The following is a 57379-nucleotide window of genomic DNA, read 5'->3' as shown; positions in this document are numbered from 1 at the left end:
TGCATTCATCGCGCCGCTCGCCGGTTGCGCGCCCGCCTTGCGGACACCCTTGCGGCCTTCCATGTTGCCGGTCGCATACACGTCTGCTTCGTTGGGCTTCGAGAAGCTGTCGGTCGGCAGCGGCAGGTCGGCGGTCTGCAGCGGCCTCACCAGGTGCGGCGTGATCACGAAGATCAGCTCGGTGCGGTCCTGCTGGAACGACGTGCTGCGGAACAGCGCGCCGAGCACCGGCACCTCGCCGACACCGGGGATCGCCTTCAGCGCGCCGCTCGCGTTGTCCTTGATCAGCCCGCCGATCGCGAACGATTCGCCGTCGCCCATCTGGACCGTCGTCGACGCGCGCCGGGTCGTGATCAGCGGCAGGATCGAGGTGCCGCCGATGTTGGTCGCGCTCAGCGTGACCCCCGTCTGCGACAGTTCCGACACTTCCGGCGCGACCTTCAGGCTGATCCGGCCGTTGCCCAGCACCGTCGGCGTGAACTTCAGCGCGACGCCGAACTCCTCTTCCTGCAGCGTGATCGTCGACGTGCCCGTCCCGCTGCTCTGCGGTACCGGGATGAAGATCTTGCCGCCGGCGAGGAACGTCGCTTCCTGGCCGCTGATCGTCACGAGGTTCGGCTCCGCGAGGATCTTGACGAGGTTGTCGGTGTTCTGCGCATCGGCCGCGATGCTGAACGGCTTGTTGTTCGCCTTGTTGAAGACCGCGGCGCTTGCGACACCCGCGAGCAGGTTGCTGACGAGCGCGCCGCTCCAGGAGCCGAAGCCGCCCTGGATGTTGAATGCGCTGCCCATCTGGTTGATCAGCGTCTTCGACACTTCGGCGACCTTCACCTCGAGCATCACCTGCTGCGGCGACGTGACGGCCAGCATGTTCAGCACGCCGGCGCCCTTGCCGCTGCCGTCACCGGCGCTTTCGCTGTACGCGCGGGCGATCTGCACCGCCTGCTGCGCGGCCTGCGAGTTCGACACGTTGCCCGCCAGCACGATCGTGCCGGCGGCAGTCGAGACGTGGATGTCGCGCTCGTTCGGCATCAGCTGCGTCAGCGACGCCTGCAAGCCGCCGGCGTCCGCGCCGACCGCCACGTCGATCACGCGGCATGCGCCGCTGCGGCCCTGCACGATCATGTTGGTCGTGCCGACCGTCAGCCCGAGGATGTACAGCGTCTGCGGCGACACCATCGTCGCCTGCGCGACGGCCGGGTTGCCGATGGTCCGGTTGCGGACCGGCTCCGGCATCGGCACCAGCAGCGACTTGCCGAGCGGCACGCTGACGCTGGTCGACTCGCGCACCGCGCCCACGCAATTCGGTCCACGCAGCGGGCCTGCCGATGCGGCAGGCGCGGCGGCAACCGCCGGCGCCATGCTGATCGTCATCTGCATCGGCCCCTTGGCGACGGCAGCCGGCGCGCTCGCGCCGCCCTTCATCAGCGCGGCCGATTCCGCGCCTTCCTGGGCCAGCGCGCTGTATACCGTCAGCCACCCCGTACACAGGATCGCGGCCATCATCGTGCCCCGTGCGATGCGTGTGCGCACCGGGCCGGTACCTGAATGTTGCGGATTGATCTTCATTTCGTCTGATCCCCCGAGTGACCGGCGAGCCGCCGGTTGTCGACTTCCAAGGCCGCCGTGCCCTGACGGCGGCCGATCTGGTTGATGTGGTTATCTGGATGTGTGTTCTACGGCTTCAGAAGCATTCGACGCTGCCCCGCACTCCGGTCAGCACGCCGACACAATCGTGGCGCGCCTCCGGTGCCGCGTGCGACGCGACGTGCACGCGCACGGTGCGTACGCGTTCGTGTACCGGTGCGGGCGGTGCATCCGGCACCGGAGCCTTGCCGAGCAGCGTCAGCTTGGTCGCGCCGTCGGTCGTCAGCGTCTTCTGGTCGACCTGGTTGCGCAGCACGAGCGACAGCGTGCCGACGCTGCGCGCGAGGTCGAGGCGTTCGGCCTGGTCGGGCGTGACTTCGAGCGTCACCGCGTTGACCACCTTCGGTGCGGTGTCGTCGCGGCTGACCTGCTGCGCGACGGCCAGCACCAGGATGTGCTCGAGCACGATCTTGGAGATGCTCTGCCCGTCGGTCTTGCCCTGCTGTTCCTGCGTGTTGACGATCACGTCGACGTAGTTGCCCGGCAGCGCGAAGCCCGCGACGCCGACCACGTCGTTCACGCGCACGGTGATCGCGCGGCTGCCGTCGGCGATCACGGCGGACAGCCCGCCTTTCGTGCCGACCGGCGCGAGCTTCGACTCGATCACCGGCTCGCCGCGCGCGAGGCTCGTGCGCACGACGCGCCCTTCGAGTTCCTTCGTGTCGGTGAACGCGCCGGTCGGCACGCTGCCCGACGGCCAGCTCACCATGCGGATCTGGTTCGGCCCGAGCGGCTCGCCCAGGTTCAGGTCGGTGGTCGCCACCGCGACCGACGTGACCGAGCTGCTGGATGTATTCATCAACCAGCGGGACGCGAACACGACCGCGGCAAGCCCCGCGACCATCGCGACGATCAGCATCATGAGCGCTCGACTGTTTTTCATGGCAATGCTCCTCAACGAATCGTGAAAGAAACGGCTCAACCGGTTATGACTGTGTGACCGCCGTGCTCGGCAGGCGGCAGATATCCGCCGTCGCGCTCGGGCGCCGTGCCGAAATAACTGGCCCATGCGTCGTGCAGCGCGTCGTGCGTCACTTCGGGCGGATCGCCGCGATACCGCGCGCCGGCGGCGACGAGGCGCAGCAGATCCATCGGGAAGCATGCGAGATATGCCTTGCCGGTCGGCAGGTGCAGCCGGTGCAGCAGATAGTCGAAGGCGTCCTGTGACGACACCAGTCCGAGCGACTCGCATGCGGCGTCGAACACCGCGCGGTAGTGGTCGATCGACAGCGCGCCGACGTGAAGCTTGGAGCCGAGCCGGCGCATGAATGCGTCGTCGGCGAACTGCTCCGGCGCCAGGTTGCTCGAGAACACCGGCCAGACGTCGAACGGCAGCACGAATCGATTGCCGGACTCGAGCGTCAGGAAGTCGACGCCGCGATCGAGCGGACGCAGCCAGCGGTTGAGCAGGTCGCGCGGCTCGACGCGCTGGCGGCCGAGATCGTCGACGATGTACATGCCCATGTTCGCCTTCATGTGCGGCGGCGCCTGGTAGAAGCCCGCCGCTTCATCGCGGCGCAGGTCGAGCTCGTCGAGCGTCAGCTCGCCGCCGGACATCACGACCGGCCGTTCGCACAGGCGCCAGCGGCGATCGATCGACTGGCCCTCCGTTTGCGACGGCGCGTCGACGTGCACGAGCGGATCGTAGATCTGGATCACTTCCCCGGCGGCGTAGATCGCATACGGCACCGGTACATGGCCGCCCATCAACGCGCCGAGCCGCTCGGCGAGGAAGGTCTTGCCGCTGCCGGCGGGGCCGTAGATCAGCAGCGGACGGCCGGAGTTCAGCGCGGCGGCCGCCGAGTCGAGTACCGACGTGTCCATCACGACGCCTTCGAATACGGCCCATACGTCGTTCTGGGCCACGCGCAGCTTGCGCACCGAATGGGTGGACACGCAGTCGAGATACGCGTCGAGCGTCACCGGCGCGGGCCCGCTGTACGTGCTGCGCGCGCATTCTTCGAGCGCGGCCACGCGGCCCGCGTCGGTCAGGCGGAACGTCACGTCGAGGTCCGTCTTGCCGCGATGGGTGAGTTCGACCAGATGCTCGCGTACCAGGAACGCGAAGATGTCGTCGAGCACCGCGAGCGGCAGGCAGTGGCGCTCGATCAGGTCGCCGTAGGACGGCCGGCCAAGCACCAGCGTCGACTTCAGCACGAGCCCCGCGACGAACGACTGGCTCAGTCCGGTTTCCTCGAGCGAGCGCGGCGCGGCAGGCAACTGTGTGCCCGGTTTCGCATACGCCTCCCGCAACGGCGACGGATGCGGCAGGTGCGTAACCTGCGCGTCGCGCTTCGGTTCGGTGGGGATCGTGTTCATGTGCGTTTCATCCTCGTTGCGGGTTCGTCGCGCTAGACGCGCGAAACGAACAGCATGCCCAGCGTGCCGGCGGCAATCGCGACGCCATACGGCAACGCGCCGACCGACGCGACTTCCACGGGGCCGTCGGTTGCCCCTGCATACGCGCGGATCGAGCGATGCGCGATCAGCGCCCGGACGTTCGCCCACATCTGGCGCATGCGCCCGCGCACCAGCACAAGGCCGATCGCGCCGATCCCGCCGGCCAGAAAGGTGGCCAGCACGATGTAGAACGTCATCTGCGCGCCGACCCATGCGCCGATCGCCAGGATCAGCTTCACGTCGCCTGCGGCCATCCCGCGCAGCAGATAGAACGGCAGCAGCATGCCGAAGCCGGTCGCCGCGCCGCCAAGCCACGCGAGTGCGCCGGCCTGGACCCCGTGCAGCGCGCACTGGGCGATCAGCGCACCGGCCAGCCCGATCGCGACGAGCCGGTTCGGGATGCGTCGGCTCGTGATGTCCGTGCTGGCCGCGACGACGACGAGCACCGTCACGCACAACGGGACCGGATAAGGCAGCGCGGCAGGCAACATGGCGAACCTCGATTGGCTGTAATAGTCGGAATCACTGACCCAGTGCGGTATTGACCGCCGCGGTCACGATCGACGCGATCATGTTGTACGCGTCTTCAACCGAACCTTTCAGTGTGACCACGCTTCCCAGCACGATGGTGGCGAATACTGCCGCGATCAGCGCGTACTCGATCGACGTCACCCCCTGCTCGTCGCCGATCCATCGCGATACCGCTACCGCACGTCCGCTGGTCCGCATGACAGCCTCCGATTCAGTTGGTCAAGAGAGCGGGGAGACTCGCGCAGTGCACCGGCCGAGTCGTCCGCCGTTCGATCCATTCGACATCTGTTGGTTGAGTGTCCGGCCCTGCACGATCGACGGGATGGCGACGAACGGGCCGGACCCACCGTTCGCCGCCCCGCCATTCAGATCGCCGCGTTGAGATCGTCTGCAATCGTGTTGAAGACGGTCTTGAGGTCGTTGCCGACCAGCGTCAGTGCTGCAACGAGGCCAACTGCGATCAGTGCGGCAATCAGGCCGTATTCGATGGCCGTCACGCCTTGTTCGTCTTGAACGAAACCGCGGATCTTCTGGATGAACGTGGACATGGCTACTCTCCTTTCGCACTACTATGAAAATCCCGTTGTCGGGGATCGACGCGGGGAGCGGGGGTACTACCGGAACAACACAAGGATTCGGATGCTGCGCTCAGCGACGCACACGGCAGGGTACGAGCCTGGCCTGGCGAACGATGGTCGGTGAGCTGATGCGTGCGATATCCATGCGCGCTGCGATCTGGCGAATGACGCGATCGAGCAGAACGGCGAAACGACCGTTCCGTGCATGAATACGGATTGAGCGGATGACGCTGATGCGTCGATGCAACTGCGGGTCTTCTGCGCGGCATGCGAGCCGCGGCGTGCTCTGGTCTTTCATTTTTATTCCCCAATGCTGTCATGTGATTCTTTTTGCGCGGACAATGCCGTCGCCTATTCGCCCAGTCGACGTTTCCGGCGGTTTTCAAGGCCTGGGCGGCGTATTCCCCGACGCGCCCTCGATCCGTTGCTTTCCGCAGGTGATTGAATCCGGTCTTGTCAGCCTGTTGCTTCAACCGGTCGTTCATCACGTCGTCGACTGTCGTGCGGACCTTGACGCAAAGAGCAGGCCAGCCGGAGGGAAAACGAGGCGCATCAAGGGTTCCGGCGATTCACCCGTCGACCGGGTTTCGGCGCACTGCACAAAATGTTTCAGATTTGATATACGCATGCGGGCCGGCGCCGCGTGCCGGCAGCGCGCCGCCGTGCTGTGCAAGGGCGCCAAAAAAATTTCTCGGGATTTTCCCGAATCCGGATCACCCGTCGCCCGACGCGCATTCCGCATACCGCCGGAGCGGTGAAAAACACGGAATGTTTCAAGCGAGAAACATCGTTTGCGCCGGTGCGGTTTTCTCAGACGTGAAAACCCGCTTTTCAGCCATATCGCCGTCGAATCGCGATTCCACGATTCAGCCCGCGGTTTGCGTCACGCGATTTTTTCTCCAACAATGCATTCACCGGACAGCGCCATCGAGCGCGATTCGATCCGGATACACGACAACACAAAATGGCTGCCGAAGCTCAGGCAGCCTTCACTGCAAACGGGGCATCATGTACACAGCCAATCGTGGAGTGCGCTATCGCGCCAAACGCTGTGCTCAATGGTTGACGGCTGACCGGATCGTTCCGTACAGCTGCGTCATGCTGCTGCTGTGCGTGACCTTTCTGATCGTCTGGGGCGTCGTAACGGACGCCTTCACGTCACAGTCGACGGCCCGACCGGGTGTCGACTTCTCCGTCTTCTGGACCGCGTCGCAACTCGTGCTGCAAGGCCACGCCGCAGCGATCTACGATCCGGTCTTCTTCTCTCATGCCGAGGTCGCGCGGTTCGGTGCCTACATCGGTCACCAATCGCTGCCCTGGCTCTATCCGCCGACGATGCTGCTGTTCATCGCGCCGGTTGCCCTCGTGCCTTTCCTGCCCGCGTATTTCCTCTTTTTTGCGGGCAGTCTTTTATGCTACGCGTATGCCGCCCTGAGACTGTCGGGCCTGCGTGCGCACCTGCCCGTTCCGCGCGCCGCGGCGCTCGTGGTGCTCGCCTATTCGGGCGTGTTCGCGTCCATCCTGTACGGGCAGAACAGCATCCTGACCGCCGGCATCGCCGCGCTCGCGCTGCATTTCCTCGGCCGACGCCCGATCGTCGCCGGCATGCTGATCGGGTTGCTCGCCATCAAGCCGCAGATGGCGATGGTGTTCCCGTTCGTGCTGATCGCGACGCGCTCGTGGCGAACCTTCATGTCGGCGGCGATCACGACCGTGCTGTTCACCATGGCCGGCATTGCACTGACCGGCACGGGCTCCCTGAGCGGCCTGGCCCATGCGATGTCGATCGTGCGCGGCATGCACTTCACCCTTCCCGCCTACTGGTTCGTTTCGCCGACGACGTTCGCGGCGCTCCGCCTCGCGGGTGCATCGATTCCGGCCTCGCTCGCCGCGCAAGCCGCCGTGGGATTGCTCGCCATCACCGCCGCCGTTCAGGTCTGGCGTCGCACGGACGACATGCGGCTGCGCGGCGCGGCGCTGGTGGTCGCCACGCTGTTGTCGACGCCCTATCTGTGGCATTACGAACTGGCCTGGCTCGGCATCGCGGTCTTCTGCCTGATCGCCCACGGGCTCGATGAAGGCTGGCTGCCGGGAGATCAGATCGTGATCGTGCTCGCGTGGTTGTTGCCGGTATTCGAGGTGTTCAACCGGATCACGCGGCTGCCGCAGATCGGCCCGGTCGTGCTGCTCGCCGTCCTGTTCGTCGTCGTGCGTCGCTCGACCCTCGCGTCGCGGAATGCGCAATGAAAACGCCACTCTCCCTTCTGCACGCCGATTCGGCCCTCGACGCTCATCCGGAACTGCCGATCGCCGGCCCGCGCCGTTTCCCGCATTGGCTCAATCGCGATCGGGTACGCCTCTATGCGGCGGCCGTACTGTTCACCGAGTTGCTGTTCATCTGCATCTATCTCGCACGCGTGCATGGGTCGCATACGTCCGTGCCCGAACCGCTCGCGCAGGATTTCGCACCGATCTGGAGCGCCGCGCGGCTCGCCGCGCTCGGGCATGCGGTGGACGCATGGCAGTTCTCCTCGCTCTTCGCGATCGAGAAACTCGCGATCCCGACGCTGAACGCCGCGGACGGCTCGCTGCCGTGGCTCTATCCGCCGACCATGCTGCTGTTGGTGCTGCCGCTCGGCTGGATGCCGTACCTGCTCGCGCTGGTGCTGTGGCTCGGCGGGACCTGCATGCTGTTCGCGGTGACGATCCGCGCCACCGTGCAGCGCGATGCCGCGATGCTCTGCGCGCTCGCGTTCCCCGGCGCGTTCCTCACGGTGATCGTCGGGCAGACGAGCCTGCTGACCGCGACGCTCGCCGGCCTCGGACTGCTGACGCTGAATCGTCGCCCCGTCATCGCCGGCATCTGCTTCGGTCTGCTGACGATGAAGCCGCAGATGGCGGTCCTGTTTCCGCTCGCGCTGCTTTGCGCCGGACAATGGCGCGCACTGGCCGCATGGGCCGCGACGATCGCCGCGGGCGTCGTACTGACGATGCTCGCGTTCGGGATCGGGTCGTGGATCGCGTTCGCGCACGGCATCAACGACGCGTATCAGACGGTCAACGCGGGCCACGTCAAGCTCGCGCGCATGCCGACCGTGTTCGCGCTCGCCACCCTCGCCGGCTGGCCCGCCTACATCGCGCGCGGCCTGCAGCTGCTGTCGGCCGCGGCCGCCGCGATCGCCGTCGTGTACGCGTGGCGCGGCGCGTGTTCGTACGCGCTGCGCGCCGCCACGCTCGCCTGCGCATGCCTGATCGTCAGCCCGTACCTGTACGACTACGACCTGACCTGGTACGGGCTCGTGATCGCGTGGTATGTGCGCTATGCGTGGACGCACGGCTGGCGCCGCTTCGATCGCGAATGGCTGATGCTGATGTGGGCGACGCCGCTCGCCGGTCTCGCGATCGTCACGCATCTGCCGTTCCAGTTCATGCCGCTCGTCACACTGGCATCGCTGGCGCTGCTCGTCAGCCGGATTGCACAAGAAAGGCACGACGTGCCGTCGATGCCCGACGCACGCGACAACTCGACCGAGACCGGCTTCCCGCATCCGGTCCGCTCACACCACCGCCCGGCGCACGGACTGCGCCGCACCGGCCGCCCGACCTTCGGTGCCGGCCGCTGACACGCACGTCATTTCAGGGGAACCCACCATGCGCGAACCACTCTACACACCGCTCGTCTCGCTGGTCGTACCGTTCTACAACGAAGGCGAGGCCGTCGAACGCTTCTTCGACGTCGTGATTCCGCTGATGGCCGAACTCGATTCGATCCGCTTCGAAATCGTCTGCGTGAACGACGGCAGCCGCGACGACACCCTCGAACGCCTGATCCGGGTCAGCATGATCGACCGCCGCGTGCGCGTCATCGATCTCACCCGCAACTTCGGCAAGGAAGCGGCACTGACGGCCGGCCTCGACGAAGCGGCCGGCGACGCGGTGATTCCGCTCGACGCCGACCTGCAGGACCCGCCGAGCCTGATTCCGGTGATGCTCGAACACTGGCGCGACGGCGCGGAAGTCGTCGCCGCAAAGCGCAGCAGCCGCGCGTGCGATTCGTTCGCGAAGCGCACCGCCGCCGCGATCTACTACCGCGTGCACAACATGCTGTCGGACGTGAAGCTGCCGGAGAACGTCGGCGACTTCCGGCTGATGGACCGCAAGGTCGTGAACGCGCTGCGCAGCCTGCCCGAGCGTCATCGCTTCATGAAGGGGCTGTTCGCGTGGGTCGGCTACCAGACCGTGATCATCGAGTATCAGCGTGAAGCGCGCAGCGCCGGACACTCGAAATTCTCCGGCTGGAAGCTGTGGAACTTCGCGCTCGAGGGAATCACGAGCTTCAGCACCGTGCCGCTGCGCAGCTGGACCTACATCGGCCTCAGCATCGCCGCACTCGCATTCCTGTACGGCGCGTTCATCGTGGGCCGCACGCTGCTGTTCGGCAACCCGGTGCTCGGCTATGCGTCGCTGCTGTCGGTGACGCTGTTCATCGGCGGGATCGAGCTCGTCGGCATCGGCGTGGTCGGCGAGTACATCGGACGCATCTACGACGAGTCGAAACAACGCCCGGTCTATCTGATTCGCCGCCGCTACCAGACGCACGCCAAGGTGATCGAACTGCCGGTCGCGCGCGATACGCGGCGCCCGAACGCACGCCGCCGCGCGCAGCCGGCCCGCGTGCGGGTGGGCGAGCGCTGAGCAGCGGAGGCAGCGATGTTCGACCTGCTTTATGCCGAGCGCGTGCGGCTGGCGCGCTTCGGCCTGTCCGGACTCGGCTCGACCGCGCTGCATTTGCTGGTCGCCTCCGCGATGTATGCGCTGTTCGACGCGACTCAGGTGACCGCCAACGCCGTCGCGTTCGTCTGCGCGACGGCGTTCTCGTATCTCGCGAATACGCTGTGGAGCTTCTCGTCGACCGTGCATTCGCGCAGCTTGCTGCGCTATCTGACCGTCGCGCTGGCCGGCTTCGCCGAAACGATGCTGCTCGCGCGTGCGGCCGAACTGCTCGACATGCCGCGCGGCGTGGCGATCGTCGCGATCGCGCTGCTGATCCCGCCGACGATGTTCGTGATGCATCGGCTGTGGACGTATCGATAACCGCAGGCAGTGGGGTCAAAGCATTCACCGATTGGTCACGGAACCATCGCACCCGAGGCGAGCGACGCCTGCTAGCATGATGCGTGGCCGGCCCGAATCGGGGCGCAGGGTGCGGGGTTCCGTCGATCGGTCGCTTCCCTGTGTCGGCCGTGCCGGAGCACCTCGACGCGGACGCGTCCCGCGGCACGCATTGTGCGCTGCCCCCGCATTCGCCCGCCATCCAGCGGCCGGCTTCGCCGCATGCTGTCGCACGCCCCCGCCGGCACGAGATCCGTCCATGCCCAGGAAAAAATCCAGCCTCTGGCTACGCCCGTTCGATCTGTTTTCCGCCGCGACGAGTACGCGACCCAAAAGGAAGGCGACCAAACCGGCCACAGCGGCCAAGCGCGCCGCCAACATACGGCCCCCGCGTCGCCCGGGTTCGACGACCGCCGCGCGGACATCGCCGCACCAGGCACCCGGCACGTGGCTGCGCTCGTTTCATTCCGCGCGCCCGGCCGCCGGCCGGCTCGTCAACCATCTCGCGTACGCGCTGTACCTGCCCGCCGCCTCGGCACCGAGCGACGGCATGCCCGTCGTCGTGATGCTGCACGGCTGCAAGCAGACGGCCGAGTCGTTCGCCGCGGGCACGCGCATCTGCCGCATCGCCGAGCGCGCCGGGTTTGCCGTGCTGTTTCCCGAACAGGCGAAGACCGCCCATTCGCATCGCTGCTGGAACTGGCATGGCGATGCGTCGCAGTCGGAGGCGCCGGCGATCGCGTCGCTGATCGATACGATCGTGCAGGCGCGCGGGTTCGACCGCGACCGAATCTACCTGGCCGGCATGTCGGCCGGCGCAGGGCTCGCGGCACGGCTGGCGATCGAATCTCCCGACCTGTTCGCGGCCGTCGGCCTGCACTCCGGTCCGGCCATCGCGCCGCCGTTGTCGACGATGGCCGCGATGAGCCTGATGCGCCGCGGCCTGCACGACGATCCGATAGGCGTCGTCGACGCCTGCGTCGACGTACGCGCTTATCCGGGCATGCCCGCGCTCGTCGTGCATGGCGGACTCGATACGGTCGTCGCCGAGCAAAACGCGCGGCAGCTCGGCGTCGCGTTCGCGCGGATCAATCGGCTCGTCGACGAGCACGGTGAACTGCGTGTCGGCGAGCAACATACGTACGCGCACGACGACGCGGATTACACCGACTATCTGCGCGGCGGCCGGCTGATCGTCCGCGTCTGCATCGTGCGCCGTCTGGCGCACGCGTGGAGCGGCGGCGATCCGCGCGAAGCGTTCCACTCCGCGACGGGGCCGGACGCGACCGCGATGTTCTGGAATTTCTTTCGCAGGCGGCGGCGCAAGCGGGCGCGGTAACGACGCGTCGCCTGTCGCTCACGCCCGTTGCTCGACTGCCTCCACCGCATCCGCGCTGCCTTCCGCGCGCCGGATCGGCAGTCGAACGCAGAACGTCGTGCCGCGCCCCGGCTCGCTCGTCACGTCGATCGTGCCGCGATGGCGCTCGACGATGCCATGCGACACCGACAACCCCAGCCCCGTGCCCTGCCCGACCGGCTTCGTCGTGAAGAACGGATCGAAGATCCGCCGAACGACGTCGGGTGTCATGCCGGTTCCGGTATCGCTGATCGCAATCGACACCTGCCCGCCGTCGCTCGACGTGCGGATCGTGATCACGCCGCGCGTCGGAATCGCATGTGCGGCGTTGACGAGCAGGTTCATGAATACCTGGTTCAACTGCGACGGAAGGCATTCGACTTGCGGCACGTCGCCGTACTCGCGGACGATGTCGGCCTTGTACTTGAGTTCGTTGTGGACAACGTTGAGCGTGCTCTCGAGGCCCGCGTGAATATCCACCACGCTCCACTCGCCGCTGCCCGGCCGCGAGAAATCGCGCAGGTCCTGCACGATGCGCCGCACGCGCACCGCGCCGTCGATCGATTCTTCGATCAGCGTCACGATCTCGTCGCGCACGTAGTCCAGATCGGCGGCGACGCGCATCGCCGTCAGCGCCTCGCGCGTTGCCGGTTCCAGTTGCGTCAGCGCGGCGTCATGCGCGGCGACGACGTCGAGCAGGCTTCGCACCCACGTCCTCAGCGTATTGAGGTTCGCGCTGATGAAGCCGATCGGATTGTTGATCTCGTGCGCGACGCCGGCCGCGAGCTGGCCGATCGACGCGAGTTTCTCCGATTGCAGCAACTGCACGTGGGTTTCCTCTAGCGCCCGCAGCAGGCGCCGCTGTTCGTCCTTCTCCTGTTCGAGCCGACTCTGCGCCGCCCGGCGCTCGTCGATCTCGGTCGCCATGTTCTCGCGCGTGCGCTGCAGCATCGCCGTCGTCTGCTCGTAACGCTGCAACGCCGCTTCGAGTTCCGCGGTCCGCAATCGCACCAGCCGTTCGAGCGTGTCCGTCATGCCGCGCAGAAAGGTCGTGCGCGCATCGAAGCGGCAGACGAGCAGCGTGACGATCAGCGTCGCCATCGTGAACAGCGCGATGGTCGTCGCGAGCCACGGCGCGTCGATGCCGTTCGCGGCGCCGCAGCGCGCATCCGGCGCGAAATGCGCGGCCGCCATCGCGGTGTAGTGCATGCCCGTGATCGCGATGCCCATGATCAGCGCGGCGCCGATGCGTTGCGCGGTCGCATGGCGAGCCTGTTGCGCACGCAACGTCTGCGCCATCCAGAGCGCGGCGGTCGACGCGATCACCGCGACGCCGATCGACGCCGCGAACAGCGCGGGATCGTAGCGAATGCCCGGCGCCATGTGCATCGCGGCCATGCCCGTGTAATGCATTCCGACGATCCCGGCGCCCATCAGCATGCCGCCCGCCAGCAAGCGCCGTCGCCCCAACCGCGCGCGCGTGACGACGTTCAGCGCGAAATACGACACGAGCACCGCAATCGCCAGCGACGCGCCGGTATCCGGCAGCGCATAGCCGAGCGGAATCGGCAGCGACAGCGCCAGCATGCCGACGAAATGCATCGACCAGATTCCGGTGCCCATCGCGGCCGCGCCGCCGGCCAGCCACGCGCGCTTGAGCGTCGGGTTGTCGAGCAGCGAAATGAACGCGGCCAGATCGAGCGCCGTATAGGAAGCCAGCGTCGCAATGACGAGCGACAGCAGAACAAGCAGCAGGTCGTAGGTGCCATGCATGATCGAGCGCCCCGGTCGAATTGAACGCGATGCCGCGACGCGCGGCCGATTGCGCGCCACGGTCGAGCCGTCCCGCGCAACGTCAGTCAGGCGGCGTGCCGGCGGGCGCCTGCGTCGACGCGGCGGCGCCGGTCGTCACGAGAATGTCGAACGTCGTGCCTTCGCGTGCCTCGAAACGGCGCACGAGCTCGATCTGGTGCCCCGACATCACGCTGCCCTTCGTCATCAACAGCACCCCGCGATGCGTGCGCAGATCGTCGGCGAGCTGCATTCCCTCGCGCAGCTGCTCGGACCGGATCTCCGCGACGGACGCCGCGATGCGCAGGCTCGCCGGATCCCGCATCAGGTCGATGAAGCGCGCGACGAGCAGCGGGTCGTAACGCACGCCGGCCTGCGAGTGCAGCACGTCGATCGCCTGCTCGACCGAATGCGGCGAACCGATCTCGCCGTTGCGCAACCCTTCGAAATCGCGCGCGATCGCGACGATCCGCGAGCCGAGCGGAATCGCGTCGCCCGCGAGCCCGTCCGGCGTGCCGCGTCCATTGAACCGCTCGTACTGGTGCAGCACGATCGACGCGACCTTGTGCAATTGCGCGACCGGCGTGAGCACCATCTGCGCGCGCAGCGGGTGCTGCTGGAACAGGCTGTGTTCGTCCGTGGTCATCTTCACGAGCGGCTTGTGCAACAGCTCGTCGGGCAGCGACAGCTTGCCGATGCCGTGCAGCAGTCCCGCGAAATACACGTCCTGCGCGTGCAGGCTGCTCATCCCCGCCGACAGCGCGAGACGGCGCGCAATCTCGCCGACGCGCATCGCATGCCCGCTCGCCGACCCGCAGCGCATCTCGATCATGCTCGCGCAGACCTGCACCATCGCGGTGAAACTGCTTTTCAGGTCATGCTGCGCCGCTTCGAGAAACATCACGGTTTGCCCGAGTTCCTCGGTGCGCGCGCGAACCTGCGTTTCGAGTTCCGTATTGAAGCGGCGCAGCGTTTCGTTCTGCGCTTCGGTCAGCGCGGCCAGCCGCGCGGCCTCTGCCCGCAGGCGCCGCTGTTCGAGCGCCTGCTCGATGGTCATCAGCAGGTCGTGATCGTCCCACGGCTTGTTCAGGTAGCGATACACGCCGCCTTCGTTGACGGCCTCCACGATCGACGCGACGTCGGAATAGCCGGTCAGCAGGATGCGCATCGTGTCCGGGTACAGCGACCGGGCGCGGGCGAGAAACGCCGCGCCGCTCAGGTTCGGCATGCGCATGTCCGACACGATCAGATCGACTTCGGTCGCAGCCAGAATGTCGAGCGCGGCTTCCCCGCTTTCGGCGGTCAGGATGTCGTAGCGCGCGGGCCGCAACACCCGCTTGAGCGCGGACAGCACGCTCGGCTCGTCGTCGACCAGCAGGATCGACGGCGCAGCGACGGGGTTGTCGGATACGGCTTCGGCGATCGTTTCGGGTGGTGCATCATTCGTTCCGTTTATCGCGGATGTGGTCATGGCTGTCCTCGGATTGTTTATGTTCACCACCTCTGTGACATCGGCGCGTGCCGCATATTCCACATTAGGGAAAACGCTGATTCGTATGAGCCGTTCGGCGGCATCCCTCGCGCGGTCGGCCGCGCGCGAGCCGGTCATCCGGAACGCGTGACGCCGACTTCCGGTATCGTTGCGGGACGCGTCGATCATGGCGCGCCCCGTCGCATCCTTCATCCCGCATGGAGCATTCATGATTCTGGAAATGGCATCGCTCGAAATCGATCCGTCGCAGGCCGAGCAATTCGAAGCGGCGGTTCGCCAGGCACTTCCGCTGTTTGCCCGCGCGCGCGGCTGCGGCGGCGCCGAACTGCACCGCGTGATCGAGCGCAGCGGCGGCTATCTGCTCGTCGTCGAATGGGAGACCGTCGACGATCACATGGTCCATTTCCGGCAATCGGACGACTTCCAGGCGTGGCGGCAACTGGCCGGGCCGTTCTTCAAGAGCCCGCCGCAAGTCGTGCATACGGAAGTCGCAGTGAAGTAATCGCGTCGAAGCCACCGCCGCGACGCGCCACCCGATCCGTCGCGGATGACGCCGCCTCGGCGCCCTGGCCGTTCGCCGTTCCGGCCCACCCGATTCCTTACGAGCCTTTCATGACCGTCGATCCCTCCGTTCGCTCCGCATTCATCCCGACCGGCAAGCTGCGCGCGTCGATCAATCTCGGCAATCCGATCCTCGCGAACCGCGACCCGGCCACGGGCGAGCCGTTCGGCGTATCGGTCGACCTCGCGCGCGCGTTTGCCGAGCGGTTGTCGGCCGAGCTCGAACTCGTCGTGTTCGACACCGCCGGCAAGTCGGTGCAGGCGCTGACCGAAGAACGCGCCGATTTCGGCTTCTTCGCGGTCGATCCGCTGCGCGGCGAAACGGTCGCGTTCACCGAACCGTACGTGCTGATCGAAGGCTTCTATCTGGTGCGCGACGATTCGCCGATCCGCGGCAATGCCGACGTCGACCAGCCGCACAACCGCGTGACCGTCGGCAAGGGCAGCGCGTACGACCTGTTCCTCACGCGCGAATTGAAAGCCGCGCAGATCGTGCGCGCGCCGTCGTCGCAGGCCGTCGTGTCGACCTTCGTCGAGCAGCAGCTCGAAGTCGCGGCGGGCGTGAAGCAGCAGCTCGAGGCCGACGCGGCGAAGACGACGGGCCTGCGCCTGCTCGACGAGCGCTTCATGGTGATCCGCCAGGCGATGGGCGTGCCGAAGAGCCGCGGCGAAGCGGCCGCCGCGTTGCTCGGCGCGTTCGTCGAGGAGATGAAGGCGTCGGGCTTCGTCGCGGATTCGCTGCGGCGGCATGGCATCGTCGGTGCGTCGGTCGCACCGCGCGCCTGATTGACACATACGTCAAGTGATCCTCACGATGTTGTCGCGCCAGATCGGCGCTGCCCGTCGACGCCCCAGCGCCACCTCGTAGCCGACACGTCGCTCGCGCGGCTGAACGTCGTCATCGCCGGGCTTCGGCGCGGCACGGGGTGTCGCCAATGGCTGCCGCCGTGCATGTTCATCACGCTGCGCGGTGTCCCGCCGCCGTTGCGCCGGCCGGCGATCGAGGTGCGGCCGTCGCGGCGGGCGCGGGCGACGGGGACGCCGCGGCGCCCGGCCTGGCCGGCGGCTGCGGCGCGGGCGCGGGCGCGGAAGCAGACGCCGAATTCGGCGACGAGGCCGAAGAGGAGGAAGAGCCCGAAGGGGCCGACGAGCCCGGCTGGCTCGCATGCGCGCCCCCTGCCGAGCCCGACGCCGCGGGGCCGACGGGCGGCGGCGCGCGCAGTCCGCCGTCCAGCGAAGTCCGGCGAGCGGCCATGTCGGCCTGTTCGGCGCTGCGCTGCGCGGTGCGATCGGCGGACAGGCGCGCCGCTTCGGCATCCGGATTGATCGTGTTGACACGGATGCGTTCGATGTCGCCCACGCCCGCCAGCCGGTTCAACGGCACGTAGTCGGTGCGAAACACCAGTTCGACGCCGCTGCTCAGGTTGACGTCGGCGTGCGAACTCTCGGTCGTCTGGGTTCGGTCGGTCGACACGTAGCCGATCGTGCTCTGCACGTTGGCCTCCGCGCCCCAGGGCCCGAAGCGTGCGCCCCCGCTCACCCCCACCGTGTTGCGCGTGTCGAATTGCGAGCCGCGGTCGTTGGCGGCGGCGCTGCTCGCGTCGATATGAAAATTCATCGCGGCGTTGAGACGCCCGCTCTCGATGACGATGCGCTGCAGACCCATCTGCACCATCGTCGCGAGCAACTGCTGGCGGTTGCGGGCCAGCACCTGCTGGGCCAGCGGCACCAGACGCTCGGGATCGGAGGCCGGAACCGCATCGCCCGGCCCCAATCCCAGCGCGCTGCGCAGCGCGGCTTCGGCCGGCGGGGTCGCGCCCGGGCGCAACGCCAAACGGGTCGCGGCATCGCGCTCGGCCTGCAGCTCCTGCTGGCGCTGATGGCGCTCGTCCGGCGGCAGGCCCGCCAGTTCGTCGGCGTCGTCCGCGGCCTCGTCGTCGCCGGTGACCTCGTAGGCGGTGGGGAAATGCTCAGCCAGCCATTGCCGCGCGCCGGCGATGCCCACGTTGCTGTCCGCGAAGCCTTCGGTGGTCTGCGCGACATTGCGGATCAGGTCGACGAACGCGGTCAGCTGTTGCTGGTTCGAATCGTTCATCGCCTTGAAGACGCCCGTGATCAGCTCGGTCACGAAGCGCGGGAACGACACCGCGTTGAGCACCGCCCGGGTGGTGCCGGCCATCCGGTCGATGGCGGTGCCCGAATACTCGGAACCCGCGTTCTGCGCAACGGCCAGTGCCGTGCCGGGGCGCGCCGCGAGTTCGTGGTGGTCGAGCGCGATCGAGCCGATCCGTGCGAGTCCGGACGCGAGATCGCGTCGCGTGGCCGGATCGAGTGCGCCGAAACCCTGCTGCGCGGACAGCAGTTCGCGGACACGGTGTCGAACGTCGGGCCGCGGCACCGGCGAACGCGCAAGAGGTGCGCTTGCCGCCATTTCAACCGCTCCGCCGCATGGCACGCGGCCGCGACGGCGACGGCACGCCTGCCGTCGTCGGTTCCCGGATTGCGCCGCCCGTGTCGCGACGGCCTGAGCAGCGCGGTTTCATGTCAGGTTCCGAGAGCCGCCCACGAGTTTGCCGGCGCGGCCGGGCGCGCAGTCTGCGGCACGGCGCGGCCGTCGTCCGGGGCGGAACGCGCCGGGCCGTCGGGCTTCTCGCCGAGACTGAGCGTCGCCTCGATCCAGTCGGCGGCGGAGGCGATCACCGGATTGTCCGTGCTCAGCAGCGGCGACGCGGCGCCCAGCCCATCCGCGACGTCCGCCAGCCACGCGATCACGGTCATCCCCGCCTTGCCGCGCCGCACATAGGCGGCGGGCGAGCGCGACGGCTGGCGCGAGAGCCGGTCGATGCCGGCGACCACGCCCCAGATGTCGCGCGCGGCGAAGCCTTGACGCAGGTCGGCATGGCCGAGGATCGCGAACGCGTCCCTGAGCATGCCGACGATCTCGCCGGCCATGAATGCGGTCACGCCGGTGCAGGCGGCGCCGAGGTTCTGCGCGAGAGCGCGGGCGGCATTGCGGACCCGCGCCTGCTGCCCGAGATCGCCGCGCGGGTCGGCGCCCGGCGTCTCGTCGAGCTTGTAGAGCGCCTCGCAAAGCTCCAGCATGCACTCCTCGAACGGAACGTTGCGCTCGGCATCCGCCGCGGCCGGGCCGTACGCAGTGCCAAACAATCGCGAATAGAACGCCGCGCGTTCGCCGGCCGCCAGCTTCTCGGCGCGGTGGCGCCACCAGTTGACGACCAGCGGCGCCGCGCCGCCAAGGTCGACGCCGACGGCACCGCTCGCGGACAAACCGGCGAGCGTCTCGACCGCGGGGATCACCCCTGCGGACTCGAGGTCGGCCGCCAGATAAAGCGACGCGAGCGCCCGCAGTTGCGCCTTGTCGACGCGTGCCGCGACGGGATCGGGGATCGCGATGTCGCCGAGTTCGTCGAGCGCGAACGCGAGGCCGTGTGCGGTCGCACGCTCGACGAGCCGCTCCCCCGACCGGATGGCCGCCGCGAGTCCGGCATCCGCCGGCGGGGCGATGAGCATGCGCGCCATGATTCAGTGCTGCCCGGCGGGCAAACCGGCGGCGGGGGCCGGTTTGTTGGGGTTGTACGGCGTCGAGTTGCCCTGGATCACCGACATCATCTCGGGCGTCGCCATCTTCTCGAGCGGCAGGTAGTCGCTCTTGAAGTTGACGCGCACCTCGCCCGAAAGCTTCGCTTTCACCTCGGCCTTCGATTCGCTCGTGTCGTCGAGCGCCGACCCGACGGTCGCCACGTGTTCCTGCTGCCCCTCGAACGCGGCGTCGGCGGAATACGGCGTGTACCAGCTGCCGTAATGGGCGTTGAGCGATTCCTTGTATTTCTGGCTTTCGCGGTCGTGCATCGACGCGGTGTAGGTGCGTTTCGCGGTGTCGCTCGCGCGCATGTCGAATACCACCTTGGCGTTGATCGACCCGTCGGTGACGACGATGCGATTGATGCCGAGCATGACCATCGACGACAGCAGCTGCTGGCGCTGCTTCGCCATCTGCAGGCGCGCCGCGGTGACGAGGCGCAGCTCGGATTTGTCGTCGGACAGGTCGGTGACCGGCGGATCGAGGTTGTAGTTCCGGCTGATCTCGGCAAGCCGCTGCTGCGCGTTGTCGCCCTGCGCCACCAGCCGCGTCGGGGCCGCCGCCGCGGCCGCGCCTGCGCTGTCCGCGTCGAATGCGTCGGCGCCTTCCTGCGCCTGCACCGACAGCACGTCCGGGAACGAATCGGCAAGATAGTCGCGGCCGGCGCCCTCGCTGATGTTGTCGCTCATGAACTGCGCGGTGGTCTTGGCGACGTTGGCGATCAACTCGCCATACGCGCGCATCTGCTCGATCGAGCTTTCGACGATCGCCTGGAACACGTTCTTGATCAGTCCTCCTACGAATTTCGGAAAATCGACCTTCTGCACCATCTGGCCGAACTGCTCGACGCCCTGCTTCACCGCACCGGCCTGGAAGTCCTTGCCGGCGAAGCCGGGATCCTGCGCAAGCTGGCGCTTGGTCGCGGTGACGGGATCGTCGGCCAGCGTCGCGGCGGTCGGCGCCGGCTGCGGCCGCGGGTGTGCGATCGGATGCGCGAGGCCGGTGGGCGGCAGTTCGCCGTTCGCCTCGCGCTCGGCGATCTCGGCATGCACGCCGTTCGGATCCGCCAGGTAAGCGAGCACCCGCACCGTATCCGCGGCGATGCGGCGGCGCTCGTCGTCGGGCAGGTCGAGGAACGACGGAATCGCGGTCAGCAGGCGGCGTACCTCGGGCCGCGTCGCGTCGAACGCGGCGGCGCTCGTGGGCGGCCGCACCGGGTGAAGCGCGTCGGGGGAAGCGGGCGGGCGCATGGCTCAGTTTCCCTTGGCCGCCGCCGGAGCCGGAGCCGGAGCCGGAGCCGCCGCTGCCGGGGCAGACGCCGCGGCGGGTGCGGCCGCAGCCGGCGGCGTTTTCGGACTGGGCAGCACGTTGGGATCGGCCGGCGTCGCGTTGCCGGTGATGGTGGCGATCATCTGCGGCGTCGCCATCTTGTCGAGCGGCAGGTAGTCGCTCTTGAAATTGACATCGACCGCGCCCGACATCTGGATCTTGGTCTGCATCGCCGCGTTGCTGGTTTCGGACGCGGCAGTCGACGCGGTGACGATCGGCTTGTTCTCGTATTCGTAGTCGCCCTTCGCGTAATAGTCGGCGCTGTACTGGCGGCCGTTGTCCTTGTCGTTGCTGGAATCGTACTTGCCGCCGCGATCGTAGGTGCCCTTGCCCGCGTAGGTCGACTGGACGTTGCCGTCCTTGTCGCGGGCGAGGTCGACCGCGCTGGCGCTGCGCTGCTTGGTGAGCGTGTCCTGCGCGCGCACGTCGTAGATGATCTTCGCCGAGATCTTGCCGTCGGTGACGACGATGCGGTTGATGCCCATCAGCACGATCGAGGCCAGCATCTGCTGGCGCTGCTTGGCGAGCTGCATCTTGAAGCGGTTGACGATGGCCAGCTCGGAGGCCTCGTCCGACAGGTCGAAGGTGTCGCCGTCGCCCATCTGCAGGCGGGCGCGCACGGTCTTCGACGCCTCGTCGGGGTCGACCCCGTCGCGCACCTGCACGCGCGGGCTCGGCGTATCGCCGCTGTCGTCCATGCCGATCTCGAACAGGTCGGGAAACTGGCCGACCATGTGATCGCGCGCCTGGTTCTCGGTCACATGTTCGTCGGCGAACTGGCCGAGCGATTTCGCCACCTGCGCGATCATTTCCTGATACGCCTTCATCTGCTCGATCGAGCTGTGCGTGATCGACTGGAACACGCCGCTGATCAGGCTCGCGACGAAGGTCGGAAACTTCACCTGGTTCAGCAGCTCGCCCGCCACCGCCGCACCCTCGTGCGCGGCCGCCGCGCGGAACGTCGACTTGCCGATGTCCTCGACGGCCTTGTTGTGGACGTTGAAATCCTGCTCGTGCGCCGAATGATCCGTGTTGTCGTCGAGCGCGCGCGCCGTGGCGGTGCCCAGCCCGCCCGGGATTTCATTGCCGGCGAACCCTTCGGGCCGGGCCAGATAGTCGGCGATCAATGCGGTGTTGCGCGCGATGTCGCGGCGATCGGCGTCGGGCATCGCGTTGAATGCCTGCGACCGGGTCAGCATCTGCGCGACGCCGTGGCGCACTTCGTCGGCCGGCACCGGCGCCGGCGGCATAGGGCGCGGGGCGGCCGCGGCGGCGCTGGGCGGTGGCGCGATCGGCGTGGAACGGGCGGCTTGCGGGAACATGGCGACCTCGCGGGAAACGCGTGACGAAGCGATTCAGTTGGCCTGGGCAGGCGCGTCCACAGGCAGTTCGAACTCGATGGGGCGCAGGTAGAGACTCACCCGTGCCGGGCAGGCCGCGTCCGTGCGCAAGCTGATGATCGAGAAGCGGCCCGGCCAGTGCGCGTCCTCCGGCGTGAACGCGCCCATCCATCGCTCGAGCGCCTGCAGCCCGCGCGGACGCTCGGCGAGCCCCATCGTCAGCAGGCTGAGGAACGCCGGCGGCACGTCGGGGATCGCCGAGAGCAGCACGTAGAGCTCGAAATCCGGCCCGTCCGGGCCGAGCCCGAACGCGAGCAGCGCGCCATGCGGCGGCAGGTCGAACCGCCCGCCGAGCACCAGCCCCAGAAGCTGCATGATGCCGGGAAGCCGATGGCCGATGCCGAGCGCATCCATGACCGGCTGCAGATCGGCGAGCCGCAGCGCCCGGGTGCACGCGAACGTGAGCCGCTGGCCGCCGAGATCGCGCTGGGCCGCCATCGTGGTAAAGAGCGGCTTGAGCCCGGGCACCATCCTCAGCGCGGCCTGGACGATGCCGGCCAGGTCGCGGGGCAGGTTGTCGATCGTGCCGGCGTCGCCGGGCAGCTCGTAGTACACCTTGGACGCATAGAGCCCGTCGCGGTCGTAGCTGGAGCCGAAGAACGCGCCGTAATCGAGGTTGCCGCCCGGCCGCGCGAAGCCGCGGAACGGCTCGCTCGCCTGGTCGAACCAGTGCAGCGCTTCGCGGCCGATGAAGTCCCGGATCAGCTTGCGCATTTCGCGGGTCGACTCGTCGCGCCGGTCGATCGCGGACGCCTCCGGCGGCAGCGGCTCGATCGTGAAGCGCAGCTTGCCCGGCTGGCTTTCCGAGAAGCTGGGCTCGAACGGTACCGCCATCGGCATCAGCGCGTTGTCGCGAAACCGCAGATCGTCGGCGCCGTCGCCGAACGTGCGCAGGAACAGGTCGCGCGACGGCGCGAATGGATCGGCGGTGCCAAGGCTTCGCGCGGCGCTTTTCAGGCGTCGCTCGACCCGGGCGACGACCGGTTCGCGGGATGTGGTCATGGGCATGGCTCGGCTCCGGCAGGGTTCGGGAATGGCGCAGCGCACGCAACGCCGGTTCAGTGCGGACGGTTCGCGTAATAGCTCGCCCCGTTGTGCGTGCCGACGCCGTAGCCCGCCTTCACCGGCACGCCCGCCCCCAGGCCGATGCCGGCGCCGATATCGCCGACGCCGTCCAGCATCTCGCGCGCCATCGCCGGGATCGGCACGGGCTTCGACGTCATCTGCGGCGCCTCGCGCGGCTGCGAGAACTGCTCGATCTGCGTATCGGTGGTCGCGGTATCGGCCAGCCACAGCTCGCACGCGTTGACCAGGTCGTAATCGGTCGGGTCGACGGTCGACTTGTGGTTCGACGAGACGTCGGGGTTGGCGATCTGGTCGATGCTGAGCAGCGGGCCGGTCGCCTTGTTGACGCGATCGACGTTGTTGGCCAGCCACGCGGTGATGATCGTGCCGCAGGTCGCCAGCGTGCGATAGCGCGAGCTGGTGCGCGCGCCGCCCAGATCGTAGGTCGCGACCTGGTCGATCACCTGCCACATGTCCTTGGCGCCGTAGCAGCCGCGGATCTCGGGGTCCTGCAGCAGGTCGATCATGAACTTGACCTGCGACTGGATCTCGCGCGCGGCGTAATGCGCCATGCCGTAGCCGTGCAACGACAGGTTGCCGGCGAGATCGCGGGCGGCCTTGCGCACCTGCTGGTGGTTGATCGGGTTCGGCACGCTCGCGCGCAGCAGCGAGTCGACTTCGGTCTGGCGCACGAACGACGAAACCGACGACACGAAGCGGATCCACAAGTCGTTGAATTCGCGGTTGCCGGCCGTATTCGGATCGCCGCCCGGCACGCCGAGCGTGATGGCCGCGAAGTTCTTGCGCTCCTGCTCGGAGATGCGGTTCGGCGTTTCGCGCCAGTAGCGATAGAGCAGCTTGCCGGCATTGCCCGGGCCGATCGGCAGCGTGCCGTGCTGGAACTGCTCGACGATGCGGTCGACCACCTGGAACACCTTGAGTTCGTCGAACATCGCGGCGACGATCATCGGGCCCATCACGCGCACGTTGTCGGCAATGATGTTCGCGTCCTCCAGATCCTCGAGGTTCGGCAGGTCGATGCCGAGATCGGCGATCGCGTCCTCGCCGCCGATGTTCTGGACGGTGTTCAGCTCCTCGTTGATGCGGCGACGCAACTGCGGCTCGTCGGCCTGGATCTTGCGCGCCTGCAGGCCGCGCATCACGCGCGCGAATTCGGTGGTGACCACCCCCGGCTGCTCGCCGCCGCGGCCGTCGGGATCGCCCTCGATGCACAGCAGCGCCAGCACCCGCTGCGCCAGCGCGCCATACGAATTGGCCTCGCCGACCGCCGCGAAAAACTGGCGGGTAAAGGTGTTCATCAGCACGTTGTCGTCGTCCGGCACGATCTTGCCGTCTACGACCTTCACGGGCGGCGGCGTGGCCCCGTCCACCGCGAGGATGCCGAGCACCATCGCGACCAGCGTGATCGACGCGGGCTCGGGGTCCGCGCCGTTCGCACCGTTGGCGCCGCCCACGCTGCCAGGGCCGAACACCAGCTGGCCCTTGTCCTCGGTAAGCAGCGGCGGGTTGACCAGCGACTTGCTGGCGAGCAGCTCGCGGGTGGCGACGAACAGCGGGTCGCAGACCTCCGTCTCCTCGCCGGACGACGTCTTGCTGCCGTAGACGACTTCGAGAATGGCCTTGCACAGCGCGAGCTGCTCCCGCTCGGCGGCGACCGGCGGCCGCTTCAGCGACTCGAGCCGGTTGACGATATCGACCAGCCCGTCGCGTGCCCGGGTCTCGAGGTCGACGAGGTCGAGGAAGCGGACTTGATTGTTGACATGAAACATTTAACTTCTCCTTGAAATCCGGTCGGTTCGGGGGAGTGAACGGGATCCGGTGCGCAAGTCAGCCGTCGTCGGCACGGCCTTCCTTGCCCGTGCAACCGTCGTCGCCCGCCGCGTCATAGGCGTCGATGCGGCCGGACAGCCCTTGCAGCGCCGCCGCCGCGTCGAGAATGCCGGCGCCGCAGCCGTCGGCCGCGCCGGGCGCGAACGGGCGCGCGGCGGCAACGAGCAGGTCGCGCACCGTCGCGCCGTCGAGCGGATAGGCGCGACGCTGCGCGTATGCGACGAGCAGCGCCGCGGCGCCCGCGACGAACGGCGCGGCGAAACTGGTGCCGGTCGCAAGCTGATAAGCCTCGATCGCGGTCGTCAGCACCTGTTCGCCGGGTGCGCACAGCGCGACGTGCGGGCCGCGCGTCGAGAACGGGGCCGGCCGGCCGTCGTCGCCCACGGCGCCGACCGCGATCACCTGCGGGTAGGCGGCGGGCCAGTAGCGGCTCACGCTGCCGTTGTTGCCGCTCGCGGCAATGAGGATGCAGCCGCGCGCGGCGGCGTACGCGACCGTGTCGGCGTGCGGTTTCGGGCGGTTGGCGGCGATCGTCGCATCGTCGGTGCCGAAGCTCATGTTGATGATCTTCGCGCCGAGGTCGACCGCGAGCTTGAGCGCGCGATCGAGATCGGCGATCGCGCCGAGCCCGATCGCGTGCGCCTTGCCCGGCAAACGGGCAGCGGCCAGCGCGCGCATCGGCAGGATGCGGCAGTCGCCGCCGAGCCCGCGCGGCATCGCCACGCCCTCCGCCGCGATGATCCCCGCGCAGCCCATGCCGTGACCGACGAAGCGGTCTTCGGGAAAATCGCCGCGATGACCGTGACCGCTCAGCAGTTGCACGCCCGGCGACAGATCGCCGGGCTCCAGCCGCACCGTATCGGCGCCCGCGCGGAATGCGTGGGCGAATTCGGGATGCTGGCGGGCGATGCCGCTGTCGATGAGACCGACCGTGACGCCGCTGTCGCCCGGCTCGATCGCGTGCGCGTCGGCCATGCGCACCAGCGCGCGCGCATCCTGCGCCACCCGCGCGGCCGGCGGCACGGGCGCCAGGCGGCCGGGCGCGTCCATCGGGACCGTCGCCACGTAGTTGGGCGTCACGCTTTCCACGGTCGCGAGCTGGGCAAGCGCGTCGCAGAGTTCGCCGATCGGCGTGCCGGCCGGCACGCGCAACAGCAGCGTGCGGGCCATGCCGGTCATCTGTTCGATCGCGTCGTATCCGAGGTGCGCGTGCCCGGGCACCCAGCGCCCGGCTGCCGCGCTGAACGGGCGCACCGCGAGAAAGCGGCCGGCGAACGCGGCCACGATGCGGTCGACCGGGCCGCCGTCGATGCATTGCGCGGCGGCCAGCGCGCCGCGCGTCACGTCGCGGATCGACGGCACGTGCTCGGGCGCTTCGCCGAGCGCCAGCTTGACGAGCAGACTGGTCGGCAGGCTGAACTGACGCTCGCCGGGCGATGCCCACGGCGTGCCGAGTGCATGGATCGTCATGGCCGCGCCTCCTCCTGACCGGGAACGGCCGCCAGCGTCATGGGTCTGGCCGCGGGCGCGGGCGTCGGCGCGAATGCGCTCAGGTCGAACGCCAGCGCGGCAGCATGCCGGCTCGTCGGCGAGACGGCGAGTTCGCCGGCCCACTGGTCGCGACCGGGCGCGAGCAGCAACTCGTCGTCCGTCGATTGCAATACCGCGACCGGGCGATTGCCGATCCGCACCAGCGGCGCGTGCGTGCCGTTGACGAGGTTGCGCCCGATCACGCGCAGCAGCGGCGACGCGTCGGGCTGCGCATCGGTGGCGGGCGCCACGGGCTCGACCCGCTCGACGCTCGGCGCGGACGCCCGGTCGAGCGCCCGGCGCAGCCGGTCCACGGACAGGTTGGTGACGCGACCGATTGCGTGCACCATGTCGCGCTGTTCGGCCTGCCGGAATTGCCGGACCGTGCGCACGCCGGCCCATTCCAGCCGTTTGCGGTCCTCGGCCGAGAGCTCGTCGCCCAGCGCGTCGAGCGGCTGGTCCTTGCTGTCCTCGGACAGCGCGATCGCGTTCTCCTCGATCGCCGGCCGCGTGATGGTCGTGAAGACGAGATGGAACGTGCTGCTGTCGGTGTCGCCCGGGCCGGCGGGGCGAATCCAGACTTCGCTTTCGACGAATTCGACATGGGCGCGCAAGTCGAGGTTGACGTCCTTGATCGCGAAGGTCAGCGGCAGGTTGAGGTTGCGCGCCTTGATCGCCATCGCCGCCTGCGCGTTGTCGAGCTGGCTCTGCACGGCCTGGATGAAATCCTCGAGGCGCAGGCTGGCGTTGCTGTTCATCGCCCCGCTCCGTCGATCGGCACGGCTTCGAGGACGATCGCGAGCCGCGCCGGCTCCGGATCGAAGGCCGTGCGGGTCAGGAACTGCGGCAGGTCACCGACCAGCTCGATGCCGTCGGCGCCGCGCGGGACGCGCAGGTCGAGCGGCAGCTCCATGGCCACCGAGCGCACCCGCAAACCCTGCGCCGCGCCCGCGGTCAGCTGTTCGGCAACGTCGGCGAACGCGCCCAGCGTCTCGCCCAGCGGCCGCGGCGAAATCATGTCGGTTCTCCCCGGGCGGATGCGGGTCGCGTGGCGGGAGCGGCCGGTGCGCCAGGCACGGCGGGCGTCGCGGACGCGGCCGGCAATGCCGGCGCGGCGGCCGGCGCCGGTGTCGCCGCTGGCGCGAGTACGGGCGCCGCCGCCGGTGCCGCGGGCGGGGTGCCCGTCGCCGCCGGCGGCGCGATCCGCGCCGCGGGCCGGCTGTGGCGCTCCAGCAGATTGCGCGACGCCTCATCGACGAAACGGTCGAGCGGCAGCGTCTCCGAGGCGAAATTGATGCTCACCTTTCCGGTCAGCGTCGCCTTGAGATCGGTGTCGGTCTGCGCATTGACCGCGACGGTCGAGACCGTGGTGACGACATCGCCCGACGTGCCGCGTCCGCCCCAGGTCGTCTGTCCCGACGACGGGTCGTTCGACGTCGCGTACTGCACGGCGGCCCGGTCGCGCGCCTTGGCCTGGAAATTGAGGCTGGCCGCGATCGTGCCGTCCTTGACCACGACCCGCTGCATGCCGAGCAGCACCATCGTCGACAGCGTCGACAGCCGATGCTGCGCGACGCGCTCGCGGGCGTGGGGCAGCACCACCGATTCGAGCGTCTGGGTGTCGAACGCGCCGTCGGCCGCACCGAAATCGGCGAGCCACGCGGGCGCGGGCGTCGTGTCGTCGTCGCCGGGCCGGGCGACTGGCGCGAGGCGGTATTCGCCGCCGTCCTGCACCAGCGTCACGTCGTGCGGATACTGCTCGACCAGCCATGCGCGCGCCTGTCCGTCGGTCACGTTCTCCTGCGTGAACTGGTCCAGCGGCTTGGCCACCGCGCCGACCAGGTCGGCGAAACTCTCCACTTGCTTGATCGAGCTGTCGACGATCGCGTCGTACGTGCCATGCACCAGGCTCGCGACGAAGGTCGGAAAGTCGATCGCATCGGCCAGCGCCGCCGCACGCCGGCCGATGGCGTCCGTCGCCTTCTCCTTGGGCGGCGTCGACGCGCCCGGCGCGCCGGACACCCCGCCGCCGGCCGGCGCCGCTTGCGGCAGCACGCCGTCCTGCCTGCCCGGGTCGCTCGATCCGGAGCCGTCGACGATCTCGCGGCCGAATGCGTCGCGAGCAAGTGCCACCGCGGGCGTTACCGCGCCGCGTGGTGGCGGAGGGGGGATGAGGCGGGCCATCGCGCGTGTCCCTCGAGGGTCAGGCAGGTTGCGGTTCGCGCGGCGCGGGCTGCGTGCCGCTTGCCGGAAGCGGCGGCGCGCCGTCGGCGCCGTGCACGGTCTGGAAGCGGCCGTCGCCGTTCAGCACCACCTCCGTCACCCCGACCTGCTCCTCCTCGCCGGCATGCCGGAACGTGGTGGCGATGCGCAGCGTGACACTCGCCCGCTCGGGGGTTCCCGAACCGCGGCCGATATCGGCGCGCACGAACGCGGTCCAGCCGTCGAGCATCTGCCCTTGGGCCGCGGCGATCGTCACGTCGCCGACCGCGCCGCCCTGCCACGCCCAGTCGATCGACACCGGCGCCGACGTGCGGCCGCTCGGCCCGTCGATGTACGGCCAGTCGTCAAGCGTGATGCGCTGACCCGCCATGCGCGGCTGCCCCGCGCCGCCCGCCAGCGCGTTGGCGGGCTGGACCAGCCCCGCCAGCTGCGCGAGATCGTAGCTGCGCCCGTCGCGGCTCTCGGTGCGCCGGGTCAGGGTCACGCCGAGGCCGAATTCGCCGCCCGCGGGCGGCGGCTCGATGCCGAGCGCGTAACCCGCGCCCGCCGCGCTGCCGCGATTGATCGTGTGGCCGAACGTGCCGCCCGAATGCATGAGCTGGATCACGCCGATGCCGGCCGCCGCCTCGAATTCCGACACGAAATCCTCGTAGGTCATGATGTAGCGGCTGCCGGTCGCGTGGGTCGGCGGCAGGGTCCGCGCGCCGGGATGGCCCGGCGTGCCGACCACGCGGTCGAGCGGATCGGTGATCCGCACGAAATACGCGTCTCCGCTGCGATACATGCCCGTCACCACCACCGCATGGAAGAAGTTGACCGGCGCACGCACGACTTCGGCGACCCAGATCGGCCCGTTCGCCTCCAGCAGCCGCCGAAAGCCTTCGGGCGCGAAGCACGCGTTGGGCTCGACCGTGAGGGTCGACGCGGCGGCGAACCCCGCCACTTCGGCCGGCGCCAGGCCGTCCCGCATCTGGCGCTCGAGGCTGATGCAGCGCGCCAGCAGCGTCGGATCGACACTCTGGTTGTCGCGCCAGCCGAGCACCATCGACGCGGCCGTCGCCCAGCACCCCATGTCGGTGGGCTGCGGAGTCATCTGCACGTCGTCCCAGTTCACCGTCCAGTCGTCGGCCCCCAGCGCGCGCGCGGCGCCCGGCGCGACCGCCAGCGCCTGGCTCATGCCGAAGAAGCCGCGGCTCGGGATCGGCGCCTTCAGATGGCCGACGTATGCAAGCGTTCCAGGGGCCATCGTGCCGGTCGACAGGCTGGCGAGATCGCCCGGCGGCACCCAGTGAGGCGGCACGGTCACGATCGGCCTGCCTGCGTCCTGGAACGACTGGGCGACCAGTTGCGAGCAGAAGAAGTTGTCGGTGTCGGCGCCGTCTCCGAGTTCGATGCGGCCGACGAAGCGGCGGCAGCGCTCCGCCGCGTCGCCCGACAGCAGGTCGCACGCGCGACGGTCGATCAGATAGCTGCCGCAGCGGACCAGCCCGACGTAGTTGAAACCGCGATCGAGATAGCGCGCGGCGGCATCGGCGACCTGCCGCTGCTGCGTATCGGTCAGGCCCGGCACCCGGAACGCGACCGCGAGGCGCGCATCGGCCAGCGCATCCGCGAGCGGACGCAGTTGAACACCGCCGGGAATCGCCTCGATCACCTGCCCGCCTTGGCCGACATAGAGCATCGCGTGGCTGACCTCGGCGCCGGAGCCGGCGCGAATGACGCCGGAGCCCGGATTGCCGGTGGTGCTGAGAATGATGTCGCCGATCTCCAGTGCGTCGGTGCCGATCGACAGCCCGCCGACGCCGGGGTCGAGCGGAATGTCGTCGCCGAGGCCGCGCGCGGCGAACCCCAGCGCCTGGCCGACCGCTTGCGGCTGGCAGGTGCGGCTGGTGACCAGCCGCATGAAGTAGTCCCAGTCCCAGTTGCCGTCGGGGCACGCGGTATGGCCGGTCGAGGTGTCGGCCTCGCGATGGCCCATGATCGTCGTGCGATTGATCGGCAGTTGATATTTGTCGCACAGCGACGCGACCAGCGCGGCCGAGGTTTCGTACTGAAGCTGGGTCGGCGCCAGCGCGTCGAAATGCTGGACGGTGCCGTTGCGACGCGGGTAGTCGGCGCCGCCGCGCTTCACCGCGATGTGTTCGATGCCGATGCTGCGCTGGTTCGAGCCCTTGCAGTGCCATGCCGTGTCGGCCTCGGAGACGAACTGGACGACTTCGCCCTCCTGCCCGACCAGGTAATGCGCACTCACCTTGGAGGTGGCATTGGTGAAGGTATTCACCACGCGCTGGACGGTGGGTACGTCGGCGATGTGGATGATGATGCGGTCGATCGTCTTGCTGCCGCGCCCCTCGTCGAAATTCGGGCTGGCCGCGGTGCGCGTGACGAGGCTGTTCTCGCGCGCGCCCAGCGCCAGCGCGCTGGCCGTCGCGGGCGGCTCGGCGCCCGCATCGTCGTCGCTGTACGGCGGCGTATCGATGCCGTAGGCCTCCGGGTCGTCGCTCAGGGCGCGCGACCACGCGAGCGACGACGACGTGGCAATCGTGCCCGCCGCCGCGCGCGAGACGCCGACGAAGATGCTCACCGGGCTGCCGACGCTGACGCCGGCCGACAACGTGACGCCGACGAATTCGCCGCGTGCGTTGAACAGCGCCGAGATGCCGCCGGCCGCGCTTTCGCCGACCATCACGCCGGCGGTCGTGCCGGTGCCCGAGAAGTCGTCGATATGGCCGCGCAGCAGGCTGATCTGGCCGGTGAGGCTCGCCGACACGATGTAGCCGAAGTCGAGCTCGCCCGACACGAACACGCCGATGTCGTCGCCATTGGCGTCGAAGATGACGCCGACCGCGCCCGAGGCCCCGGATTCCATCCCGGCGCCCGCGCCCGCGCCGATCGAGACCGACAGGCCGTTGCGCATCGCAACGGGCAGCAGCAGCATCAGCGACGCGGTGGCCGGATTCGCGCTCAGGATCGCGCGCAGCGCGGCCCGCTCGACGGTCGACAGCTTGCGCGGCCGCGGCCAGGTAAAACTGCGTCGGTCGCCGGCGATGCGGAACTCGGCATCGTCGCTCATCCCCTGCGAGACGGGCGCCGGCGCGGCGGCGGGCGCCGGGTGCGCGGCCGGTGCCGGCGCCAGTGCCTGCGGCTTCGCCTCGACGTGCGTCGCGGCATTCAGCGGCGGAAGCGGACCGAACCCGTCGTCGTAATGGACATCGTGGTGCGGCGCAACGGGTTCGACGGCCGGCCGCGGCGCGGCGGAAGCGGCGCCCGGCGCGGCAGGCGCCGGTACGGCGGTCGCGCCCGGCCGCGTGCCGTCGCCCGCCCAGTTCAACAGCGGACTCCTGGCGGCGGCGCCACCGCGCGTCGGGAACACGCGGACCCTGCGCAACCCGCGATCGCTGAGCCCCGACAGCGACACGTACGGGCTGTCGGCATTCGGCAGCACGTCGATCGTCCACGAGTCGGCATCGGACGAAGCGGCCGTGGCGAGACCGAACCACAGGCGGCCCGCGCCCACGAAGCGCGCCAGCACCGCCGGCGGCACCATGTACACCGCTTCGCCGCGCGGGATCGCCAGCAGGCCGTCCTCGCGGCTGGTGTAGAACGTCGACGACGTGCGCCCGTCCTTGCGCGTGAACAGCGCGGGATCGGTGGCGATCACCAGTTCCGCGACGCACGGCGCGTGGCCGACGCGAATCGTGAAGCCCAGCATCGGGAAACGGTCGGTCAGGACCATGCGGTTGGGATGGAGTTGCGCTGCCATGTCGTGTCCTCAGCTCTGGTTTTGATCGGGCTCGTCGCGACGGCCGCCGAGCATCGGCTTGCTGCGCGCATCGATCGCGCGCCGCTCGAATTCCTGCGGGGGAAGAATCGCCAGATCCGTTTCCGGTTCGCCGATGTCGGGGATGGCGTGGTGGGTCGCCTCGAACTGGGCGATCGCGCTCGCCAGCAGTTGCGCGAGCAGCTTGGCGTGCACCGGGCTGACCGCGACGCGGCTCATCAACTGGACGTTGCCGGACTGCGGCTCGACCTGCCCGGCATCGATCAGGAACTCGAACGCGTTGTGCCCGACCTCGAAATAATTTGCATAGCTGGCGAGCAGCGGCCGTGGCTGGCCGGCCGGCTGCGCCGGTTCCGGCGGGGCGTCCTGGAGTGGCTCGATGACGTGCACGACGGCCTCCTTGCATGGCGACGGGCGGTCTGTCCGTTCTGCTTCGCAAGGAGCGGGCCAATGCATATGCGCCGACACAAGCGCTTGATTTGGCGTGGAATTTCCCGACCGGAGCGGGATTCGCGAATGCGGCGGGGCTGTACCATGTGACAGCCCGGCTGTCACACCGAGGCAGTGTTGCCGGCGTCCAGGTTGTACTTGGCCAGCTTGCGGTACAGCGTCATGCGCGACCAGTTCATCTGGCGCGCCGCCTCCATCTTGTTCCAGTTGGTCTGGCGCAGTACCGAGACCAGCCGCTCGCGCTCGTGCTCGCCGGCCGAGAAATCCTGCAGGAACAGGCGGCGGAATGCCGGCGGCAGGTCGCCCAGCCCGAACGGACGCCCTTCCGGCGCATCGACGAACAACGCCTCGACCAGGTTGCGCAGCTCACGCACGTTGCCCGGCCACCGGTAGTGCCGCATGCATTCGAGCAGCGCCGGATCGGGCCGTCCCACCCGCATCGCGCGCCGCTGGTTGTGCTCGGCGACGAAGTGATCGACGATCGACGCGATGTCCTCCGGCCGCTCCCGCAGCGGCGGGATCTCGATGCGCGCGACGTTCAGGCGATAGAACAGGTCGGCGCGGAAACGGCGTTCCGCGACCAGGTCCTCCAGACTTTCGTTGCTGGCGGCCACGATCCGGACATCGACGGGGCGCCGGCGCAGCGAGCCGACCGGCATCACCGTGCGGTCCTCGAGCAGGCGCAGCAGCTTGGCCTGAACGGCGGGCGGCATCTCGCTGACTTCGTCGAGGAACAGCGTGCCGCCGTCGGCCTCGACGAAGCGGCCGGGAAACGCGTTCTGGGCGCTCGTGAAGGCGCCGCGCTCGTGACCGAACATCTCGGACTCGAACAGGCTGTCGGGCACCGCGGCGCAGTTCACAGCGATGAACGGCTTGTCGGTTCGCGGGCTGAGGCGGTGGACGGCGGTGGCGACGCGCTCCTTGCCGGTGCCGGTTTCACCGGTCACGAGCACCGTCGTATCGGTCTGCGCGACCTTCGCCAGATAGCGACGCAGGTCGGCCATCGCCGGGCTCGAGCCGTGCAGCCCGAGTGACGTCGCGTGAATGCCTGCGGTCGTGTTCATGCGCGCGCCGTTCGGCTAACAAACCGCTGACGGATGACGCGCAGCCCCGATTTTCATCGCCACTTCCCCCGGTGGATGTTGAGGAACAAGGCAAGCATCCTCTATGGCGATTGTCGGCACGCGTTTAATTAGTACTGTGATGCGTGTTGAATGGATGAGCCGCGTGTCTCGGCGCCGGCCGATAATCAGTGTAGTTTCAATATCGCGCTTCGTACAACCTGCCGACGGTCGATGTTTGCGCGCGGACGGCCGGCCGCCGGTGCGCGGGCGATCCGATCGACTCGGGCATGCTCGGCGCGATGGCGAATGTGTGATGTATGTGTCGTGTCACGCATGTTCATCGATCCGTCAGCAATCAGCATGACGAACGAAATACCGATCGCGGCATTGGAGAATACGTATCGTTCACGCGGCGGTCGAGCGCGCATTCCGCTCACCCCGCCCGTCACGACGGCGCGGATTCGCCCTCGCGCAACGTGATGCCCGTCCACGCGCCGCTCGCGGCCAGTTCGCCGACCAGCTCGACGATCGTTTGCCGCACGGCGAGCGCGGCGGAATTGACCGGAGACGTGTTCGACCAGCACAGGCTGGCAGGCCGGCGAATTTCCGGCTCAACGATCCGGCGCATCCTTGGCCGGCTGGACGGCTCGCGCGACGCCAGCGCGGACGCCGGCAGGATCGTGCACGCGAGCCCCGACTGCGCGAGCGAGATCATCGTCGGCAGCGAATCGATATCCGCGATGACGTTGAGCGGCACGTCCTCGCGCGCGAATGTGCGTTCGAGCAGCAGGCGCAGCCCGTTCTGCACGCCCGGCGCGACGAGCGGCACGCCGGCGAGCGACGCGAGTGTGCACGTGCGCGTGCGCGACGACACCGCGCCGCCCGGCTCGCCGAGCAGATACAGCACCTCGTCGAACAGCGGCATCGCGGTGATGCCGGTGGTGTTGGATTCGCGGAACAGGATCGCGAGGTCGAGCCGCCCGTTCGCCAGCAATTCGTTGATGAAGCCGCTCATGCTTTCGAGGTACTGCAGCCGGATGCCCGGATAGCGCGCCCTCACCCGTTCGAACAGCGGCACGGCGAGGCTCGCGGTCATCGTGGTGGGAAAACCCACCGCGACCGTGCCCGACTCGCTGCCCGCGCCTTCCCGCACTTCCTGGCGCAGTTGCTCCATCTGCCGAAGCACGAGCCGCGCATGGCGATACAGCGCCTGCCCGGCCGCGGTCGGCTTCACGCCCTGCGGGCTGCGCACCAGCAGCGTGACGCCGATGTCGCCCTCCAGCTTCGCGATCTGCTGGCTCAGCGACGGCTGCGCGACGAACAGTTTTTCGGCCGCTTTCCCGAGGCTCCCGTATTCAACGATGCTGACGAAGTAACGGAGCTGGCGGATGTCCATGGCGGGTCGGTCGATGCGAAAAAGTCATAGGGTACCCCTATGACCGGCACATTCAAACGGTATTTCCGCCGCGCGCGAGCTTCACCTAGAGTCACTTCATGCCAAGTCGAAACCGCCGGCCTGCCCGGCGATGGAGGTGACAGTGAACGCGCCCCGGTCGCATGCCAGCGACGATGTCCAACAGGTCGCGACCGACCTGATCAGCACCGAACGGGCAATCGCCCTCGCGGCGACGCTCGACCATCCGACCGTTCCCGCGACCGGCGATGCGTTGCCGCCCGCCTGGCACTGGCTGTATTTCTGGTCGATCGCGCAGCAGGCCGAACTCGGCCCGGACGGTCATCCGCGCAAGGGCGGCTTCCTGCCGGACCTGGGGCTGCCGGGGCGCATGTGGGCCGGCGGCCGCCTGACGTTCGAACGCGCGCTGACGATCGGCGCGATCGCGACGCGCACGTCGCGCGTGCTGTCGGTCGAACGCAAGGAAGGCCGCAGCGGCACGCTCGGCTTCGTCACCGTCGAGCACGTGATCGAATCCGGGGGCGAAGTCGCGATCCGCGAGGAACACGACATCGTCTATCGCGGCCCGGCCGCGCCCGGCGCCGCCGCGCCCCCGCCGAAGGCCGCACCCGACGATGCGCAATGGCAGCGCGACATCGCGCCGGATGAAGTCATGCTGTTCCGCTATTCCGCGCTGACCTTCAACGGCCATCGCATTCACTACGACCGCACCTACGTGCGCGACGTCGAAGGCTATCCGGACCTCGTCGTGCACGGCCCGCTCATCTCGACGCTGCTGCTCGATCTCGTCACGCGCTCGCTGCCCGGTGCGACGATCGGCGAATACGCGTATCGCGCGGTACGGCCGACTTTCCTCGGCAACACCTTCAGCGTGTGCGGCCGCCTCGCCGACGACGGCAAGACCGTCGATCTCTGGGCCAGGGATCACGACGGCTGGCTGACCATGTCCGCGAGCGCGATCCTCGCCTGACGTTCCCCGATACGAAACATGAACCCTGCCGACGCGCACCAAGCCATTCGCGAAGCCGTTCGCGATCTGTGCGGCGAATTCCCCGCCGAATATTTCCGCAAGATCGACGCGGAACGCGACTATCCCGACGCGTTCGTCGACGCGCTGACGAAAGCCGGCTGGCTCGCCGCACTGATTCCGCAGGAATACGGCGGCTCGGGCCTCGGCCTGACCGAGGCGTCGGTGATCATGGAGGAAATCAACCGCGCGGGCGGCAATTCCGGCGCGTGTCACGGCCAGATGTACAACATGGGTACGCTGCTGCGCCATGGTTCGGCCGAGCAGAAACAGCGCTATCTGCCGAAGATCGCGAGCGGCGCGCTGCGTCTGCAGTCGATGGGTGTGACCGAACCGACCACCGGCACCGATACGACGAAGATCAGGACAACCGCGGTACGCAAGGGCGACCGCTATGTGATCAACGGGCAGAAGGTGTGGATCTCGCGCGTGCAGCACTCCGACCTGATGATCCTGCTCGCGCGCACGACGCCGCTGTCGGACGTCAAGAAGAAGTCCGAAGGAATGTCAATCTTCATCGTCGACCTGCATCACGCGATCGGCAACGGGATGACGGTGCGCCCGATCCCGAACATGGTGAACCACGAGACGAACGAGCTGTTCTTCGACAACCTCGAGATCCCCGCGGAGAACCTGATCGGCGAGGAAGGCCAGGGCTTCCGGTACATCCTCGACGGATTGAATGCGGAGCGCACGCTGATCGCGGCCGAATGCATCGGCGACGGCTACTGGTTCGTCGACAAGGTGTCGCGGTACGTGAAGGATCGCGTCGTGTTCGGCCGACCGATCGGCCAGAACCAGGGCGTGCAGTTTCCGATCGCCCGCGCGTTCGTCAACGTCGAGGCGGCGAGCCTGATGCGCTTCGAGGCCGCGCGCCGGTTCGACGCGCACGAGCCGTGCGGCGCGCAGGCGAACATGGCGAAGCTGCTCGCCGCCGATGCGTCGTGGGAAGCCGCGAATGCGTGCCTGCAGTTCCATGGCGGCTTCGGTTTCGCGTGCGAATACGACGTCGAGCGCAAGTTCCGCGAGACGCGCCTGTATCAGGTCGCGCCAATTTCGACGAACCTGATCCTGTCGTACGTCGCCGAGCATATCCTCGGCCTGCCGCGTTCGTTCTGACGGAGCAATGAGCATGCGCCCACTGGAAGGCATCAAGGTCGTCACGTTCGAGCATGCGATCGCCGCGCCGTTCTGCACGCGCCAGCTCGCGGATCTCGGCGCGCGCGTGATCAAGGTCGAACGGCCGGGCGTCGGCGATTTCGCGCGGGGCTACGACGAACGCGTGTCGGGGCTCGCGTCCCACTTCGTGTGGACCAACCGCTCGAAGGAAAGCATCACGCTCGACGTCAAGCAGCCCGCGGCGCTCGACATCGTGCACAGGCTGCTCGCCGATGCCGACGTGTTCGTGCAGAACCTCGCACCCGGCGCGACACAGCGCCTGGGGCTCGACGACGACACGCTGCGCGAGCGCTATCCGCGGCTGATCGTCTGCGACATTTCCGGCTACGGGCTCGACGGGCCGTTCCGCGACAAGAAGGCGTACGACCTGCTGATCCAGAGTGAATCCGGATTCCTCAGCATTACCGGCTCCGACGGCGAGCCGGCCAAGGCCGGCTGCTCGATCGCCGACATCGCGGCGGGCATGTATGCGTATACGAACATCCTCGCCGCGCTGATCGAGCGCGGCCGCACCGGACACGGCCGGCACATCGACGTGTCGATGCTCGAAAGCATGGTCGAGTGGATGAGCTATCCGCTCTACTACGCGATCGACGGACAGTCGCCGCCGCCGCAAGCCGGCGCATCGCACGCGACGATCTTTCCGTACGGTCCATTCAAGGCCGGCGACGGGAAGACCGTGATGCTCGGGCTGCAGAACGAGCGCGAATGGAAGCACTTCTGCGAGACCGTGATCCGCATGCCCGGGTTGGCGACCGACGAGCGCTTCGGGTCGAACAGCCGCCGCGTCGCGAATCGTGACGAACTCGCGGCCGTCATCGTCCGCGCGTTCTCGATGCTGACGGCCGCCGACGTGATCGACCGGCTCGAGCAAGCCGGCATCGCGAACGCGCGGATGAACGACATGCATGCCGTCTGGGCGCACGAACAGCTCGCCGCGCGACATCGCTGGACCCGCGTCGATACGCCGGCTGGCGAGATCCCTGCCCTGTTGCCGCCCGGCTTCGCACCGAGCGACGAGCCGCGCATGGATCCGGTGCCGGCGCTTGGCCAGCATACCGATGCCGTGCTGCGCGAACTCGGCTATGCCGATGAACAGATTCATACGTTGCACGCATCCGGCGCGGTCTGACGGGGCCTTTCCGCGTTGAGCGAAGCGCGCGAAGCGTTCGATAAAAAGGGTTCCGTGCGAATTTCCGCTGACGTGCTGTTCGCCCCCTTTACAGCGCACTGAAGCGTGATCGCGTGTAACCCCGTACGCGCGCGCAGGCACCACGCTGCCGATGGTGACATAAAATAGAACGTACTCCAGACTGAAAAAGGGGGCCGACATGAGGCGCCTCTATTTCCTCGTACCCGACACGCAGATGGCCAAGGCGATCGTGGATGACCTGCTCCGCGCGCGCATCATCTGGCGCCATATCCACGTCCTCGCCGATCACAGCGTCACCCTTGAAGAATTGCCCGAAGCGTCTTTGCTGCAAAGCAGCGACGTCGTGCACGCGCTCGAGCGTGGTGTCGCACTCGGCGGCGCGACGGGCGCGCTCATCGGTCTCGTCGCGCTCGTGTTCCCCCCTGCCGAACTCGTGATCGCGGGCGGCGCCGTCGTCGCATTGACGGTGGTGGGCGCGGGCTTCGGCGCGTGGACAGCCGGGATGATCGGCATCGCCGAACCGAATGCGCGACTCGAGCGATTTCGTGACGCGATCAAGGAGGGCCAGATTCTGATCATGGCGGACGTGCCGGCATTGCGAGAGCAGGAAATCGAGCAGATGATCGCCCGACATTTTCCGCAGGCGGATCTGGAGGGCGGCGAGCCTACGTCACCGGTTTTCCCCTGACACGCGGAAACCGGCCTGCCTGAGTGCTGAGGTCGATCCTTCGGCAAGGAGGTCCTATGGAACTGCACATTCAGTCACACCATTGGCAACGGCGCATGCCGGACTGGCTCGCCGCTGCCGTGGCCGGTCTCGCGGGTGGCGCCCTGGTGATCGTGCTCGAATTCTTCTGGTCAACCATGGTGCTCGATGAAAGCCCGTGGCAACCGACCCACAAGATCGCGGCGATGGTGATGGGCCGTGGCGCGCTCGAACAGATGTCGGTGTTCAGCTTCAGCATCGTGGGCGTGGCGCTCCTGTTGCACTACGTGCTCGGCGCCATCATGGGGATGATCCTCGCCGCGATCATGGCCCCGTTCCGCTTCGATTCGAGCGTCGGCATGGAGGCCGTCATCGGCCTGGCGTTCGGGATCGTCGCGTATGTCTGGAACTTCTACGTGATGACCGCTGTGTTCCCCTGGTTCATCTCGGAGCGCGGCTCCGGACCGTTGTTGGCCAACCTGCTGTTCGGGGTGGTCACCGCCGTCGTCTACGGCATGCTCGAACGGCGCAAGCAGAACGCGACGCCCTGACACGCCGTTGCTTCGCGCCGCGCAGGACGGCTGCCTCGACGATCCGCGCCGGGGGCGGCCGCTTTGCTCGTCGTCGCGGGGAGGTTGAACCGTCAGTTGTGCGATGCATGCGGGTATGGGAGCGTGCTTCCTCCATTCCGCTGCCTTGCACGATGCAAAAGAGCAGACTACCTTTTCTTTAGAGCCGCCGACGACGCTTGGCGAATCGGTCTTGGTGGACTGCCGGCAACATGTAATACGAAATCCGGCAAGGCGGCACGACGATGCCAGGAGCGCGGGTTGGCGGCTCCGGCGTGTGACGCGCGGCGAGGCGGCCCATGGCGCTTGCGATTGCCCTGATCGTGATCATCGCATTGGCGGTGGGGTTTCACTTTGCCAGTCCCTGGTGGATCACGCCGATCGCGTCGAACTGGGTGCGCATGGACGACATGCTGACGATCACGCTCGTCATCACCGGCGCATTCTTCATCGCGATCAACCTGTTCATCGCGATCGCACTGATGCGCTACCGCCACCGCGGCGGGCATCGCGCGGCCTACGAGCCGCACAACCGGCGGCTGGAATGGTGGCTGATCGGCCTGACCGCCGTCGGCGTCGCGGCGTTGCTGGCACCCGGTCTGTTCGTCTACGCGGACTACATCCGGCCGCCGAGCAACGTGCTGCAGATGGAGGTGCTCGGCCGCCAATGGCAATGGCGCTTCCGCTTCGCCGGCCCCGGCGGCAAGCTGGGCACGACGGACGTGCGCTACGTCAGCAACGACAACCCGTTCGGCCTGAATCCCGCCGACCCCAACGGCCGCGACAACTACCTGATCGAGACGCCCGAGGTCCACCTGCCGCTGAACCGGCCGGTCCAGGTCCTGACACGGTCGCTCGACGTGCTGCACGACTTTTATGTGCCGCCGTTCCGTGCGCGCATGAACATGGTGCCCGGCATGGTGACGACCTTCTGGTTCACGCCGACCAGGGCGGGACGTTACGACATCCTGTGCGCGCAGCTTTGCGGTCTCGGGCACGCCAGCATGCGCGGCGTGGTGGTGGTGGAAGACGAAGCATCGTTCTCGCGCTGGCTGGCGCAGCAGACCACCTTCGCGCAGCGGCAGCAGGCCGGCGTGCAGGCCGCCGCCGCCACGGCGGGCGGCAGCGCCCAGGCGCTTGCCGACCAGGGCAAGGCGCTCGCGGCAGCCAAGGGCTGTTTCGCGTGCCATACCGTGGACGGCAGTCCGCGCGTGGGCCCAACCTGGAAGGGCCTGTACGGCAAGACCGAAACGATGGCCGACGGCAGCACCGCGAAGGTGGACGAAGCCTATCTGCGCGCGTTCATCCGCAACCCGACGGCCCGCGTCGTGAAGGGGTACGCACCGATCATGCCGCATTTCGACCTGAGCGAGGAGGAGCTGACCGCGCTCGTGACCTACATCGAATCGCAAGGCGGCCCGGCTGCCAGCACCGCGGCCAACCGCCAGCCCTAGCGGAGCAGACGCAATGCCCTACGCGCACACCGATCACGTCCCGAAAAGCTTCTGGACCCGCTATGTCTGGAGCCAGGACCACAAGGTCATCGCCGTGCAGTATTCGCTGACGGCCATCGCCATCGGCCTGGTCGGCCTCGTCCTGTCGGACCTGATGCGATTGCAGCTCGGCTTTCCCGGCAAGTTCAGCTTCATCGACGCCAACCACTATTACCAGTTCGTCACCATGCACGGGATGATCATGGTGATCTACCTGCTGACCGCGCTGTTCCTGGGCGGCTTCGGCAACTATCTGATCCCGCTGATGCTGGGCGCGCGCGACATGGTGTTCCCGTTTCTCAACATGCTGAGCTACTGGGTCTACCTGCTGGCCGTGCTGGTGCTGGTGGCGAGCTTCTTCGTGCCGGGCGGGCCGACCGGCGCGGGCTGGACGCTGTATCCGCCCCAGGCCATCCTGCCCGGCACGCCGGGCGTCGAATGGGGCATCGTGCTGATGCTCGTGTCGCTCGCGATCTTCATCGTCGCGGCAACCATGGGCGGCCTCAATTACGTGACCACCACGCTGCAGGCGCGCACCCGCGGCATGACGCTCATGCGCATGCCGCTCACGGTGTGGGGCATTTTCACCGCGACGATCATGGCGCTGCTCGCGTTTCCGGCGCTGTTCGTGTCGGCGGTGATGATGCTGCTCGACCGGACACTCGGCACCAGCTTCTTCATACCGGCCGTGGTGTCGATGGGGCAATCGCTCAAGCATGCCGGCGGCAGTCCGCTGCTGTTCCAGCACCTGTTCTGGTTCTTCGGGCATCCGGAGGTCTACATCGTCGCGCTGCCGGCCTTCGGCATCGCGTCGGATCTCATCAGCACGCACGCGCGCAAGAGCATCTTCGGCTACCGGATGATGGTGTGGGCGATCGTCATCATCGGCGCACTGAGCTTCGTGGTCTGGGCGCACCACATGTTCATCGCCGGCATGGATCCGTACTTCGGCTTCTTCTTCGCGACCACCACGCTCATCATCGCCATCCCGACCGCCCTCAAGGTCTACAACTGGGTGCTGACGCTGTGGCGTGGCGATATCCACCTGACCGTGCCGATGCTGTTCGCCATCGGCTTCGTCAGCACCTTCGTGCTGGGCGGGCTGACCGGGCTCTATCTCGGCAACGTGAGCGTCGACATTCCGCTGTCGAACACGTACTTCGTGGTGGCGCACTTCCATATGGTGATGGCCGTGTCGCCGATCCTGGTGGTGTTCGGCGGCATCTACCACTGGTATCCGAAGGTGACGGGCCGCATGCTCGACGACACGCTCGGGCGCGCGCACTTCTGGGCAACCTTCGTCGGCACCTACGCGATCTACTTCCCGATGCACTATCTCGGCATCCTCGGCATGCCGCGGCGGTATTACGCGTACGAGGGCTACAGCTTCATTCCGCACTCGGCGCAGACGCTCAACGCGTTCATCACCGTCGTCGCGCTGATCGTGGCGGTGGCGCAGTTGCTGTTCCTGTACAACCTGGCGTGGAGCCTCGTGCGCGGCAAGCGTGCCGACGGCAATCCCTGGCGGGCCACCACGCTGGAATGGCAGACGCCGCAAACGCCGCCGGCGCACGGCAACTGGGGGGCCGCACTACCCGTCGTCTACCGTTGGGCGTACGAATACAGCCCGCCGGGACAAGCGGAAGACTTCGTCCCGCAAAACCAGCCGCCCGCGACGGCACCGGAACCGGAACCGGCCCGCTCGACGCTTCAACCCGGCGAGGTACGCAAATGACCACGCTGCCGCGCACCTTCGTTCCCGACACGCCGCCGCCCGTCTTGCCGAATGCGAGCCGCGTCGGCCTGATCGTATTCATGGCCGTGGCAACGGCCTTGTTTTCACTGCTTCTGCTCGCGTACGGCATGCGCATGCGCGAGCCCGACTGGCAGCCGATCCCGCATCCGGCGCTGCTGTGGTGGAACACCGGCGCGCTCGCGCTGGCCAGCGTCGCCATGCAGCGGGCCCGGCAGCTGACCGTGCACCGCGTGGCGTGGCTGGTGTGCGGCGGCGTGCTGGCCGCCGTGTTCGTGATCGGGCAACTGACCGCATGGCGCATGCTGTCGGCGGCCGGGCAGACCGTCATCGCGAATCCTTCCAACAGCTTCCTCTACCTGCTCACCGGCCTGCACGGATTGCACGTGCTCGGCGGGCTGGCGGCCTGGGCCGTGACGATCGCGCAACGCCGGCATGTGGACCCGTTCCGGGCTCAACGCGCCATTTCGCTGTGCGCCCTCTACTGGCATTTCCTGCTGGCGGTCTGGCTCGTGCTGCTGGCGGCGATGTGGTGGCTCACCCCGGCGGTTGTCGCCGCCATCTGCGGGCCGCTGTATGGAGCCGCGCCATGACCTCGCCCACGCTCCCGCCGGAATCCGCCGCCACCCCACCCGCCGACGCCGGGCCTGACGGCTGGCGCGGCATCGTCACGGACTGGTCGGCCGACCGCGAAGCCTTCAAGGTGCCGTGGGGCAAGGCGATGATGTGGATCTTCCTGCTGTCGGACACCTTCGTCTTCAGCAGCTTCCTGATCGGCTACATGACGGTGCGCATGTCGACCACGGCGCCCTGGCCCGACACGTCGAAGGTGTTCGGGCTCACCGTGGCGGGCGTCGACGTGCCGTTGCTGCTGATCGCCATCATGACGTTCACGCTGATCACCAGCAGCGGCACCATGGCGATGGCCGTCAATTTCGGCTACCGGCGCAATGCACGGCGCGCCGCCGCGCTGTTGCTGGCGACCGCGCTGCTCGGCGTGACCTTCGTGTCGATGCAGGCCTTCGAATGGACCAAGCTGATCGTCCACGAAGGCATTCGCCCGTGGGGCAACCCGCTCGGCGCCACGCAGTTCGGCGCGTGCTTCTTCATGATCACCGGGTTCCACGGCTTTCACGTGACCTGCGGCGTGATCTACCTGTTGCTGATCGCACGCAAGATCCTGCAGCCGGGGTTCACCGAGCACGGCAACTTCCAGATCGTCGAGATCGCCGGCCTGTACTGGCACTTCGTCGACCTGGTGTGGGTGTTCATCTTCGCGCTGTTCTATTTGTGGTGAGGCAGTCCATGGACCACTCCGATCCCGCCGATCGCCCCGACGCCGCGCACGGCCAGCAGCATCCGATCGGCATCTACCTGAAGATCTGGGGCCTGCTGTTCGTCCTGAGCACGTTGTCGTATCTGGTGGATTATTTCCACGTGCAGGGCCTGATGCGCTGGGTGCTGATCGTCGTGCTGATGATCGCCAAGGCCGGGCTGATCGTATCGATCTTCATGCACATGATGTGGGAGCGGCTGGCGCTGGTGTACGCGATCCTGATACCGCCGCTGTGCCTGCTGGTGCTCATGGTGCTGATGGCCGCCGAAGCGCATCACACCTTCGGGATGCGGGAACTCTTCTTTCGCTGACCGCGTTTCTCGTTCGTTCCTCGGGTGACGGATGCTTCGGATCACGTACGATCCGGCGCGCCGGCGTGCGAGCGGCTGGCTTTGCCCGGCAATCGACCGATCGCATCGGAACACTGAACGAGCACAATCCGGACTGTGCCGGAGCCAGTCCGGCCACGGAGCTAGTTGAAAATGATGCGCCCCCGGTCGGCCTGCTTCATCGCCGGCAGGAACAGGCGGGCAAGGCGTACGCCGCTCAGGACGTTGACGTCGAAGAAACGCGTCCAGTCCGCGCCGGGGACGCAAGCCCGCCATGTTCCGATATTCAGGTTCGGGCGCGCGCGATCGACCTGTGTTCGACTACACGGCAGTAGCCCGCGCCGCCCCGATCGGCATCAGCGCGTCCCGCGCCCGCCCGCGGGCTTGCCAGCCGGCTTGCGCGAACCCGCCGACGTCTTGCCGGCCGGTTTGCCGCGCGGCTTTTGCACGCTGAACGGGCTACCGCTCGACAGGCTTGCCCCCTTGCCCGCGGGCGCGGCGCGCTGCCCCGTGGGCTTGCGCTTGCCTTCCCCGCCTTGCGGTCGCGGCTTTTTGCCGGCCGGAGGCATGGCGCCCGCCCCCGCTTGCGGCACCTTGGGCTTCTTCGGCTTTTTGGGTTTCTTGATGATCTGCCCGGTCGCGCTGGTTTCCGGCACGCGGTGTTCGGCTTCGAAACCCGGCTCTTCCTCACGGCGCAGCGTTTGCCGGATCAGCGCCTCGATCGCGGCCAGTTGCGGTGCTTCGTCGGCACACACGAGCGACACCGCCACACCGCTGGCGCCCGCGCGGCCGGTACGGCCGATACGGTGCACGTAGTCTTGCGCGACGATCGGCAGATCGACGTTGATCACCAGCGGCAGGTCGTCGATATCCAGCCCGCGCGCGGCCACGTCGGTTGCAACCAGCATCTGCACTTCGCCCGTCTTGAAGCGCTCGAGCGCACGCAGGCGCGCGGGCTGCGGCTTGTCGCCGTGGATGGTGTCGACCGCATAACCCGCATCGTTCAGCATGGCCGCGAGGTAATCCACGCCATTGCGGGTCTTGACGAACACCAGCGCGTGGTCCCAGTTGTTCTCGGCCACCAGGTGCATGAAGAGGTCGGGCTTGTTCCGCTTGTCCACCGGCACCACCCACTGCTTGATCTTGCTGGCGGTGACGTTGGGCGAGCTGACGCTGATATTGACCGGACTGCGCAGAATGCTCGCCGCCATCGCGCGGATGTCGTCGGTAAACGTCGCGGAAAACAACAGCGTCTGGCGCTGCACCGGCAATGCGGCAAAGACGGCGTTGAGTTCGCGCGCGAAGCCCAGATCCAGCATGCGGTCGGCTTCATCCAGCACCAGCGTCTGGACTTGATCGAACTGCACGGCGTTCTGGCGATTGAGGTCCAGCAGACGGCCCGGCGTGGCGACGAGCACATCCACGCCCTTGCGCAACTTCATCATCTGCGGGTTGATGCTCACGCCGCCATAGGCGGCCAGAAACCGCAAGTCGAGGCCCTTGCCGTACTCGACGAAACTCTGCAGCACCTGTTCGGCCAGTTCGCGCGTGGGCACCAGCACCAGAACGCGCGCGCGGTTGCTGGACACCGCCGGCCCGTGCTGAACCAGCCGCTGCAGCAGCGGCAGCGCGAAACCCGCCGTCTTGCCGGTGCCGGTCTGCGCCGCGGCCATGACGTCCTTGCCACCGAGCACCGCGGGAATCGCCTTGGCCTGCACCGGCGTGGGTGTCTGGTAATTGAGGCCCTGCAGATTACGCAGCAAGGGATCGATCAGGCCTAGCGAGGCAAAAGACATGGACGTGTTCCGGGCTAAAACCGCAATTCTAGCGGTTGCGGCGACGATCGCCGTGCGGAAACCCGGTGCGGGGCGGTGTTCAGCGTCGGGCGATCCCGTCGAGCACGACAAGGATCGCCGTCGGCCGCCCTATTTCGACACCGCACGCGTGAAAGGCCGCGGCACCCTGCCCGCCGCCTGACGATCGATCATCCAGCCGGGATAGTCGGGCGGCAATGCGCTCACGGCATCGAGCTGCGCAAGCTCGTCCCCGGTCAGCACGATATCGGCAGCACCGAGATTGTCTTCGAGCTGTTCGACGCGTTTGGCGCCGATGATGACGCTCGTGACATGCGGCTTGGCGAGCAGCCACGCGAGCGCGATCCGGGCGACCGACACGCGTCGCGCGTCCGCGATCGCGCGCATCGCTGCAACGCACGGCCAGGCGCGCTCGAGATCGACCGGCGGAAAATCGAAATGGCTGCGCCGCGAACCCGCTTCGGTCGGCGCGCCGGGGCCGAACTTCCCCGACAGCAGCCCGCCGGCGAGCGGCGACCAGACGAGGAGCGCCATCTGCTCGTCGATCGCGAGCGGCACCAGTTCGCGCTCCACGTCGCGTCCGGCGATCGAATAGTAGGCCTGAAGGGTCTCGAAGCGCGTCGCATGGAGCGCTTCGCTGAGCCCGAGCGCCTTGCCGATCTTTCCGGCGCGCCAGTTCGAGACGCCGACATGGCGAACCAGCCCCTGACGCGTCAGATCGTCGAGCGCCCGCAGCGTCTCTTCGATCGGTGTCACGGGATCGTTCGCGTGGATCTGGTAAAGGTCGATATGGTCGACCTGCAGCCGTTCCAGGCTTCGCTGCACGGAATCCATGATGTGGCCGCGCGACGCGCCCTGATCGTTGGGTTTCGGGCCCATCACGCCCGCCGCCTTCGTCGCCAGCACGATCTCGCTGCGTGCGACGCCGAGGTCCCGAAGCGCCTGTCCGACGAGGCGTTCGGACTGACCGAAGGAGTAGATGTCGGCGGTATCGATGAAGTTGATTCCCTCGTCCAGTGCGCGCGAGATCAGTCGGGTCGCGTCGTCCTGGCCGACCGCGCCGATCGCGGCCCACATGCCGGCATCGGCATTGCCGCCCAGCGTCATCGTGCCGAGACACAGCTCGGAGACGTACAGGCCGGTGCGGCCCAGTTGCTTGTATTTCATGGCCGTTTCCTTCGAGGTCGGCGGGATAAAGTGCGGCGGCGTCCGTTCCGGAGCGCCCCGCACGCCAGGTTTCAGCTGATGCGAGCGTGTCCTGCCCGGAATTGTCCGGCGATCGTTGCGACCCGTGCGCCGTAGCGGCGTGCCGTCTCGAGATCCCCCGACGACATTTCATCGGGCGACGCATCGGCCGGCGTCTGCGCCATCGGCGCGATATAGGAGCCCATGCGATTCAGGTCGTCACGCATCGACGCCTTCAGGTTCGCCGGCTTGATGTCCATGCTCACCCAGATGCCGCCGTGCTGCCCCGCAAGCAGAACGAAGTATTCGAGCGTATTGAGCTTGTCGCCGTTGATGCTTGCGCTGTTGGTGAAGCCGCCGAAGATCTTGTTGCGCCATGCGCCTTCGAACCAGGCCTTCGACGATGCATCGGCGAACTTCTTGAACTGCCAGCTGGGACCGCCCATGTAGGTCGGCGAGCCGAACAGGACGGCATCCGCGCCGGCAAGCGCGTCCCACGCGTCCGGCGCGATGTTGCCATCGGCGTCGATTGCGACGAGAACGCCGCCGGCCCCCTCCGCGACAGCCGCCGCCATGCGTTCGGTATGCCCGTAGCCGGAGTGATAGACGACGATCGTTCTAACCGGAGAGATGTGCTGTGTCATCGTTGTGCCCTTTCGTTCAGGTGGTCGTCGGGGGACGACATCGGAAGGCACTTTACTGAGTTCAAATTGAGTTATAAATGACGGCCGATTGAACGTTCTGTTACTCCCGGGGAGAACAATGCAAAACCTCGACGCGCTGTTGATCTTCGCCCGTGTCGCCGAAATGACGAGCTTCACGCGCGCGGCCGAAAGCCTGGGCATCCAGAAAGGACGGGTGTCGATGGTGATTCGCGCGCTCGAGCGCGACGTGGGCGTCGCGCTCCTGCATCGGACGACGCGCAGCGTGCAGCTGACCGAGGACGGACGCGCCTTTTATGCGCGCGCGCGGGACCTGCTGGCCGACGTACAGGAACTTCAGTCGATGTTTTCCGGCAATGGCACGCGGCTGCGCGGACGATTGCGCGTCGACATGCCCACCGAGCTCGCGCGCAGCGTCGTGGTTCCCGCGCTGCCGCAACTGATGGCGATGCATCCGGAGCTCGAACTGGAACTGTCGAGCACCGATCGGCGCGTCGATCTCGTCCAGGAAGGATTCGATTGCGTGATCCGTCTGGGGCCGATCGTGGACGAGACGCTGATTGCCCGGCCGTTGGGCCGCCTGCGCATGATCAACGCGGCGAGTCCCGGCTATCTGGCGCGGTATGGCGTGCCGCGAACGCTCGACGATCTCGTCGGTCAGGGACACCGGATGGTCCACTACGCGCTGACACTCGGCGCGCGGCACCCCGGGTGGGAATATCCGAGCGGCGACGGCTATGCGACGCTTGCATTGCCGAGCGCGATGCAGGTCAACAACGTGCAGACCTATCACGCAGCCGGGCTTGCGGGCATCGGGTTGATCCAGGCCGGGTATTCGGCACTCGCGAATCATATCGAAAGCGGCGCGCTGGTCGAGGTGCTGCCCGATCTGCGTCCCGAGCCTCTCGCGGCGTCGCTCGTCGTCGCGCATCGGCGCAATCTGTCGCCGCGCGTTCGGGCGTTCATGGACTGGATCGAGGGGGTGTTGCAGCCTTATTTCGATTGACGGCGGTATGTAGATGAATGCGCCCACCCGTCACGATCAATATGTCCTACGGCGATGCCGCTCCTGTTCTATCACCAGCCGGTCGCGTCGAATGGCTCAAAACGGCGGCGGATTCAACCGTTCGATGGCATCACATGATTTGTTCACGATCGACTCCACGTTCCCGAAAATGGACGCTTCATTAATAGAAGCACCTCACCCACGCTGAGGCCGTCGTGGATATAACACAGGCAGATATGCCAAAATGACAAGCGAAGCTGATCTACTTTTCGCGTTCAAACCGGGTACTAAAACCATGACCACCATGACTACCGCCGATCGCATTCAAAGTTTAGGTTTAGTGCTGCCTCCAGTTCCCGCCCCGATCGCCAACTTCGTGAGCTGGCGTCGATCCGGTCAGATTCTTTATTTATCTGGTCAGGGGCCACGTGATGCTTCCGGCTCAGTGATCAAGGGAAAATTGGGTCGAAATTATAGTGTCGATCGTGGCTACGCCGATGCCCGTCAAGTGGGTCTACAGCTTTTATCGACAATTCAGCAGGCGGTGGGGTCGCTCGACCACGTGGAGGGAGTTTTGAAGATCTTCGGAATGGTAAACGCCGAGCCGGATTTCCAAGATCACCCGAAGGTCATCAATGGATGCTCAGACCTGTTGGTCGAGGTTCTAGGTGATCGCGGCCGGCACGCCAGATCGGCGGTCGGGATGGGTTCTCTGCCAAACGGGATGTCTGTGGAAATCGAAGCGATCGTAGAGATCGTGAACGGATACTAAGGCATCGCCGGGCGCCACTCCGAGAGTGGCACACGGGCGTCGTCGATCGTTTGCGGATTCAACCCGCACGCCTCGTGTGCCGCTCAAACGACAAGATTTCGTTTGGAAGCGGCCGACTACGCTGATCGATACGACGAACGGTTCGATCGGTTTGTTGTTACCGGACCCACGGCCTCGGAACCGAGTTTTGCAACCAAGTCCGGGGCGCAATGAGCATGCCACCCATCGCCAACCTATCCAGACATCCCAAGAAAGCCTGGGTACGTAGTCGAGACGGCTTGAGCGTCAGATATGCTTACGGTCTACATGGCACATGAACACTCTTCGTATGTGCGTAAAGATTATCGACTTTGCATTTTGATGAGCTCATTCCATTGACGGTGAAGTGCGGATCGCTCTTCTGATGACAGCCCTTGGTTACTTGAAGTACGCAAGCATCCGGACTGTCGATTATTCTTTTAAGGTCGTCAGTCTCCCCCCTCAAGAAATTCTTCGCCCCCGACTTATCGTATTTTCGCACATCGCTGTTTTCTGGCTCGCTCCACCCGTTCGCAAACTGAATCTTCGCATGGGCAGACGCTGCAAATGCCAAAAAGAAGCTGAAAATCAAAAGAATTCTTAACACGATTCTCCCCCAGTCTGAAAATGCCAAATTCAATGAGTTGAACTGTCTCGTTCGCGTCAAAGGTGTTCGTTCTTCCAGTCGGTATAGGCGTCCTTGAACGAACAATTGTAGCCTGCTCCCGTATGCGACTCCGGAGTGATGCTCGTTTCGATATTTTTCAGGCCGATGGTCACGAGCTGCAACTGTTGCTCATCTTTCCAATCCGCACGGTCGGCGCTGTAGGCCTTCCAGATGCCGCGCCCGTCTGCGTCCAGCACGGGCATGCTCCACGAAATAAAGTTGCGTTGACCCGTTACCCATGCGCCGCCGCCAATCATTGGCGAGTCGCTTGCACCGCGTTCATGTACCAGCTCGGCGGTCGGATGGTGCCTTTTGTCGGTCAGCGTGGACGTGTACACAGGTTCGAGCGCCGCGCCATTGGTCGCCTTGATGGCGATGACATAGCCCGTCAACATGTGCGCTCTCACATTTGTCCCATCGCCTCCATGTGGAGACTGCACGTTGGCTGTCTTCACGCACCAGACTCTGAGCGGCGCATAGCGGGCCTGCGTGACAGCTTCGTGAGGAAATCCGATACCAGTAATCGTTGGACGTTCATAGTAGTCGATGCGCGCGCCGCCTCCGGTGATGACAAAGCCGAAGGCATCTATGCCCATCTCATGCTGCTCCAGACTATCCTCTGCTTTACGATCGAACACGCGCACATCCCACTCATTGTCCGGATCGTAGAGCAGAATGAGACCCATCGTCAGCTTGGCCTTTGCCCTGTCATCATGATCCGTATAGGCTGCAGCTCTTGTCTTCAAGCGCCATTTCCAGATTTCTTTGCCATTCTTGGTTTCCTTGATCGGATAGCTTTCGATGAGCACGTGGTCTGTGTTCGTGAGCGCACCGCCGCCGCCGGAGAGGATCTTCCATGGTGGCGGTAACGTGACTTCCACGGCGCCGCCCTTGGTTTCCTCATCCCTGGTCACCGTCACGTATTTCAGTCTCATCTGCGGTTTCGCCAGAGCGGATGCGTGCGTTTTCAGGACCTCCTCCAATTGCTTCACCGTGTCGATTCTCGTGCCTTTCTCTGTCGCTGCACGTATCCCTTCGGCGAGCCGCCGATAGCATGCCAAGTCCGATCCGTTCAGCGATTGAAGGAAGACATCGTGAATCCAGACGCGCTCGAGCAATTTGGCCAGGATGCCGCGCTTGTCGGCATCAAGCTCGACAGATTCCGTCGTGCGCAGCAGGTCCCAGACGGCAATCGCCTCCCGGCGGTCGATTACGCTCCACCATTCCGAACGCAACAGGCTCTGCCTCCATTGGTCGAACGGCATCTCCTGCAGTCCTCCGCGCCCTACGATATTCACGCGGACATCCTGTTGCTTTTTGCCGGCCTTCGTGACCATGCTCGTCGCCGAAACCGAGGACGTCGTGTTCTCGTGCGCCGACGATCCGCCCGCCAAGAACTTTCCGAAGAATCCGGCACCGAGCGACCCCGCCTTCTGTTGCGCTTCGCTCAGCGCTGTTTCCAGGTCATCATAGGTTTCTCTACTGGTTGACTCTGCTCTGGCCACATAGCTGTATCGTCCACCTAGCGTGACCGACCGGAAGACGTGACCGCCAAAGTTTGAAAGAAAGAGGCGCGCATACTCGTCGTGCAATTGCGGGTCCGCCTTGGAAATCTGCATCAGATGGCGCACGGCCGTGTCAGACAGCGCGATCGTTTCGCGCGGTAGCGTGATGACCATCTTTGGGGCATAGACGCTGCGCTCTTTCACCTTCACGGACTGCCAGGTTTTTTGCGCGTGCGCCTTGGATTCGCTGGTCATCCTCGATTTTGCGTACTGGAAGGCGCCGCATATTGCACCGATGCCCGAAGAGGTGAAGAATCCGCCAAGAAGACTGTTCGAGGTCGAGTATGTATGCGAGGATTCCTTAATAGTCCTCTCTGCGAGTTGGTAATTCTGTTCGCTCTCGTAGTCGCTGACGACTTCTTCATATGCTGCGGGCGTGCCACGCCCACAGACGGCTGTCACCAGATCGCTGCCACTGACCTCGTAGATGCCAGTCGCCGAAATCAGCAACCCGCGCTTCAAACAATTCTGCGTGGCCAGGGCGTCCACGTCCTGTGGTTTCCAGTCTTTGAAAATCAACGCGCTGAATGCTTCATCCGCGGCTCTACTTAGCCCGTGCGTCACGGCATCGAGCGCTTCATTGAGGTCCTCCACGGTCGCAGGTGATCGACCGTCGAATACATTGAGGAGATCCCGCGAATTCACCTTGGTCAGAATCGATGCGAGCCTTTGCTGGGTCTTCTCGGAAATGTCGTCGGACAGATCATGGGCCTTGTCGGCATCTTGTTGGCGCAGCGCATTGACTTCGTCCACAGCTTGCTTCAAATGCTCGTAGCGTGCGACCGCATTCGCATCGAGCCCTGACTGCCGGAAATCCGGACGTGGTTTCGCCTGCTCTGCCTCCAGCATGGGTAATGATAGCGATGCCAGTTGATTGCTGAGCTCGGCCGAGCCAAGTACGGTAGTGGTAGCGTCGAGGTCTGTCGTTTTGCCGAGTTTCCTCGTCAGTTTTTGAAAGGTTCCTTTAGCGTCGGACTTGTTGTTCAATGCGCGACGCAGTGAGTCCAGTGATGTTACCCCCTCACTCTCGAAGACGGGCATCAGCTCCGCGCCGAAGCCGTTGGCGCCGAGATACGCTTTCAGTTCCGCGTTCGCACGCGGACGCAAGATGGTGCGGGCCGGTGGTTTGAGTTTCACCATTCGATTCGGCTCGATCTCGGTCAGCAAGGTTCCCAGCCTTTCGTCGACATCATCGGCTCCGACCAACTCTCCCGCAAGGGCATCGCTCGTGGTCGCAGTCTTGCCGCTAAGCGCTTTACGGAGCGCGTCTTTTCCAGGGGCGCTACCGATGACCTTCCGCAGCTCGACGAGGTTGGTGACGCCTTGTGCTTGTAATTTCTTATAAGAGCTGCCGGCACCAATATGGCTCAGGAGGAGCTGTAGCGATCGAGGATCGTCATCCTCAAGTCTGGCGGTTGTAGCGGCGTCTTGTGTCTTCTTAGCCATGGCGGATCCCCATTCTTACATTATTTTTCAGGAATTCTTTCGACTTTCTCTTTGTAATTTTCTTGTCGCTCTGGACATATGAATTTACGCATTTCGAGCGGGATTGCCTAGTGATTTTGCGTCATCTCCGGCTAGCGGCGGCGTGGCCTCAAGACTTTAATGTTTCTTGTCCGAATTATCCGAGTACCGCTCCACGGTGCAGTGGAAACTTTGAAGACCTGCGTCGGCAGGCGTGCAATCCGGCCTACCGATCCTGATGCAACGAGAACCTTGGGTTCTCGGTTCTTACCTATTCGGTCTGGCGTCGCGATAAGCGTAAGCTAACCATTCGTTGAATAGCCGTTCAGCCCACCGAGCCGTCAGCGCCGTCGCGACTGGCCGTCTTACGCTCGTAAGCGACCGCTGAGTACGTGCTGGATCGGAGGACCGTTTCGGGTCGATGTCGGACGTCGACGTCGCTCGGAAACGCATCGTTCGATGCGCGTCATGGACGGGCCCGCACCGATAGACGCGAAAGTTGAATTCCGGTCTCGGCGGAGACAGCGGCCGTCTAATCGTGGAGTAGTATTCCCCCAATGTCCAAGTTATTGCTCGGCCTCCGCGACGCACAGCCAACCCATCCGTAACGAGGGCGGCAAGCTCGTTGGACGGTTTGGAAACCGCTTGAACAATGCGTGTGGTGGTGTCGGCCGTGACGATGACGTCGACGGGAATGCATCATGTCAACCGAGTGGAAGCACCGCGTCAGACTGTTTATCCAGCGTTTCTGGCAGCCGACCAGTGCGTGCATGACCTGCATGCCGGGAAGCTGGGGAAATATCACGAGCCTTGCCCACTGGTCCATTGCGTTTCATACAGGTTTGTTCACCGGACTCCTGGCGGTACTTTTGACTTTCACGCCCGCGTCGAAACTCTACACACATCGATACGGCAATGCGCTGATCGTTGGTGTCCTGACAACGTTGGGTGATGCCTACTCACACACGAGTCACTACCGCATCCCCTTTGTCGAGCACATCTTGACGGGTGCAATTTCAGGTCTCTTGACGCTCGCGGCCTCATATCTGCTCGAAGATCGCGCGCGACGCCTTCGGGCGGTATGGGCTCGGGTTTTCGGATAGCGGATCCGCTGACTTTCCGAACCCACCGCGGCCGCTTGCGGCGGCGAGCCTCTGGACTGAAAGATGTCTGACAAAGCAGCGACTTGAAAGACTGCTCGTCGCCGAGGGTCGCCTGACGCAGCGGACCACACTCGCCCCTTCCCTGACGTTCGGAGTCCCATCCGCCTAACGGCAACTGTCCAGGTCAAACAGTCCCCTCCTCACATCGTGCTCCACGACGCCGACAGCGCGGCAATACCGGCGGCATCAAACCAGCACCGCCTCCACGCGACGGCGGGGCGAGAACGGCAAGGTCGGCCCGTAGCCGAAGCGCATGACGATATCCGGCCGTCGCCGGCCAGTATCGCCGACGATGCCTGCCAGAAGCGGACGAAAGCGCGCGACCTCGACGGGCTGATTGACGAAGGCGACCTTGATTCCAAGGTTTGTCGCCGTCAGCGCGAAGCGCTGACAGGCCCGACCGACCCTGATCCAATGCTCGTTGTCTTCCCGATCGCCGACAAACACGGCGATGCCCGCTGACGAATCGATTTGGCGTGCATATTTGTCGCGCTCGGTTCGGGCGTTGAAGAACCGTTCGAACGCGAAGCGGCCGAGTGCGCTCGGCAGCACGGGATTCCCGCTCGCAGCGGAGAACAGGCCGTCGCCCGACGACATGGCGCTGCGTGGGTTGAATCGGATCCATCGCTCCAGTTCGCTCATGAAAGCCGAATCCGCCATTTGAACGTCGTTGGCCGCGAGAACCAGATCTCTGACCTTGTCGATCCTCATTCGGTCAGTGATGAGGGTCAAGTGAACGCCGGGCGTGGCGGCAGCCTGCTCGAGGAATGCGAGATCGGCGACAGGAACGGGATGGCTGTCATATTCCGCGCGCGTCGACTGTCGTTTGGCAATTGCAGCATGGAGCGAACTCGCCCTCGTCGATCCGTGTATGAATGCATAACGCGCGCCGTCTCCGCCGGGCGCCATCTGCACCTCGCCCGGCCAGCCGGTTGCCGCCGCCGAGATGGCGAGGTTTTCCGCCGCGCATCCAAGGCTCACGAACAGATGATGGTCGTCCGGGTCGACAGCGGGTGTGCGGCGCGAGATATCCGGCAGAATGTCGATGAACCCGTCGCCGACATGAAACCACCAAGGCTGCGTATTGTGGCTGTTGGCGGCAAGAGTCGCATGGCGGATGAGGCCGCCAAGGTTCGGCGGCATTGTCAGATCGGCACGCAGGCGCTTTGCATAGGCCTGATAGTCGGCCATCGATCCCACGGACGACATCCACGCCGTCGTGCCGCCGGCCAGCAACAAGGCGCCGCCGGCGCCGACGAAAAAAGTTCGCCTGTTCATGCCAGATTCCCGTACGTTGCAGTGGGCAACGGAAAATTCGCAATGCCCCCTTTGGACCGCGAGTCCCAATCCCCCGTGCCTCAACCTATGTCAGGCAAATGCCGGCGCTGTTGATTTCAGTCAATTGCGGTCGGCTTGAGTCGAGTCTTGCGAAGCGGGCCGTGCTGGCCGGCCACTCGCTCTTGCGCGCCATGCGTCTCGAAGTCGCTCATCTTCGGCATTTGATTTGCATCAAGCGCCGGATGACACGGTGGTACAGGATAGGATTTCACGAACGGGAAGGTGATCCATGGACGCGCAGATCAAGCAAAAGATCCTGTCATTGCTGGACCAGCATCGGATCATGACGATCGCCACGCTGAGGCCGGACGGCTGGCCGCAGGCGACCACCGTCGGCTACGTGAGCCAGGGACTGACGCTTTACTTTCTTTGCGGCCTGGAAAGCCAGAAGGCGGCCAATCTGGCCCGCGACGACCGCGTATCGCTCACGATCGATCACGACACGTCAGATCTGATGGCGATTACCGGCTTGTCGATGGCGGCGCACGCACAACCCGTGACCGATCGTGCCGAAGCAGAGAAGGTCTTGCGCATGCTTCCACTGAAGTATCCGGATATGCAGGCGCCGCCGATGCCGATGCCATCTCCTGACGACGTCCGGATATTTCGCGTGATTCCGACAGTCATTTCGGTGCTCGATTACTCGCAGGGCTTCGGACACACCGATCTTTTCACTTGCTAGTGCCCCCTCCCTATCAAACACGTGAAACTCCGTGACGCGGCGCTCGCATCGTAGCCCCAGATGGGCAACCTGCGCCGAAGCGGGCTGCGTTTATGCATTGGCCGTTTTTGTGATCGGCTTCGCCTTCGGAACGATTCGTGTCCTGCTGCTGGTGCGGTTCCTGGGAGAGACGGCAGCGGTATCGCTCGAAGCGCCATTCATGCTTGCCGCGAGTTGGTACCTGTCGCGCTGGAGCGCGAAAAAACACGACATGCTGACAGATACCAACGAGGCGTTGCTGATGGGCGCGATCGCGCTGGCCATATTGACGTTTGCGGAGGT

At 66.4% G+C, this 57379-nt stretch carries 50 protein-coding genes and 1 pseudogene (2 of these 51 only partly in view); 23 read left to right on the top strand and 28 right to left on the bottom strand.

Going from position 1 to position 57379, the window contains the following annotated elements; all coding sequences use genetic code 11:
• The 6 genes from ACV22V_RS16150 to ACV22V_RS16125 form a co-directional block, all read right to left on the bottom strand.
• Positions 1 to 1569: the 5' portion of a type II and III secretion system protein family protein gene (locus ACV22V_RS16150; RefSeq protein WP_448014622.1), read on the bottom strand. 378 nt of this gene lie to the left of the window's left edge; only the first 1569 of its 1947 coding nucleotides appear in the window; it begins with the start codon at positions 1567 to 1569; its stop codon lies beyond the left edge, outside the window.
• Between the two features lie 115 nt (positions 1570 to 1684).
• Complete coding sequence (cpaB, locus tag ACV22V_RS16145) at positions 1685 to 2530, bottom strand: Flp pilus assembly protein CpaB (RefSeq protein ID WP_059536027.1); 846 nt, start codon at positions 2528 to 2530, stop codon at positions 1685 to 1687.
• A 35-nt stretch (positions 2531 to 2565) separates the two neighbouring features.
• Positions 2566 to 3966, bottom strand: coding sequence for an ATP-binding protein (locus tag ACV22V_RS16140; protein ID WP_448014621.1), 1401 nt, complete (start codon positions 3964 to 3966; stop codon positions 2566 to 2568).
• A gap of 32 nt (positions 3967 to 3998) precedes the next feature.
• A complete protein-coding gene (locus ACV22V_RS16135; protein ID WP_448014619.1) occupies positions 3999 to 4538 on the bottom strand; it encodes an A24 family peptidase in 540 nt (179 codons plus the stop codon).
• 31 nt (positions 4539 to 4569) lie between these two features.
• Entirely contained in the window at positions 4570 to 4776 is a 207-nt protein-coding gene (locus ACV22V_RS16130) for a Flp family type IVb pilin (RefSeq protein WP_059536016.1), read from the bottom strand.
• Between the two features lie 167 nt (positions 4777 to 4943).
• Positions 4944 to 5126 carry a Flp family type IVb pilin gene (locus ACV22V_RS16125; protein WP_059451855.1) on the bottom strand — a complete coding sequence of 61 codons (183 nt, stop codon included), beginning with the start codon at positions 5124 to 5126 and terminating at the stop codon, positions 4944 to 4946.
• A gap of 254 nt (positions 5127 to 5380) precedes the next feature.
• Here ACV22V_RS16125 and ACV22V_RS16120 point away from each other — a divergent pair, with 254 nt between their 5' ends.
• The 6 genes from ACV22V_RS16120 to ACV22V_RS16095 all read left to right on the top strand — a co-directional run bounded on the left by ACV22V_RS16120 (position 5381) and on the right by ACV22V_RS16095 (position 11607).
• Entirely contained in the window at positions 5381 to 5914 is a 534-nt protein-coding gene (locus ACV22V_RS16120; RefSeq protein WP_448014617.1) for a hypothetical protein, read from the top strand.
• 250 nt (positions 5915 to 6164) lie between these two features.
• Positions 6165 to 7403, top strand: a complete 1239-nt coding sequence (locus tag ACV22V_RS16115; RefSeq protein ID WP_448014649.1) for a glycosyltransferase family 87 protein — start codon at positions 6165 to 6167, stop codon at positions 7401 to 7403.
• Positions 7400 to 8779: a glycosyltransferase family 87 protein gene (locus ACV22V_RS16110; RefSeq protein ID WP_448014615.1), complete on the top strand. Its 1380-nt coding sequence runs from the start codon at positions 7400 to 7402 to the stop codon at positions 8777 to 8779. The genes ACV22V_RS16115 and ACV22V_RS16110 overlap by 4 nt, the downstream gene beginning before the upstream one ends.
• A gap of 28 nt (positions 8780 to 8807) precedes the next feature.
• Positions 8808 to 9851, top strand: a complete 1044-nt coding sequence (locus ACV22V_RS16105) for a glycosyltransferase family 2 protein (RefSeq protein ID WP_059536007.1) — start codon at positions 8808 to 8810, stop codon at positions 9849 to 9851.
• Between the two features lie 15 nt (positions 9852 to 9866).
• Entirely contained in the window at positions 9867 to 10250 is a 384-nt protein-coding gene (locus ACV22V_RS16100) for a GtrA family protein (RefSeq protein ID WP_448014614.1), read from the top strand.
• A 277-nt stretch (positions 10251 to 10527) separates the two neighbouring features.
• Positions 10528 to 11607, top strand: coding sequence for an extracellular catalytic domain type 1 short-chain-length polyhydroxyalkanoate depolymerase (locus ACV22V_RS16095; RefSeq protein ID WP_448014613.1), 1080 nt, complete (start codon positions 10528 to 10530; stop codon positions 11605 to 11607).
• An 18-nt stretch (positions 11608 to 11625) separates the two neighbouring features.
• Here the strand turns inward: ACV22V_RS16095 and ACV22V_RS16090 are convergent, their stop codons facing one another.
• Positions 11626 to 13398: a histidine kinase gene (locus ACV22V_RS16090; protein ID WP_448014611.1), complete on the bottom strand. Its 1773-nt coding sequence runs from the start codon at positions 13396 to 13398 to the stop codon at positions 11626 to 11628.
• An 82-nt stretch (positions 13399 to 13480) separates the two neighbouring features.
• Complete coding sequence (locus ACV22V_RS16085) at positions 13481 to 14887, bottom strand: HD domain-containing phosphohydrolase (protein WP_448014610.1); 1407 nt, start codon at positions 14885 to 14887, stop codon at positions 13481 to 13483.
• 229 nt (positions 14888 to 15116) lie between these two features.
• Here ACV22V_RS16085 and ACV22V_RS16080 point away from each other — a divergent pair, with 229 nt between their 5' ends.
• Both ACV22V_RS16080 and ACV22V_RS16075 read left to right on the top strand, forming a co-directional pair.
• Positions 15117 to 15410, top strand: a complete 294-nt coding sequence (locus ACV22V_RS16080) for an antibiotic biosynthesis monooxygenase family protein (RefSeq protein ID WP_448014608.1) — start codon at positions 15117 to 15119, stop codon at positions 15408 to 15410.
• Positions 15411 to 15520: 110 nt separating this feature from the next.
• Complete coding sequence (locus ACV22V_RS16075) at positions 15521 to 16255, top strand: ABC transporter substrate-binding protein (RefSeq protein WP_175910360.1); 735 nt, start codon at positions 15521 to 15523, stop codon at positions 16253 to 16255.
• Positions 16256 to 16427: 172 nt separating this feature from the next.
• Here ACV22V_RS16075 and ACV22V_RS16070 read toward each other — a convergent pair whose 3' ends face one another.
• The 14 genes from ACV22V_RS16070 to ACV22V_RS16005 form a co-directional block, all read right to left on the bottom strand.
• On the bottom strand, positions 16428 to 17900 hold the full coding sequence (locus tag ACV22V_RS16070; RefSeq protein WP_448014607.1) for a hypothetical protein: 1473 nt from the start codon (positions 17898 to 17900) through the stop codon (positions 16428 to 16430).
• A 113-nt stretch (positions 17901 to 18013) separates the two neighbouring features.
• On the bottom strand, positions 18014 to 19009 hold the full coding sequence (locus ACV22V_RS16065; RefSeq protein ID WP_448014605.1) for a hypothetical protein: 996 nt from the start codon (positions 19007 to 19009) through the stop codon (positions 18014 to 18016).
• A gap of 3 nt (positions 19010 to 19012) precedes the next feature.
• Positions 19013 to 20320, bottom strand: coding sequence for a hypothetical protein (locus ACV22V_RS16060; protein ID WP_448014604.1), 1308 nt, complete (start codon positions 20318 to 20320; stop codon positions 19013 to 19015).
• Between the two features lie 3 nt (positions 20321 to 20323).
• The gene (locus ACV22V_RS16055) at positions 20324 to 21721 is read right to left on the bottom strand and encodes a hypothetical protein (protein ID WP_448014603.1); all 1398 of its coding nucleotides are present in this window, start codon (positions 21719 to 21721) and stop codon (positions 20324 to 20326) included.
• A gap of 33 nt (positions 21722 to 21754) precedes the next feature.
• Positions 21755 to 22801 (bottom strand): hypothetical protein, encoded by a 1047-nt coding sequence (locus tag ACV22V_RS16050; protein WP_448014601.1) that lies wholly within the window; start codon positions 22799 to 22801, stop codon positions 21755 to 21757.
• Positions 22802 to 22857: 56 nt separating this feature from the next.
• Positions 22858 to 24654, bottom strand: coding sequence for a hypothetical protein (locus ACV22V_RS16045; protein WP_448014600.1), 1797 nt, complete (start codon positions 24652 to 24654; stop codon positions 22858 to 22860).
• Between the two features lie 58 nt (positions 24655 to 24712).
• Positions 24713 to 26185 (bottom strand): S8 family peptidase, encoded by a 1473-nt coding sequence (locus ACV22V_RS16040; RefSeq protein ID WP_059535977.1) that lies wholly within the window; start codon positions 26183 to 26185, stop codon positions 24713 to 24715.
• Complete coding sequence (locus ACV22V_RS16035; protein WP_059535974.1) at positions 26182 to 27003, bottom strand: hypothetical protein; 822 nt, start codon at positions 27001 to 27003, stop codon at positions 26182 to 26184. Before ACV22V_RS16035 ends, ACV22V_RS16040 begins: the two co-directional genes overlap by 4 nt.
• The gene (locus ACV22V_RS16030) at positions 27000 to 27263 is read right to left on the bottom strand and encodes a hypothetical protein (RefSeq protein ID WP_448014599.1); all 264 of its coding nucleotides are present in this window, start codon (positions 27261 to 27263) and stop codon (positions 27000 to 27002) included. The genes ACV22V_RS16035 and ACV22V_RS16030 overlap by 4 nt, the downstream gene beginning before the upstream one ends.
• Positions 27260 to 28378, bottom strand: a complete 1119-nt coding sequence (locus ACV22V_RS16025; RefSeq protein WP_059690464.1) for a hypothetical protein — start codon at positions 28376 to 28378, stop codon at positions 27260 to 27262. The genes ACV22V_RS16030 and ACV22V_RS16025 overlap by 4 nt, the downstream gene beginning before the upstream one ends.
• Before the next feature lie 70 nt (positions 28379 to 28448).
• Complete coding sequence (locus ACV22V_RS16020) at positions 28449 to 32231, bottom strand: N-acetylmuramoyl-L-alanine amidase (RefSeq protein ID WP_448014597.1); 3783 nt, start codon at positions 32229 to 32231, stop codon at positions 28449 to 28451.
• A gap of 9 nt (positions 32232 to 32240) precedes the next feature.
• Positions 32241 to 32639, bottom strand: coding sequence for a DUF3467 domain-containing protein (locus ACV22V_RS16015; RefSeq protein WP_059820025.1), 399 nt, complete (start codon positions 32637 to 32639; stop codon positions 32241 to 32243).
• A 161-nt stretch (positions 32640 to 32800) separates the two neighbouring features.
• A complete protein-coding gene (locus ACV22V_RS16010) occupies positions 32801 to 33763 on the bottom strand; it encodes a sigma-54 interaction domain-containing protein (protein WP_059535964.1) in 963 nt (320 codons plus the stop codon).
• Positions 33764 to 34208: 445 nt separating this feature from the next.
• Positions 34209 to 35159, bottom strand: a complete 951-nt coding sequence (locus ACV22V_RS16005; RefSeq protein WP_448014595.1) for a LysR substrate-binding domain-containing protein — start codon at positions 35157 to 35159, stop codon at positions 34209 to 34211.
• Between the two features lie 130 nt (positions 35160 to 35289).
• On the opposite strand from ACV22V_RS16005, the gene ACV22V_RS16000 reads away from it, so the two are divergent.
• The 10 genes from ACV22V_RS16000 (at position 35290) to ACV22V_RS15955 (ending at position 44704) form a co-directional block, all read left to right on the top strand.
• Positions 35290 to 36147: an FAS1-like dehydratase domain-containing protein gene (locus ACV22V_RS16000; RefSeq protein WP_448014594.1), complete on the top strand. Its 858-nt coding sequence runs from the start codon at positions 35290 to 35292 to the stop codon at positions 36145 to 36147.
• 18 nt (positions 36148 to 36165) lie between these two features.
• Positions 36166 to 37323, top strand: a complete 1158-nt coding sequence (locus tag ACV22V_RS15995; RefSeq protein WP_448014593.1) for an acyl-CoA dehydrogenase family protein — start codon at positions 36166 to 36168, stop codon at positions 37321 to 37323.
• Positions 37324 to 37336: 13 nt separating this feature from the next.
• Positions 37337 to 38515 (top strand): CaiB/BaiF CoA transferase family protein, encoded by a 1179-nt coding sequence (locus ACV22V_RS15990; RefSeq protein WP_448014591.1) that lies wholly within the window; start codon positions 37337 to 37339, stop codon positions 38513 to 38515.
• A 199-nt stretch (positions 38516 to 38714) separates the two neighbouring features.
• Positions 38715 to 39224, top strand: coding sequence for a hypothetical protein (locus ACV22V_RS15985; protein ID WP_059535954.1), 510 nt, complete (start codon positions 38715 to 38717; stop codon positions 39222 to 39224).
• Between the two features lie 56 nt (positions 39225 to 39280).
• Positions 39281 to 39793 carry a hypothetical protein gene (locus ACV22V_RS15980; protein WP_059535952.1) on the top strand — a complete coding sequence of 171 codons (513 nt, stop codon included), beginning with the start codon at positions 39281 to 39283 and terminating at the stop codon, positions 39791 to 39793.
• A gap of 317 nt (positions 39794 to 40110) precedes the next feature.
• On the top strand, positions 40111 to 41265 hold the full coding sequence (locus tag ACV22V_RS15975; RefSeq protein ID WP_059535950.1) for a c-type cytochrome: 1155 nt from the start codon (positions 40111 to 40113) through the stop codon (positions 41263 to 41265).
• 13 nt (positions 41266 to 41278) lie between these two features.
• Entirely contained in the window at positions 41279 to 43039 is a 1761-nt protein-coding gene (gene ctaD / locus ACV22V_RS15970; RefSeq protein ID WP_448014590.1) for a cytochrome c oxidase subunit I, read from the top strand.
• A complete protein-coding gene (locus tag ACV22V_RS15965) occupies positions 43036 to 43650 on the top strand; it encodes a cytochrome c oxidase subunit 3 (protein WP_059535946.1) in 615 nt (204 codons plus the stop codon). Before ctaD ends, ACV22V_RS15965 begins: the two co-directional genes overlap by 4 nt.
• Positions 43647 to 44354 (top strand): heme-copper oxidase subunit III family protein, encoded by a 708-nt coding sequence (locus ACV22V_RS15960; protein WP_059690457.1) that lies wholly within the window; start codon positions 43647 to 43649, stop codon positions 44352 to 44354. The genes ACV22V_RS15965 and ACV22V_RS15960 overlap by 4 nt, the downstream gene beginning before the upstream one ends.
• An 8-nt stretch (positions 44355 to 44362) precedes the next feature.
• Positions 44363 to 44704 carry a cytochrome C oxidase subunit IV family protein gene (locus ACV22V_RS15955; protein WP_059535940.1) on the top strand — a complete coding sequence of 114 codons (342 nt, stop codon included), beginning with the start codon at positions 44363 to 44365 and terminating at the stop codon, positions 44702 to 44704.
• Between the two features lie 167 nt (positions 44705 to 44871).
• Here ACV22V_RS15955 and ACV22V_RS15950 read toward each other — a convergent pair.
• From ACV22V_RS15950 to ACV22V_RS15935, 4 genes and pseudogenes are all read right to left on the bottom strand, one after another.
• Positions 44872 to 44985: pseudogene (locus ACV22V_RS15950) on the bottom strand (oxidoreductase); the annotation flags it as partial.
• Between the two features lie 93 nt (positions 44986 to 45078).
• Positions 45079 to 46518, bottom strand: coding sequence for a DEAD/DEAH box helicase (locus ACV22V_RS15945; protein WP_448014588.1), 1440 nt, complete (start codon positions 46516 to 46518; stop codon positions 45079 to 45081).
• Between the two features lie 129 nt (positions 46519 to 46647).
• On the bottom strand, positions 46648 to 47703 hold the full coding sequence (locus ACV22V_RS15940) for an aldo/keto reductase (RefSeq protein ID WP_448014586.1): 1056 nt from the start codon (positions 47701 to 47703) through the stop codon (positions 46648 to 46650).
• A gap of 71 nt (positions 47704 to 47774) precedes the next feature.
• Entirely contained in the window at positions 47775 to 48365 is a 591-nt protein-coding gene (locus ACV22V_RS15935; RefSeq protein WP_448014648.1) for a flavodoxin family protein, read from the bottom strand.
• 118 nt (positions 48366 to 48483) lie between these two features.
• Here ACV22V_RS15935 and ACV22V_RS15930 point away from each other — a divergent pair, with 118 nt between their 5' ends.
• Positions 48484 to 49389: a LysR family transcriptional regulator gene (locus ACV22V_RS15930; protein WP_223959181.1), complete on the top strand. Its 906-nt coding sequence runs from the start codon at positions 48484 to 48486 to the stop codon at positions 49387 to 49389.
• A 295-nt stretch (positions 49390 to 49684) separates the two neighbouring features.
• Positions 49685 to 50161 carry a RidA family protein gene (locus ACV22V_RS15925; RefSeq protein WP_059700991.1) on the top strand — a complete coding sequence of 159 codons (477 nt, stop codon included), beginning with the start codon at positions 49685 to 49687 and terminating at the stop codon, positions 50159 to 50161.
• Between the two features lie 681 nt (positions 50162 to 50842).
• Here the strand turns inward: ACV22V_RS15925 and ACV22V_RS15920 are convergent.
• The gene (locus ACV22V_RS15920; protein ID WP_448014584.1) at positions 50843 to 53857 is read right to left on the bottom strand and encodes an MAC/perforin domain-containing protein; all 3015 of its coding nucleotides are present in this window, start codon (positions 53855 to 53857) and stop codon (positions 50843 to 50845) included.
• 719 nt (positions 53858 to 54576) lie between these two features.
• Here ACV22V_RS15920 and ACV22V_RS15915 point away from each other — a divergent pair.
• Positions 54577 to 54978: a hypothetical protein gene (locus tag ACV22V_RS15915; protein WP_321850894.1), complete on the top strand. Its 402-nt coding sequence runs from the start codon at positions 54577 to 54579 to the stop codon at positions 54976 to 54978.
• 246 nt (positions 54979 to 55224) lie between these two features.
• Here the strand turns inward: ACV22V_RS15915 and ACV22V_RS15910 are convergent, their stop codons facing one another.
• The gene (locus ACV22V_RS15910) at positions 55225 to 56316 is read right to left on the bottom strand and encodes an Acg family FMN-binding oxidoreductase (RefSeq protein WP_448014582.1); all 1092 of its coding nucleotides are present in this window, start codon (positions 56314 to 56316) and stop codon (positions 55225 to 55227) included.
• 289 nt (positions 56317 to 56605) lie between these two features.
• On the opposite strand from ACV22V_RS15910, the gene ACV22V_RS15905 reads away from it, so the two are divergent.
• Positions 56606 to 57058 (top strand): pyridoxamine 5'-phosphate oxidase family protein, encoded by a 453-nt coding sequence (locus tag ACV22V_RS15905; protein ID WP_448014580.1) that lies wholly within the window; start codon positions 56606 to 56608, stop codon positions 57056 to 57058.
• A 31-nt stretch (positions 57059 to 57089) separates the two neighbouring features.
• A protein-coding gene (locus ACV22V_RS15900; protein WP_448014579.1) for a hypothetical protein crosses the window boundary here: on the top strand, positions 57090 to 57379 show its 5' portion. Its footprint extends 154 nt past the window's final position; 290 of the gene's 444 nt are visible here — the first part of the coding sequence; its start codon is at positions 57090 to 57092; its stop codon lies off the right edge, out of view.

This window comes from Burkholderia sp. AW33-5, from assembly GCF_053427615.1.
The sequence above is the reverse complement of the archived record's forward strand: the minus strand, read 5'-3'. Positions and strand labels throughout refer to the sequence as shown.

Bases quoted from the DNA above. Each gene is read 5' to 3' on its own strand.
- ACV22V_RS16100 (WP_448014614.1), top strand. From the start codon at position 9,867: ATGTTCGACCTGCTTTATGCCGAGCGCGTGCGGCTGGCGCGCTTCGGC.
- ACV22V_RS15955 (WP_059535940.1), top strand. From the start codon at position 44,363: ATGGACCACTCCGATCCCGCCGATCGCCCCGACGCCGCGCACGGCCAG.
- ACV22V_RS16095 (WP_448014613.1), top strand. From the start codon at position 10,528: ATGCCCAGGAAAAAATCCAGCCTCTGGCTACGCCCGTTCGATCTGTTT.
- ACV22V_RS15930 (WP_223959181.1), top strand. From the start codon at position 48,484: ATGCAAAACCTCGACGCGCTGTTGATCTTCGCCCGTGTCGCCGAAATG.
- ACV22V_RS16120 (WP_448014617.1), top strand. From the start codon at position 5,381: ATGACGCTGATGCGTCGATGCAACTGCGGGTCTTCTGCGCGGCATGCG.
- ACV22V_RS15940 (WP_448014586.1), bottom strand. From the start codon at position 47,703: ATGAAATACAAGCAACTGGGCCGCACCGGCCTGTACGTCTCCGAGCTG.
- ACV22V_RS16000 (WP_448014594.1), top strand. From the start codon at position 35,290: ATGGAGGTGACAGTGAACGCGCCCCGGTCGCATGCCAGCGACGATGTC.
- ACV22V_RS15905 (WP_448014580.1), top strand. From the start codon at position 56,606: ATGGACGCGCAGATCAAGCAAAAGATCCTGTCATTGCTGGACCAGCAT.
- ACV22V_RS16080 (WP_448014608.1), top strand. From the start codon at position 15,117: ATGATTCTGGAAATGGCATCGCTCGAAATCGATCCGTCGCAGGCCGAG.
- ACV22V_RS16020 (WP_448014597.1), bottom strand. From the start codon at position 32,231: ATGGCAGCGCAACTCCATCCCAACCGCATGGTCCTGACCGACCGTTTC.
- ACV22V_RS16085 (WP_448014610.1), bottom strand. From the start codon at position 14,887: ATGACCACATCCGCGATAAACGGAACGAATGATGCACCACCCGAAACG.
- ACV22V_RS16065 (WP_448014605.1), bottom strand. From the start codon at position 19,009: ATGGCGCGCATGCTCATCGCCCCGCCGGCGGATGCCGGACTCGCGGCG.
- ACV22V_RS16115 (WP_448014649.1), top strand. From the start codon at position 6,165: ATGTACACAGCCAATCGTGGAGTGCGCTATCGCGCCAAACGCTGTGCT.
- ACV22V_RS16140 (WP_448014621.1), bottom strand. From the start codon at position 3,966: ATGAACACGATCCCCACCGAACCGAAGCGCGACGCGCAGGTTACGCAC.
- ACV22V_RS16070 (WP_448014607.1), bottom strand. From the start codon at position 17,900: ATGGCGGCAAGCGCACCTCTTGCGCGTTCGCCGGTGCCGCGGCCCGAC.
- ACV22V_RS16090 (WP_448014611.1), bottom strand. From the start codon at position 13,398: ATGCATGGCACCTACGACCTGCTGCTTGTTCTGCTGTCGCTCGTCATT.
- ACV22V_RS16105 (WP_059536007.1), top strand. From the start codon at position 8,808: ATGCGCGAACCACTCTACACACCGCTCGTCTCGCTGGTCGTACCGTTC.
- ACV22V_RS16055 (WP_448014603.1), bottom strand. From the start codon at position 21,721: ATGTTCCCGCAAGCCGCCCGTTCCACGCCGATCGCGCCACCGCCCAGC.
- cpaB (WP_059536027.1), bottom strand. From the start codon at position 2,530: ATGAAAAACAGTCGAGCGCTCATGATGCTGATCGTCGCGATGGTCGCG.
- ACV22V_RS15910 (WP_448014582.1), bottom strand. From the start codon at position 56,316: ATGAACAGGCGAACTTTTTTCGTCGGCGCCGGCGGCGCCTTGTTGCTG.
- ACV22V_RS16005 (WP_448014595.1), bottom strand. From the start codon at position 35,159: ATGGACATCCGCCAGCTCCGTTACTTCGTCAGCATCGTTGAATACGGG.
- ACV22V_RS16110 (WP_448014615.1), top strand. From the start codon at position 7,400: ATGAAAACGCCACTCTCCCTTCTGCACGCCGATTCGGCCCTCGACGCT.
- ACV22V_RS15945 (WP_448014588.1), bottom strand. From the start codon at position 46,518: ATGTCTTTTGCCTCGCTAGGCCTGATCGATCCCTTGCTGCGTAATCTG.
- ACV22V_RS16135 (WP_448014619.1), bottom strand. From the start codon at position 4,538: ATGTTGCCTGCCGCGCTGCCTTATCCGGTCCCGTTGTGCGTGACGGTG.
- ACV22V_RS15995 (WP_448014593.1), top strand. From the start codon at position 36,166: ATGAACCCTGCCGACGCGCACCAAGCCATTCGCGAAGCCGTTCGCGAT.
- ACV22V_RS15960 (WP_059690457.1), top strand. From the start codon at position 43,647: ATGACCTCGCCCACGCTCCCGCCGGAATCCGCCGCCACCCCACCCGCC.
- ACV22V_RS15980 (WP_059535952.1), top strand. From the start codon at position 39,281: ATGGAACTGCACATTCAGTCACACCATTGGCAACGGCGCATGCCGGAC.
- ACV22V_RS16040 (WP_059535977.1), bottom strand. From the start codon at position 26,185: ATGACGATCCATGCACTCGGCACGCCGTGGGCATCGCCCGGCGAGCGT.
- ACV22V_RS15975 (WP_059535950.1), top strand. From the start codon at position 40,111: ATGGCGCTTGCGATTGCCCTGATCGTGATCATCGCATTGGCGGTGGGG.
- ACV22V_RS16010 (WP_059535964.1), bottom strand. From the start codon at position 33,763: ATGAACACGACCGCAGGCATTCACGCGACGTCACTCGGGCTGCACGGC.
- ACV22V_RS15990 (WP_448014591.1), top strand. From the start codon at position 37,337: ATGCGCCCACTGGAAGGCATCAAGGTCGTCACGTTCGAGCATGCGATC.
- ACV22V_RS15920 (WP_448014584.1), bottom strand. From the start codon at position 53,857: ATGGCTAAGAAGACACAAGACGCCGCTACAACCGCCAGACTTGAGGAT.
- ACV22V_RS15925 (WP_059700991.1), top strand. From the start codon at position 49,685: ATGACCACCATGACTACCGCCGATCGCATTCAAAGTTTAGGTTTAGTG.
- ACV22V_RS16030 (WP_448014599.1), bottom strand. From the start codon at position 27,263: ATGATTTCGCCGCGGCCGCTGGGCGAGACGCTGGGCGCGTTCGCCGAC.
- ACV22V_RS16060 (WP_448014604.1), bottom strand. From the start codon at position 20,320: ATGCGCCCGCCCGCTTCCCCCGACGCGCTTCACCCGGTGCGGCCGCCC.
- ACV22V_RS16075 (WP_175910360.1), top strand. From the start codon at position 15,521: ATGACCGTCGATCCCTCCGTTCGCTCCGCATTCATCCCGACCGGCAAG.
- ACV22V_RS15985 (WP_059535954.1), top strand. From the start codon at position 38,715: ATGAGGCGCCTCTATTTCCTCGTACCCGACACGCAGATGGCCAAGGCG.
- ACV22V_RS16130 (WP_059536016.1), bottom strand. From the start codon at position 4,776: ATGCGGACCAGCGGACGTGCGGTAGCGGTATCGCGATGGATCGGCGAC.
- ACV22V_RS16050 (WP_448014601.1), bottom strand. From the start codon at position 22,801: ATGACCACATCCCGCGAACCGGTCGTCGCCCGGGTCGAGCGACGCCTG.
- ACV22V_RS15965 (WP_059535946.1), top strand. From the start codon at position 43,036: ATGACCACGCTGCCGCGCACCTTCGTTCCCGACACGCCGCCGCCCGTC.
- ACV22V_RS16045 (WP_448014600.1), bottom strand. From the start codon at position 24,654: ATGTTTCATGTCAACAATCAAGTCCGCTTCCTCGACCTCGTCGACCTC.
- ACV22V_RS15915 (WP_321850894.1), top strand. From the start codon at position 54,577: ATGTCAACCGAGTGGAAGCACCGCGTCAGACTGTTTATCCAGCGTTTC.
- ACV22V_RS16125 (WP_059451855.1), bottom strand. From the start codon at position 5,126: ATGTCCACGTTCATCCAGAAGATCCGCGGTTTCGTTCAAGACGAACAA.
- ACV22V_RS16035 (WP_059535974.1), bottom strand. From the start codon at position 27,003: ATGAACAGCAACGCCAGCCTGCGCCTCGAGGATTTCATCCAGGCCGTG.
- ACV22V_RS15935 (WP_448014648.1), bottom strand. From the start codon at position 48,365: ATGACACAGCACATCTCTCCGGTTAGAACGATCGTCGTCTATCACTCC.
- ctaD (WP_448014590.1), top strand. From the start codon at position 41,279: ATGCCCTACGCGCACACCGATCACGTCCCGAAAAGCTTCTGGACCCGC.